Annotated in this window: 41 protein-coding genes, 3 pseudogenes and 1 riboswitch (2 of these 45 running past the window's edge); of the genes and pseudogenes, 37 read left to right on the forward strand and 7 right to left on the reverse strand. The window is 42.4% G+C overall.

Going from position 1 to position 57,671, the window contains the following annotated elements:
* The 15 genes and pseudogenes from FJU10_RS06700 to FJU10_RS06775 form a co-directional block, all read left to right on the forward strand.
* A protein-coding gene (locus tag FJU10_RS06700; RefSeq protein WP_140965444.1) for a SpaA isopeptide-forming pilin-related protein crosses the window boundary here: on the forward strand, positions 1-3,375 show its 3' portion. The gene continues 201 nt to the left of window position 1, outside the view; the window shows 3,375 of its 3,576 coding nt (coding positions 202-3,576); its start codon lies beyond the left edge, outside the window; it ends in the stop codon at positions 3,373-3,375.
* A 52-nt stretch (positions 3,376-3,427) separates the two neighbouring features.
* Positions 3,428-5,296 (forward strand): SpaH/EbpB family LPXTG-anchored major pilin, encoded by a 1,869-nt coding sequence (locus tag FJU10_RS06705; protein WP_140965446.1) that lies wholly within the window; start codon positions 3,428-3,430, stop codon positions 5,294-5,296.
* A 22-nt stretch (positions 5,297-5,318) separates the two neighbouring features.
* Positions 5,319-6,224 (forward strand): class C sortase, encoded by a 906-nt coding sequence (locus FJU10_RS06710; RefSeq protein WP_140965448.1) that lies wholly within the window; start codon positions 5,319-5,321, stop codon positions 6,222-6,224.
* Positions 6,225-6,647: 423 nt separating this feature from the next.
* Complete coding sequence (gene ylqF / locus FJU10_RS06720) at positions 6,648-7,514, forward strand: ribosome biogenesis GTPase YlqF (protein WP_016613223.1); 867 nt, start codon at positions 6,648-6,650, stop codon at positions 7,512-7,514.
* Positions 7,498-8,262 (forward strand): ribonuclease HII, encoded by a 765-nt coding sequence (locus FJU10_RS06725; protein ID WP_140965452.1) that lies wholly within the window; start codon positions 7,498-7,500, stop codon positions 8,260-8,262. The genes ylqF and FJU10_RS06725 overlap by 17 nt, the downstream gene beginning before the upstream one ends.
* 68 nt (positions 8,263-8,330) lie before the next feature.
* Positions 8,331-9,209: a DNA-processing protein DprA gene (gene dprA, locus FJU10_RS06730; protein WP_140965454.1), complete on the forward strand. Its 879-nt coding sequence runs from the start codon at positions 8,331-8,333 to the stop codon at positions 9,207-9,209.
* Between the two features lie 142 nt (positions 9,210-9,351).
* Positions 9,352-11,430, forward strand: a complete 2,079-nt coding sequence (gene topA / locus FJU10_RS06735) for a type I DNA topoisomerase (RefSeq protein WP_081119148.1) — start codon at positions 9,352-9,354, stop codon at positions 11,428-11,430.
* Positions 11,431-11,580: 150 nt separating this feature from the next.
* Complete coding sequence (trmFO, locus tag FJU10_RS06740) at positions 11,581-12,882, forward strand: FADH(2)-oxidizing methylenetetrahydrofolate--tRNA-(uracil(54)-C(5))-methyltransferase TrmFO (protein ID WP_081119147.1); 1,302 nt, start codon at positions 11,581-11,583, stop codon at positions 12,880-12,882.
* Positions 12,883-13,002: 120 nt separating this feature from the next.
* Positions 13,003-13,428 (forward strand): hypothetical protein, encoded by a 426-nt coding sequence (locus FJU10_RS06745; RefSeq protein WP_077452548.1) that lies wholly within the window; start codon positions 13,003-13,005, stop codon positions 13,426-13,428.
* A 13-nt stretch (positions 13,429-13,441) separates the two neighbouring features.
* Positions 13,442-14,878 carry a flotillin family protein gene (locus FJU10_RS06750; protein ID WP_077452547.1) on the forward strand — a complete coding sequence of 479 codons (1,437 nt, stop codon included), beginning with the start codon at positions 13,442-13,444 and terminating at the stop codon, positions 14,876-14,878.
* A 195-nt stretch (positions 14,879-15,073) separates the two neighbouring features.
* Positions 15,074-16,013, forward strand: a pseudogene (gene xerC, locus FJU10_RS06755) (tyrosine recombinase XerC).
* Between the two features lie 22 nt (positions 16,014-16,035).
* Complete coding sequence (hslV, locus tag FJU10_RS06760; RefSeq protein WP_005229630.1) at positions 16,036-16,578, forward strand: ATP-dependent protease subunit HslV; 543 nt, start codon at positions 16,036-16,038, stop codon at positions 16,576-16,578.
* 14 nt (positions 16,579-16,592) lie between these two features.
* Positions 16,593-17,990, forward strand: coding sequence for an ATP-dependent protease ATPase subunit HslU (gene hslU / locus FJU10_RS06765; protein WP_140965456.1), 1,398 nt, complete (start codon positions 16,593-16,595; stop codon positions 17,988-17,990).
* Between the two features lie 13 nt (positions 17,991-18,003).
* Positions 18,004-18,795 carry a GTP-sensing pleiotropic transcriptional regulator CodY gene (codY, locus tag FJU10_RS06770; protein ID WP_086292738.1) on the forward strand — a complete coding sequence of 264 codons (792 nt, stop codon included), beginning with the start codon at positions 18,004-18,006 and terminating at the stop codon, positions 18,793-18,795.
* A gap of 11 nt (positions 18,796-18,806) precedes the next feature.
* The gene (locus FJU10_RS06775; RefSeq protein WP_077452544.1) at positions 18,807-19,682 is read left to right on the forward strand and encodes an aldose 1-epimerase family protein; all 876 of its coding nucleotides are present in this window, start codon (positions 18,807-18,809) and stop codon (positions 19,680-19,682) included.
* 51 nt (positions 19,683-19,733) lie between these two features.
* On the opposite strand, the gene plsY is transcribed toward FJU10_RS06775, so the two are convergent.
* A complete protein-coding gene (plsY, locus tag FJU10_RS06780) occupies positions 19,734-20,372 on the reverse strand; it encodes a glycerol-3-phosphate 1-O-acyltransferase PlsY (RefSeq protein ID WP_074535152.1) in 639 nt (212 codons plus the stop codon).
* Positions 20,373-20,656: 284 nt separating this feature from the next.
* Here plsY and parE point away from each other — a divergent pair, with 284 nt between their 5' ends.
* From parE to efp, 17 genes and pseudogenes are all read left to right on the forward strand, one after another.
* Entirely contained in the window at positions 20,657-22,684 is a 2,028-nt protein-coding gene (gene parE, locus FJU10_RS06785; RefSeq protein WP_140965457.1) for a DNA topoisomerase IV subunit B, read from the forward strand.
* Positions 22,685-22,695: 11 nt separating this feature from the next.
* A pseudogene (gene parC / locus FJU10_RS06790) lies at positions 22,696-25,157 on the forward strand (DNA topoisomerase IV subunit A).
* A gap of 269 nt (positions 25,158-25,426) precedes the next feature.
* On the forward strand, positions 25,427-27,655 hold the full coding sequence (gene pflB / locus FJU10_RS06795) for a formate C-acetyltransferase (RefSeq protein ID WP_077452540.1): 2,229 nt from the start codon (positions 25,427-25,429) through the stop codon (positions 27,653-27,655).
* A gap of 104 nt (positions 27,656-27,759) precedes the next feature.
* The gene (gene pflA / locus FJU10_RS06800) at positions 27,760-28,515 is read left to right on the forward strand and encodes a pyruvate formate-lyase-activating protein (RefSeq protein ID WP_140965459.1); all 756 of its coding nucleotides are present in this window, start codon (positions 27,760-27,762) and stop codon (positions 28,513-28,515) included.
* Between the two features lie 94 nt (positions 28,516-28,609).
* Complete coding sequence (locus FJU10_RS06805) at positions 28,610-29,539, forward strand: manganese-dependent inorganic pyrophosphatase (RefSeq protein ID WP_081119140.1); 930 nt, start codon at positions 28,610-28,612, stop codon at positions 29,537-29,539.
* Positions 29,540-29,627: 88 nt separating this feature from the next.
* A complete protein-coding gene (locus tag FJU10_RS06810; RefSeq protein ID WP_140965460.1) occupies positions 29,628-30,437 on the forward strand; it encodes a DUF1803 domain-containing protein in 810 nt (269 codons plus the stop codon).
* A 197-nt stretch (positions 30,438-30,634) separates the two neighbouring features.
* The gene (locus FJU10_RS06815; protein ID WP_081119138.1) at positions 30,635-31,081 is read left to right on the forward strand and encodes a hypothetical protein; all 447 of its coding nucleotides are present in this window, start codon (positions 30,635-30,637) and stop codon (positions 31,079-31,081) included.
* Between the two features lie 94 nt (positions 31,082-31,175).
* Entirely contained in the window at positions 31,176-31,583 is a 408-nt protein-coding gene (locus tag FJU10_RS06820; protein ID WP_140965462.1) for a hypothetical protein, read from the forward strand.
* Positions 31,584-31,786: 203 nt separating this feature from the next.
* On the forward strand, positions 31,787-33,706 hold the full coding sequence (glgB, locus tag FJU10_RS06825; protein WP_140965464.1) for a 1,4-alpha-glucan branching protein GlgB: 1,920 nt from the start codon (positions 31,787-31,789) through the stop codon (positions 33,704-33,706).
* A 31-nt stretch (positions 33,707-33,737) separates the two neighbouring features.
* Complete coding sequence (locus FJU10_RS06830; protein ID WP_140965552.1) at positions 33,738-34,880, forward strand: glucose-1-phosphate adenylyltransferase; 1,143 nt, start codon at positions 33,738-33,740, stop codon at positions 34,878-34,880.
* Positions 34,870-36,021, forward strand: a complete 1,152-nt coding sequence (gene glgD, locus FJU10_RS06835) for a glucose-1-phosphate adenylyltransferase subunit GlgD (protein WP_140965466.1) — start codon at positions 34,870-34,872, stop codon at positions 36,019-36,021. The genes FJU10_RS06830 and glgD overlap by 11 nt, the downstream gene beginning before the upstream one ends.
* A complete protein-coding gene (gene glgA / locus FJU10_RS06840; protein WP_140965467.1) occupies positions 36,018-37,451 on the forward strand; it encodes a glycogen synthase GlgA in 1,434 nt (477 codons plus the stop codon). Before glgD ends, glgA begins: the two co-directional genes overlap by 4 nt.
* A gap of 117 nt (positions 37,452-37,568) precedes the next feature.
* Positions 37,569-40,022 (forward strand): glycogen/starch/alpha-glucan phosphorylase, encoded by a 2,454-nt coding sequence (locus FJU10_RS06845; protein ID WP_140965469.1) that lies wholly within the window; start codon positions 37,569-37,571, stop codon positions 40,020-40,022.
* An 81-nt stretch (positions 40,023-40,103) separates the two neighbouring features.
* Positions 40,104-40,865, forward strand: coding sequence for a hypothetical protein (locus FJU10_RS06850; RefSeq protein WP_140965470.1), 762 nt, complete (start codon positions 40,104-40,106; stop codon positions 40,863-40,865).
* 349 nt (positions 40,866-41,214) lie between these two features.
* Positions 41,215-41,784 (forward strand): DUF2179 domain-containing protein, encoded by a 570-nt coding sequence (locus FJU10_RS06855; RefSeq protein ID WP_005236782.1) that lies wholly within the window; start codon positions 41,215-41,217, stop codon positions 41,782-41,784.
* 104 nt (positions 41,785-41,888) lie between these two features.
* A pseudogene (locus FJU10_RS06860) lies at positions 41,889-42,826 on the forward strand (cation diffusion facilitator family transporter).
* A gap of 74 nt (positions 42,827-42,900) precedes the next feature.
* Positions 42,901-43,461 (forward strand): elongation factor P, encoded by a 561-nt coding sequence (gene efp / locus FJU10_RS06865; protein WP_005229668.1) that lies wholly within the window; start codon positions 42,901-42,903, stop codon positions 43,459-43,461.
* A 62-nt stretch (positions 43,462-43,523) separates the two neighbouring features.
* On the opposite strand, the gene FJU10_RS06870 is transcribed toward efp, so the two are convergent.
* Complete coding sequence (locus tag FJU10_RS06870) at positions 43,524-44,735, reverse strand: chloride channel protein (RefSeq protein ID WP_140965472.1); 1,212 nt, start codon at positions 44,733-44,735, stop codon at positions 43,524-43,526.
* Between the two features lie 91 nt (positions 44,736-44,826).
* Positions 44,827-44,899: riboswitch (Fluoride riboswitch) on the reverse strand.
* 231 nt (positions 44,900-45,130) lie between these two features.
* Here FJU10_RS06870 and FJU10_RS06880 point away from each other — a divergent pair.
* Complete coding sequence (locus FJU10_RS06880) at positions 45,131-45,823, forward strand: hypothetical protein (RefSeq protein WP_140965474.1); 693 nt, start codon at positions 45,131-45,133, stop codon at positions 45,821-45,823.
* An 82-nt stretch (positions 45,824-45,905) separates the two neighbouring features.
* Here FJU10_RS06880 and FJU10_RS06885 read toward each other — a convergent pair whose 3' ends face one another.
* Positions 45,906-46,184 carry a GIY-YIG nuclease family protein gene (locus FJU10_RS06885; protein ID WP_123834404.1) on the reverse strand — a complete coding sequence of 93 codons (279 nt, stop codon included), beginning with the start codon at positions 46,182-46,184 and terminating at the stop codon, positions 45,906-45,908.
* The gene (locus FJU10_RS06890) at positions 46,174-46,908 is read right to left on the reverse strand and encodes a tRNA1(Val) (adenine(37)-N6)-methyltransferase (RefSeq protein WP_140965475.1); all 735 of its coding nucleotides are present in this window, start codon (positions 46,906-46,908) and stop codon (positions 46,174-46,176) included. The genes FJU10_RS06885 and FJU10_RS06890 overlap by 11 nt, the downstream gene beginning before the upstream one ends.
* Before the next feature lie 137 nt (positions 46,909-47,045).
* Between FJU10_RS06890 and FJU10_RS06895 the strand changes: the two genes are divergently transcribed.
* Complete coding sequence (locus FJU10_RS06895) at positions 47,046-47,681, forward strand: lysophospholipid acyltransferase family protein (RefSeq protein ID WP_005229679.1); 636 nt, start codon at positions 47,046-47,048, stop codon at positions 47,679-47,681.
* 53 nt (positions 47,682-47,734) lie between these two features.
* On the opposite strand, the gene FJU10_RS06900 is transcribed toward FJU10_RS06895, so the two are convergent.
* The 3 genes from FJU10_RS06900 to anmK form a co-directional block, all read right to left on the reverse strand.
* Positions 47,735-48,826, reverse strand: coding sequence for a DUF871 domain-containing protein (locus FJU10_RS06900; protein WP_140965477.1), 1,092 nt, complete (start codon positions 48,824-48,826; stop codon positions 47,735-47,737).
* Between the two features lie 118 nt (positions 48,827-48,944).
* Positions 48,945-50,240, reverse strand: coding sequence for a PTS sugar transporter subunit IIC (locus FJU10_RS06905; RefSeq protein WP_005229683.1), 1,296 nt, complete (start codon positions 50,238-50,240; stop codon positions 48,945-48,947).
* A gap of 21 nt (positions 50,241-50,261) precedes the next feature.
* Positions 50,262-51,422 (reverse strand): anhydro-N-acetylmuramic acid kinase AnmK, encoded by a 1,161-nt coding sequence (gene anmK, locus FJU10_RS06910; protein ID WP_140965479.1) that lies wholly within the window; start codon positions 51,420-51,422, stop codon positions 50,262-50,264.
* Positions 51,423-51,677: 255 nt separating this feature from the next.
* On the opposite strand from anmK, the gene FJU10_RS06915 reads away from it, so the two are divergent.
* The 3 genes in view from FJU10_RS06915 to FJU10_RS06925 are tightly spaced (at most 16 nt apart) and all read left to right on the forward strand, a layout consistent with a single transcriptional unit that may run on beyond the window.
* On the forward strand, positions 51,678-52,799 hold the full coding sequence (locus FJU10_RS06915) for an exonuclease SbcCD subunit D (RefSeq protein ID WP_140965480.1): 1,122 nt from the start codon (positions 51,678-51,680) through the stop codon (positions 52,797-52,799).
* 2 nt (positions 52,800-52,801) lie between these two features.
* Entirely contained in the window at positions 52,802-55,930 is a 3,129-nt protein-coding gene (locus FJU10_RS06920) for an AAA family ATPase (protein ID WP_140965482.1), read from the forward strand.
* A 16-nt stretch (positions 55,931-55,946) separates the two neighbouring features.
* Positions 55,947-57,671: the 5' portion of a DEAD/DEAH box helicase gene (locus tag FJU10_RS06925; RefSeq protein ID WP_140965484.1), read on the forward strand. It continues 1,440 nt past the right edge of the window; 1,725 of the gene's 3,165 nt are visible here — the first part of the coding sequence; its start codon is at positions 55,947-55,949; its stop codon lies off the right edge, out of view.

Here is a 57,671-nt window from a genome sequence, read left to right on the forward strand (position 1 = left end):
TCACAAAAAAACAAGCAGCAACGCATCTGGCTGCAATTATATGCACTGGATGAAACGAAAGAACAACCGCTAACGAAAACGAACAACAAAGAGGTGGTTTTTATTGAGGATGAATCTGCACAGTCTTGGCTAACAACACAAGACTTCTTGAAAACACCCTGTGAACAAGAAGTAACGTTTCAACTACCCAATGAAACAAAAAAACTGAAGTTGGCGCTTCAGATTGAAGAATATGATCATGAAAATCAAGAGTCGCACAAATTGGCGTCTTTGGATGAATTGATGGTTGACATTCCGCTTGCGACAGAATCTGCTTCCTCAGATAGGGTGGAAGTCAGCTCAACTGATTCGCAAGCTGCAGAAACCGGCACGGAGTCAACTTCGGGACAAGTGTCGAATGAAGACTCAAAAGGTGTTTTTAACGAAGAAACGCAGGAAGAGACAAAGGAAACAGGAACGACGACAAGTTCTTCTGAAAATGAAACACTCATTGAACCGTTTAAACAAGAACGTCTTTATCAAAAAATGACCGTTTCACAGACTTTTGCTTCGATTGAACCAGATTATACGACAGACCAAAGCGGGACGTATCCTTCGGCGAATTGGAAAACCGATGAAAAGAGTAACGTCTTAAATCATCAGGGGAACAAGGATGCAGGAGAAACCTGGGATGGCGTAACTACATGGAATGGTGATCCAGAAAATGTGACCAACTCGTATATTGAGTATGGTGGTGTAGGTGACGAAGCAGATTTCGCTCTGCGAAAATTTGCCAAAGAGACGAATACCCCGGGACTATTTGATGTTTACCTAAATGTACGAGGGAATGTTCAACGTCAAGTCGATCCCATCGATGTCGTATTGGTCGTGGATTGGTCAGGCAGTATGAATGATATGGGACGCATCACTGAAGTAAAAAAAGGTGTGGATCGCTTTTTGAATCAAATTGAAGGAAGCGGCATTCAAGACAGTGTCTACATGGGCTATGTCGGTTATTCCAGTGATGGTAGCAATTACCAAAACAAAATCTGCCAATTAGGAAAATTTTCGGAAGTCAAAGAGACGATCCGGACCATGACACCAGAAACAGCAGCTGGGGGAACCTTTACCCAAAGAGGGCTGCGCCAAGCAGGGGATATGCTATCGACGCAAAATGGACATAAGAAAGTCATCGTTTTGCTAACAGATGGCGTGCCTACTTACAGTTACCATGTGTCCAAAGTGCAGACGCAAGCAGACGACAGTTATTTTGGAACCGCCTTTTCACTTACTCAAGATCAGCCCATGAATACATCGTTTATCCACAATGGGTATTTTGCACCTGATCAATACGGTAACTCTAAACGGATCGACAATACGTTTGTCGCTACGATCGGTGAGGCGATGGCGTTAAAAGAGCGCGGGATTGAGATTCACGGATTGGGGATTCAACTGCAAGGAGATCAAACAGCTGGGTATACAAAGGCCGATGTTGAGAACAAAATGAGACAGATGGTTTCTGCAGATGAAGAGGGGCATCTTTATTATGAGTCAGCCAATGAAGCAGCGGATATTTCCGACTATCTCGAGAAAAAAGCCCTTCATATTTCGGCGACAGTCACTGATGGAGAGATTACTGACCCCATTTCGCAGCCATTTTTATACGAAGAAAATAGCTTGTCCATCAAAAGTGTCGGTTCTGCTGATCTAACGGTGCAGCCTGAGGTCACGGTATCTGACAATACCCTCAACGCTTCTAGTCTTTATTTAGGCGAAGGACAGGAACTGCAAATTCATTATCAAGTGCGGATTCAAACAGAAGCAGCGGATTTTAAACCAGATACTTGGTATCAAATGAATGGTGAAACGGTGTTTTATCCGAATCATCAATCCGATCAAAAGGCATTGTTTGGTGTGCCATCTGCCAAAGCACCTGGTAAGGAGTTGACGATCAAAAAAGTCTGGGAGGAATACGATGGTGATGTGTCAAGTCGCCCAGAATCCGTTTATTTTGAAATAAGTAGAAGCCCGGTTACTAGCAAGGAGAGCTGGCAAACAGGATATCTCGAACTTACTGAGACCGATGCGCAAGATCAGACAACTTGGGAACGAAGCAAGGTTCCCGCGGTTTCTGAAAAGGATGGAACGAATTACGAAGAAACCCGTCTACTGCCGCTTTATAATAACCAAGGAGAAACTTTTGATTATCAAGTCACAAGTGAACGAACAGTGTCAGGCTATGAAGCGACAAAAGTGGACGCTTATACATGGAAAAACACAAAGATGTTTGTGCCCCTGGCATTAAACCTGATCAAAAAATCCGCTGTAGGAGAGGTGAAGTTGACAGGTGCCGTTTTTGAATTGACGGGGGCAGGGGAGACAGTGACCCTTGTGGATCAAGGGGATGGAACGTACGGGCTACCAGCAGATACTGCGTTGCAAAAAAGTCAGACGTATCGTTTAAAGGAAGTCACTGCACCGGCGGGACATCATTTAGCTGAGCAAACCCAGTGGCAGATTCATGTCGATGCGCAAGGGCATGCGACGATCGATGGGCAACCCGTCACACTGGTCGAGCATACGATTACCCTGGAGATCACCAATCCCTTTACAGAAATTCCAGTCGCTATTCGAAAATACACGGTACAAAAAGAGCAGCAAGTACTGTTAGCTGGGGCTGTCTTTTCTCTGCAACAAATAACAGCAGGGGGGGAATATCAAGAAATCGCCTCAGAAACGTCGGATGATGTTGGGATGGCTGAATTTACGATCCTTGAGCCTGGCGCTTATCGTATCTCAGAAACAGCCGGTCCGCTCGGATATGATACGGTTGCCGGTGACTATGAATTTGTCGTTGGTACAGACGGAAAAATCCAGTATCAAGGGGAAAACGTCGATGGGGATGCCAATTGTTGGACCCTTACCCATGGCAATCAGTTAAAACCTTTTGATTTAGTGGTCAATAAACAGGATGAACTGGGACAAGCACTTGAGGGGGCAAAATTCCGGCTAAGTGGAAACGGTCAGACGATCGAATTGCCCGAAGCCCAAGAATCACTGGCAGTATTCCATTTCCAGGAGCTAGCGCCCGGCAGCTATACCTTGGAAGAAATAGTTACTCCTGAAGGCTATGCAGGTTTAACAGCACCTGTCCAAATCAAGATTGAAGAGGATGGTCAAGTCTTTATCGATGAAGAACGACAACCGAATCTTCTTGTTTCTGGAGAAAAGAACAATCAAATAGAATTGATCGTCACCAATCAAGTGAAAGTGTCTCTTCCTGAAACAGGAGGGAGTTGGCATGGGTGGCTGGCGATTCTTTCAGCAAGTCTGCTAGTCCTTTTAGCTGGAAGCTATTTGTACGTTAAGCGCAAAGATAAGCCTTCATTAAAGTAATTCTTCCATTAGCGAAAGAAAAACAAAAAAAATTAGAAGAGAGGAAAGAACAATGAAAAAGATTTTTAATCATACGAAAATGGTTTGTCTCCTATTTTTACTTTTGCCATTTGTCTTTTTTGGAACAAAAAATCAGCAAGTATCCGCAGAGACCAATTTGGCACAGGTTCATCTGCATAAAAAGAAAATGGTCAATCTACCAGGTTCATTGATTCAAAATAGTGGGACCGAGATGGCAGAGTTTGATCAATACCAAGGGTTAGCCGATGTTACTTTTTCTGTCTATGATGTGACAGCAGCCTATTACGAAAAACGATCTGCAGGGGCATCCGTTGAAGAAGCTAAGCGTCAAGTCCAAAACTTGACGCCAGGTTCTCCTGTAGCTAGCGGGAAAACAGATACAGCCGGTGATTTGATTTTTGAATTGCCGAAAAAACAAGCCGATCGGGATGCTGTTTACACCATTGTGGAAGAACCTAAAGACGGCGTTACCTCTGCTGAGAATATGGTGATCGCCTTTCCTGTGTATGAAATGATCCAACAAGCAGATGGCTCTTATGTATATGGAGAAGAAGAGCTTGACACGATCCATCTTTATCCGAAAAATCTCGTCACAAATGAAGGAACGCTCCTGGTGAATAAGCGAGGAACGGGGGAAAACGAACCACTGAATAATGCGGAATTTGTTGTTTCAAAGCAAGAAGGAAACCAACAGACTAAGAAATATATTGTAAGTGCAGCCGATGGACTCTATACGTGGACGACCGACAAACAAGCAGCGTATCGTTTTTTAACAGGTAAACAATATGCTGCCGGAGACGCTGGTATCAATGTGAGTGAGAACCAAAAAGGACAGCTAAAGATTGCACAACTAGAAACAGGCGCCTATCAATTAGAGGAAACGAAAGCCCCAAGTCAAGCCGCCTTAATCGAGGAAGAAAGGATCAAGGATTTCACGATTGATTCAGGAAGTAACGTTACTGTTGAGCTAACAATCAAGAATGACACAACAAATGTTACCAAAACAACACCACAATTAGACGGAAAAGACGTGGAGATCGGCGAAAGAATCCAATATCACCTAACGGTCAATATCCCATCAGGTATTCAAGATAAAGTAGGAGCTGAAAACAAATACAAACATTTTCAATTGATCGATGCCCATGATCCAGCATTAACTTTTGAAAATACAGCTGAAGGAGAAACAGGCTATGCGTTGTATGATGGAGAGCAGAAAATCGACGCGACGAATTACCAAGTAACGGAAAAAGAGCATGGCTTTACGGTAACTATCAATCCAGAATTTTTGCCGCAATTAACGCCGGGAAATCAATTACGCTTTGTGTATTATATGTATTTAAATGAACAGGCGATGCCTATCAATGGCTTTACGAATGAAGCAAATGTTGAAACGGATTTCATGACGGATCAAACGCCTCCAAGCGTGGAAGTTTTGACAGGGGGCAAACGGTTTTTAAAAGTCGATGGGGCTGTGACCGCTACCGAAGCATTGGCAGATGCAGTTTTTGTTGTACGGGATCAAGACCATGATGAGGCCAACTACTTGAAAATCGAAGAGGGAACCAAACAAGTATCTTGGGTGCAAACAGCGGATGAAGCGACGAAATTTACCTCAGGTGCAGATGGATTAGTCGACATTATCGGGTTGAAATTTGGCACCTACTATTTGGAAGAAGTAAAAGCACCAAAAAATTATGTGCTGTTAACAAATCGCATCGCTTTTGAAGTCCATGAAACATCATATGGAACGAAAGAGCAATTGCTAGAACCTGAAAAAGTCCCTAACCGCCGCAAAGGAACTTTACCGGCAACTGGTGGTGTCGGCACGTATTTAATGGGCGCCATCGGAGTGGTGATCGTTGGTTTAGCTGGGTGTTACTTTGTAAAACGGAAAGGGTAAGTAAATGAGATGAAGATGCACGATGACGATCAAAAGGAAAAGAAATGGCGCGAAATCACTTACTAAAAAAGTGACTTTGTTGGATGTTTTAATGGGTATTTTGCTGCTGATAGGAGTCCTGATTATCAGTTATCCTTTTGTAAGTAATCAACTCAACACGTTTTTAGATCAGCAGTTGATCAGTTACTACCAAAGCCAAGCCAAAAAAATGAGTGAAATAGAAAAACAGCAAAAGAGGAACCAGTTGGAACGAACGAATCAAGAACTGGCACAGCGGGCAAGTACTCCTGGAATCAAAGAAACGCAAGCATCAGCAGAAACAAAGGACTCAGAATCAGTCGACACCCCTGATTACTATGAACGACATACGATCGGTGTTTTAAAGATCCCCGTAATCGATGTCGCTCTCCCGATTTTTGATCAAACCACCGATACGTTGTTAAAAAGAGGCGCAACATTATTGGAGGGCGCTTCGTATCCAATAGGTGGGGAAGATACCCATGCAGTTCTGTGCGGACACCGTGGGTTAACGAGTGCAACCCTCTTTACGGATCTGCCTAAGCTGCAGATCGGCGATGCGTTTTATATCGAAACGTTTGATGATACGTTGGCGTATCAAATAGATCAGATCAAAACGGTCGCCCCTGATGATACCGAAGCACTAAAAATTGTCAAAGGCAGTGATTATGTCACCTTACTAACCTGCACACCCTATATGGTCAATAGCCATCGTTTATTGGTTCGCGGCAAACGGGTTCCTTACAATGAAGAAAATGGAACAAATGCCGCAAAAAAAGCAAACCAGCAGGATTTGTGGGTGCTGCTAGTTGTAAGCACCATACTATTACTACTCCTACTGATGATTAGCAGAATCAAAAGAAAAAAACAGCATGATTTGATCACTCCCAGTGATAAGAAGCAAAGATAGCAGGTTTTCCTCTAGATCCACTAGAAAATGACTTGTTAACCTTACTCAGAACGAAACATGTCGTGTGAAATATGGTACAATAACGAAGATAAAAGGTAGTAAAAAGCAGTCGGTCTAATGGTAAAGGTGTCAGAAAAAAGGAAGAATGAGTGGGTAGACAAGCTTTTTCCAACCACTTCCCCAAAATTAAAAATCGAGAAAGCGCGTATGACGCATGAGAATCGCGCTGAAAGCTTTACCTATGCACCAGGTTGGAATAAGAACATCGTTGTAAAGAAATTTCAGCAAAATGCCCAGTGTGACTAGTATCTCTGATGGTTTTAGAGCAAATAGTCCTCGTTCTTGTCAGGTATATACTGCAGGGATTTAGATACTACTGTCTTTTTACCAATTCGAAGAAGTACCAAGGAGGAAAACGTTCAAATGACCATTCAATGGTTTCCAGGCCATATGGCGAAAGCCAGACGTGAAGTAAGTGAAAAATTAAAATTCGTGGATATCGTTTTTGAACTCGTGGACGCACGCTTGCCGATTTCATCCCGCAACCCCATGCTGGATCAATTATTACAGCAAAAACCACGATTGATCTTGATCAATAAAGCGGATCTAGCAGATCCCGTTCAAACCAAAAAATGGGAGCATTATTTCCAAGCACAAGGCTATTTAGCATTGGCGATCAACGCCCAAGACAATCAAGGCGTCAAAGCGATTGTCCCGACGGCTAAGCAAGTCTTGAAGGAAAAAATCGCTCGTGACAAAGCCAGAGGATTGAAACCCCGTGCGATTCGGGCGATGGTGATCGGCATCCCGAATGTCGGAAAATCAACCTTGATGAACCGCTTAGTAGGGAAGAAAATTGCTCAGACGGGCAATAAACCTGGTGTGACCAAAGGGCAGCAATGGCTGCGTTTTGGGACTGATCTAGAGCTGCTAGATACGCCCGGGATCTTATGGCCAAAATTTGAAGATCCAGAGATCGGCAAGAAGCTGGCATTGACCGGAGCGATCAAAGACCAGCTGATCCATTTGGATGATATCGCATTGTATGGACTTGATTTTTTCGCTCGTTATTATCCTGAAAGAATCGCCAATCGTTACCAATTAAAGGCGGAGGAAGAGGCGTTATTAGCGCCAGACCTTTTAATGAAGATCACGGAAAAACGTGGCTATAAAGACAATTATGATCGAGGAAGCGAACTTGTTGTCTTTGACATTCGGCAAGGAAAATTAGGCCGTTACACACTAGATCGAGTGGAGGAAATGGAAAGTCAAGATGAAACAATCGATTAAGACAATCAAAGAGCGATTATTTGATCCAACCTTTAATGACCCGGCATTTTTGCAGGAATTGCTAGCAGATGAACGCGCGGGGGTCCAAAAGCTGTTGCAACAATATGAGAAACAATTAGTCAAACAGCAGCTTTTGCGGGAGAAATATGAAGAAATGATGCGTTTTGAAAACGAAGCATTTAAACAAGGCGCCCGTTTTATCGCCGGTTTAGATGAAGTAGGACGCGGACCTTTAGCAGGACCCGTGGTGTCAGCTGCGGTGATTCTGCCTAAAGAATGCCAGATTTTGGGGTTGAATGATTCAAAACAGCTTTCTGCGAAGAAAAGAGAAGAACTGTTTATCGAAATTCAAAACAAGGCTGTTGCTGTCGGTATCGGTGTGGTTAGTCCTGAAGAAATTGATCGGATAAATATCTATCAAGCGAGCCGCCTGGCGATGAAAGAAGCTTTGATCGACTTAGCGGTCAAGCCGGAACATTTGCTCATTGATGCGATGACCATCGAGACCGATATTCCTCAACAAAGCCTGATCAAAGGCGATGCCCGCTCCATTTCGATTGCCGCAGCAAGTATCATTGCCAAAGTCTATCGTGACAATTTAATGAAAGATTTTCATGATGTGTATCCTTTTTATGGGTTTGATCAAAATGCTGGGTATGGGACCAAAGTTCATTTAGAAGGGTTAGCTGCCCATGGAATTTGCCCTATTCATCGAAAAACCTTTGCCCCAGTTAAACAATACCTATAAATTTCATCCATCCCTCTTTTTTTAGCGAATCTTATAAGTAAGATCACTAAGAAAAGAGGGTTTTGTTTATGAAGTATCAACAAGCAACAGATTTTGAAAAACAGTTGATAAAACTGTACTACTGTCAGGGAATCGGTCTGCAAGGCTGCTGGAAGATTATTTGGTATTGGTTGGAAACAAAAGAGATGCGTTGTTCGTTGGAAGAGATGATTGCCATCGGCGTCCTTCCACAGCATAGGACGGTTTTTCGGCGATCATGGGAACAATTGACAGAAGAGCACATCACACAAAAGATGGGGGAACAAAACTACCTCACCTTTTTTTCGGCGGAGTATCCGATGCTTTTAAGACAAATTGCGGACCCACCATTGATGCTTTTTTATGAAGGAAATCTGCAATTGCTGCAAACGCCCATGATTGGATTTGTCGGCGCAAGAACAGCTTCTCGCTACGCGCGTAAAGTTTGCGAAAAGCTGATTCCACCGCTAGTGACGGAAAATTATACGATCGTCAGTGGATTGGCAAATGGTGTTGACAGTTTTGCCCATGAATCAGCCATCAGAAATCGTGGGAAAACTATTGCCGTGATTGCGTCTGGGTTGGAGCATTGTTATCCTGCTTCTGCGTTTCCATTATTTCAGCAGATTCGTCAAGAACATCTAGTACTGAGTGAATATTCTCATGATACTAAACCGCAAAGACATCACTTTCCCTTGCGCAATCGCATCATTGCTGGTATTTCAAAAGGGATCTGTGTGATTGAAGCTAAAGAAAGAAGCGGTTCTTTGATTACGGCACAATTAGCAATGGAAAATGGCCGAGAAGTTTTTGCAGTACCTGGTGAAATGATTTCCGATCAGTCAAAAGGTTGTCACCACTTGATTCAAGATGGCGCAAAATGTACGATTAGTGTGTCAGATATTTTACAGGAGTTAGCCTTTTTTTGATTTTTCCAATCAACCTTCCTTGACAAACCTTTTCTTGAAAGCTATGATAAGCTACGATTTGTATGTTTCATCTGCATACGATAGGTTCACTGATTGATAGAATATAATAGTAGGAAAAATTCAGGAAGGAGCCATTCTTTATATGGCATATAAATATTTAGTAATCGTGGAATCGCCAGCAAAGGCGAAAACCATTGAAAAATACCTTGGACGAAATTACAAAGTCGTCGCAAGTGTCGGTCATATTCGTGATCTCCCTAAAAGTAAAATGGGAATTGATGTCGAAAATGACTATGAGCCGCATTACATTTCGATCCGTGGCAAAGGCGATGTGATCAAAAGCCTTCGTTCAGCTGCAAAAAAAGCCGAGAAAGTCTACCTCGCAAGTGACCCGGATAGAGAAGGAGAAGCCATTGCTTGGCATTTAGCTTTTCTGCTAGGGTTAGATTTAAAAGATAAAAACCGAGTCGTCTTTAATGAGATCACCAAAGATGCCGTCAAAGCAGCTTTCAAAGAGCCAAGAACGATCGATGTAGATCTCGTCGATGCCCAACAAGCACGGCGGATCTTAGACCGATTAGTCGGGTATTCATTGAGCCCGATCCTTTGGCGTAAAGTGAAAAAAGGATTGAGTGCTGGCCGTGTTCAATCGGTGGCGCTTAAGATCATTATTGATCGTGAAAAAGAGATCCGTGATTTTGTGCCTGAAGAATACTGGAGCATCGATGGGAACTTTAAAAAAGCCACGAAGAAATTTAAAGCCAATTTTTGGGGCCTAGATGGCAAAAAGAAAAAATTACCGAATGCTGAAAGTATTAAAGAAGTCACTGATCGCCTTTCTGGTAAAGACTTTCAAGTGACGAAGGTTGAAAAGAAAGAACGCAAACGCAACCCGGCAGCACCTTTTACCACCAGTAGCTTGCAACAAGAAGCAGCCCGTAAACTGAACTTTCGAACGCGGAAAACCATGATGGTTGCACAGCAGCTCTATGAAGGGATCGCCCTTGGCAAACAAGGCACCGTCGGTTTGATCACCTATATGCGTACCGATTCGACCCGAATCGCAGACACAGCCAAAGGCGAAGCGGCAGAATTTATTGAAACTACCTATGGTTCAGAGTTTTCAGCGCACGGTGGCAAAAAACGCGCCAATGCACAAGGGGCACAAGATGCCCATGAAGCGGTAAGACCAACCAGTGTGATGCGTACGCCAGAAGCCATGGAGAAATTCTTAGACAAAGACCAACTAAAACTGTATCGCTTGATCTGGTCTCGCTTTGTGGCTAGTCAAATGACGCCGGCGATTTTGGACACAATGAAAGTTACTTTGGATCAAAATGGTGTCATCTTTATTGCCAATGGTTCAAAAATCAAATTTAAAGGGTTTATGCAGGTCTATGTGGAAGGACGCGATGACGGCAAAGAAGACAAAGAGAACATCTTGCCAGAGTTAGTTGAAGGAGATGTGGTTCAATCTGTATCGATCGAACCGAAACAGCATTTCACTCAACCACCTGCCCGCTACAGTGAAGCCACCTTGATCAAAACCCTTGAAGAGAACGGTGTCGGCCGTCCTTCAACTTATGCACCAACGCTAGAAACGATCCAGCGGCGTTATTATGTGAAATTGACGCAAAAACGTTTTGAGCCAACTGAACTTGGTGAGATCGTCAATTCATTGATCGAGGAATTCTTCCCGCAAATCGTTGATATGCATTTTACTGCTGAAATGGAAAATAGTTTAGATAGCATTGAAGCTGGGAAAGAAGAATGGGTCAAAGTCGTCGATCAATTCTACCGTCCTTTTGAAAAGGAATTGACGACCGCAGAAGAAAGTATCGAAAAAATTCAAATCAAAGATGAACCTGCAGGCTTTGATTGTGATCTTTGCGGACATCCAATGGTGATCAAATTAGGTCGTTATGGAAAATTTTATGCCTGCAGTAATTTCCCTGACTGTCGCAACACGAAACCAATCGTCAAAGAAATCGGCGTTGAGTGCCCGGTCTGTCATCAAGGGCAAGTCGTTGAACGCAAATCGAAGAAAAATCGGTTGTTTTATGGTTGTACCCGCTATCCCGACTGTGACTTTACTTCTTGGGACAAACCTGTAGGCCGTAATTGTCCGAAATGTGATAATTACTTAGTTGAGAAGAAAGTCAAAGGCGGCAAACAAGTCGTGTGTATCAATGGCGACTATGAAGAAAATGTGCAAAAATAACTAGCAGGATTCCCTGCAAAAAAGAATCGGCGCATTCTTTTGAACGGTCAGCCTCGATGTTGGCTGACAAAAGAAAGTGCCGGTCCTTTTGATTAATACAAGCAGTTTCTTATGAAAAGAGGCGAGCTTTTGAAATAAAAGGAGAGCACTATGAAAGAAATCAATGTTATTGGTGCCGGTTTAGCCGGAAGCGAGGCTGCGTGGCAAGCAGCGCAAGCAGGTGTCGCAGTAAAGCTTTATGAAATGCGTCCTAAGAAATCGACAGAAGCCCATCATACAAATAATTTTGCTGAGCTTGTTTGTACGAATTCACTACGAGGCAACAATTTAACGAATGCGGTCGGTGTTTTGAAAGAAGAGATGCGTCGCTTGGATTCAGTGATTATTACCTCTGCAGACAAAACAGCGGTTCCAGCAGGGGGTGCTTTAGCTGTTGATCGCGATGATTTTTCAGAGTTAGTCACCAAACGTGTCAAGGAACATCCTTTAGTCACTGTCATCGAAGAGGAGATCACTGAAATTCCAGATGGGATCACCGTGATTGCAACTGGACCTTTGACTTCTGAACCTTTATCCAAAGCGATCCAAGCTTTTAACGGATCAGAAGGATTTTATTTCTATGACGCAGCAGCACCGATCGTCGATAAATCCACCATCAATATGGATAAAGTTTATTTGAAATCCCGCTACGACAAAGGCGAAGCAGCCTATCTGAATTGTCCGATGAACGAAGAGGAGTTTTATGCGTTTCGTGAAGCTTTAGTCAATGCGGAAGTGGCCCCTTTGAAAGAATTCGAAAAAGAAAAATTCTTTGAAGGATGTATGCCAATCGAAGTTATGGCTGGCCGTGGACCGAAAACCATGTTGTTTGGTCCGATGAAACCCGTTGGTTTGGAAGATCCGAAAACCGGCAAGCGTCCTTACGCAGTGATTCAGCTGCGGCAAGATAATGCAGCTGCTTCTCTGTACAACATCGTTGGTTTTCAAACACATTTGAAATGGGGCGAGCAAAAGCGGGTATTCCGGATGATCCCTGGTTTGGAAGAGGCCGAATTTGTGCGCTACGGCGTGATGCATCGGAATAGTTTTATGAATTCACCAGAGTTGTTACAACAAACCTATCAATCGAAAAAACGTGAGGACCTCTTTTTTGCTGGTCAAATGACAGGGGTCGAAGGGTATGTTGAAAGTGCAGCCAGTGGATTGATGGCTGGCATCAACGCGGCCAAACTTGCAAAAGGCGAAGCACCGATCATTATGCCGCAAGAAACAACAATTGGTAGTATGGCGTATTATATCACCCATGCTGAAGGCAAACACTTTCAACCAATGAATGCAAACTTTGGGTTATTGCCAGAACTTCCAGAGCGAATCAGAGACAAGAAATCTCGTTATGAAGCATTGGCAAATCGAGCGTTAGCTGCTTTAGAAAAAGCCAAAGAACAACTATAAGAGTGATGAGTCAACACCTTCTTACTAATAATTGGTAAGAAGGTTTTTTTTTTAATTTGTCTTGAAACTTTAATCAAGGTGACTTATGATAGACAGTAACAATGAGAGAAGGTGGTGAAGATGGTGATCGGAGAATGGGTTCATTTGATTCAAAACTATTTACAGCGTTTTCCTACAGTGATCCAATTTTTAGGATGGCTGATCCTCTTGGTCGGGGGCATTTTCGTTGTCTTTGTTGCATTTAGTTTGCTGTTAGGTCCCTTTATGTGGCTTTACAATCGCATCACAGACAAAAACCGCAGCAATGTCATTAGCCGCAATGAGTTTGTGATCGGCGAACTGACGGAAAAGATTGTCGGAGACACAATCGGCGAAGTCATGGAAATAGGGAGTCAAAGTGCACGTTCTGTTTATCCCGCTCGGTTTTTTCGGGAAGAAGATCGTGAAAACAATGTTCGATTGCCAGTCGGCACCAAAGTCATCATTGTCGATTTTGATAAAAAAGGGATCGCGTTGGTGGTTGAAAGTAAAAATTTTATAGAATAGGAAGTGTTAGGTTATGGTGGATACAGGATCAGCAGTCGATTTTTTAAGTAATCCAATTTTATGGATCATTGTCCTCGTTGTTTTATTGGTTGCCTTTTTGATGATACGTTACCGTATCGGGAAACCCGATGAAGCGTTGATCGTTACAGGATCATTCTTAGGAAAAGAAGGCATCAAGATCTTAAAAAACAGTGGGACATTTGTGATTCCTATTGTTCAAAAAGCTCATAAATTAAGTTTATTGACCCACAAGTTAGAGATTGGGACACCAGAAGTTTATACGGAACAAGGCGTACCGATCAAAGCCAGTGCGACGGTGCTTGTGAAGGTCGGTAATAGTACCGAATCGATCAAGACAGCCGCCGAACAATACTTAGGTAAATCCACAGGTGAATTGGAAGATGAAGCCCAAGAAGTCTTAGAAGGTCACTTACGGGCGATTCTAGGAACGATGACGGTAGAAGCTATCTACAAAAACCGAGATGATTTTGCGGAACAAGTGCAAGAAGTTGCCTCTACGGACTTGAAAAAAATGGGGTTGGAGATCGTTTCGTTTACGATCAAAGATGTCAGCGACAGCAATGGCTACTTGGATGCGTTAGGACGCCCTCAGATTGCTGAAGTGAAAAAAAATGCCGAAGTAGCGGAATCCAATGCCTTAAGAGAAACGCGGATCAAGCAAGCTGAGAATGAGCAATTGGCACAGCATGAAGAGATCCGTCGCCAAACAGAAATCGCAGAAGCGACTAAAGATATGGCATTGAAACAAGCGCAGTACAAACAAGAACGCGAAGTTGCGGATGCGAAAGCAGAACAAATCGCGGTCGGCGAACAAATGAAAGTTCAGTTGATCGAACAAGAAAAAAATATTGAGATCCAAGAAAAACAAGCGGAATTGACGGAAAAAGAATTGAATGCAACTGTCCGTAAAAAAGCCGAAGCAGATAAATATGTCGTTGAACAAAACGCTCTAGCAGACAAAGCACGTGAAATCGCCCGAGCACAAGCCGAAGCGGAAAAAGTCAAATTAGCTGCCCAAGCAGAAGCCGAACGAATTGAAAAACTAGGTAGTGCCGACGCGGAACGGATCGCAAAAGTCGGTCAAGCCGAAGCGGAAAGCCGTGAAAAGATGGCGATTGCTTTGACCAAACTAAACGAAGCCGGTATTTTGATGGAGTTCATCAAAGTGCTGCCTGAAATCGCGAAAGAAGTCAATGCGCCCCTTAGCAATATCGATAAAGTGGTCAGCTTTGGCGGCAACGATGGGCTTCAATCAATGGGAGAAGCTGGTTTAGCGCGAACTTTTGATACGATCAAAGAGACAACCGGATTAGACTTAGTTGGGTTGATCAATGACACTATGTCCACAAAACAAGGAAACAAAGAGCTAGTTCAGGCTGTATCTGAAAGCAATGGTTCGCATCAGCCAACAACGGATCCAATCGAATAAAAGCAAATAAGTGGAAACGTATCAGTCCCTCTATCTTTTGAGGAGAAGGACTGGTACGTTTTTCTGGCTTTTTTGAGGAATCTTTTGAAGAGTGATAAGAATCTTACGAAGATTCTTAGAAAGTTTTCACAATTATGTCTAAACTTTGAAATATTGATTAAATTCTGACAATTCATTTGTTTTTTTTTGTGGTCTATGCTAAAGTTATTTCGAATCATGAAAAGGGGGGTTACTTTGCGAACAGATCAGTTACAAGAAGAGTTTTTTCGTTATCTTATTGTTGAAAGAGGGTATTCGGAAAAGACAAAAAAAGCGTATCAAGAAGATATGAGCGATTTTTTTTACTTCTTAAAAGAGTCTGGCAATGAAGACCCATTAGCAGTGGAGTACCGTGATGTTCGCGTCTATCTAAGCTATTTGACAGAACGAGAGTACAGTCGTAATTCCATTAGTCGCAAAATGGCTAGCTTGCGATCATTTTACCAATTTCTAACCAAGCATGAGATCGTCAAAGAGAATCCTTTCGCCTACATTCATTTAAAAAAGAAAAACGCCAAATTGCCGCGTTTTTTTTTATGAAAAAGAAATGGATGCACTCTTTCAAAGTGTTGCCGGTGATGAGCCATTACAACAGCGCAATCAAGCATTGTTAGAAGTCCTTTACGGTTCAGGTCTGCGGGTCAGCGAATGTAGTAGTCTGACGCTGGGGGCGATCGATTGGGAAAGCGGCGTATTGTTGATCCACGGAAAAGGCAACAAAGATCGTTATGTTCCTTTCGGCAGTTACGCACAAGCGGCAGTCAAGCGCTACCTTTCCTCAGGACGCAAACAACTGATGGAAAAGCAGAACAAAGAACACGATATTCTTTTCGTGAATCATCTTGGTGATGGGATCACTGCAACAGGGATCGAGTATGTGTTGAATCAAATCATTCGAAAAAGCAGTTTAGACAGTAAAATCCATCCTCATATGCTTCGGCATACGTTTGCGACCCATTTATTAAACAACGGTGCCGATATGCGGACCGTTCAAGAATTGTTGGGGCATGCCAATCTATCGACGACACAGATCTATGCGCATGTCACCAAAGACAGTTTACAAAAAAATTATCGCCAATTTCATCCACGCGCGTAAAATTGGTACAGGAGGAACGTAAATGAAGTCAGAATTTCATTCAACCACCATCTGTGCGGTTGAAAAAGACGGCAAGTTTGCCATGGCCGGTGACGGACAAGTAACGATGGGAGAACAGGTCGTTATGAAAGGAACCGCTCGGAAAGTTCGTCGAATTTACAACGGTGAGGTGATCGTTGGCTTTGCCGGCAGTGTAGCAGATGCCTTTACCTTGGAAGAAAAATTTGAAGGAAAACTAAATGAATACAACGGAAATTTGCAACGAGCTGCAGTAGAATTGGCGCAAGAATGGCGGACGCAGCAGTCAATGCAAAAACTAGAGGCGATGCTGATCGTCATGAATGATAAGGAGATGCTCTTAGTCTCTGGGACAGGCGAGGTCATTTCGCCAGATGAAGGGATCTTAGCCATTGGTTCAGGCGGAAACTATGCCTTGGCGGCAGCCCGTGCGATGAAACGTTATGGCGGCGAACTATCTGCCAAAGAAATCGCTGAAGGTGCCTTGAATATCGCAGCAGACATTTGTGTCTTTACGAATCACAATATCATTGTAGAAGAGTTTTAAAGAGGGATGACGATATGACAAACCAAAACAAATCACCACGAGAAATCGTGAAAGAATTAGATGAATACATCGTTGGACAAACCAACGCCAAAAAATCAGTGGCTGTTGCTTTGAGAAATCGCTACCGCCGGCTACAATTAGATGAAAAGATGCAACAAGATGTCACACCAAAAAATATTTTGATGATCGGACCAACGGGCGTTGGGAAAACGGAAATTGCGCGACGCTTAGCAAAGATCGTTGATGCACCTTTCGTTAAGTTAGAAGCGACGAAATTCACGGAAGTCGGCTATGTCGGTCGAGACGTAGAATCGATGGTACGTGACCTCGTTGAGAATGCGATCCAAATCGTGAAAAAAGAACAATATAAAAACGTGCGGATCCAAGCAGAGAAAAAAGCCAACCGTCGTTTAGTAAAAGTCTTAGTTCCTGGTATTAAAAAGGAACAGAAAAAGAATACCAATCCTTATGAACAAATGATAAATATGTTCAACGCCGCACAACAACCAGAAGAGCCAAAAGAAGAATTGACGGATGAGATTCGTAGCAACCGTCAAGCCATTTTCGAGCAATTAGAAAAGGGGCTTTTAGACAACCGAGAAGTGACGATCCAAGTCGATGAGCCGAAAAATCAAGCACCAATGATGAACAATGGCTTAGAACAAATGGGGATCGATTTGAATGAAACCTTAGGGGCATTGAAACCGCAAAAGAAAATCGAGCGCACGGTAACTGTGAAAGAAGCACGAGAATTGTTGATTCAAGAAGAATCCTCCAAACTGGTCAACGACGCGGATATTCATAGTGAAGCGTTACGTTTAGCAGAATCTAGCGGCATCATTTTTCTTGATGAAATCGACAAGGTATCTTCGAAATCACAGCAGTCAGGAGAAGTTTCTCGTGAAGGGGTGCAAAGAGATATCTTACCGATCGTTGAAGGATCGCAAGTCAATACGAAATATGGCACGTTACAAACAGATCATATTCTCTTTATCGCTTCAGGCGCGTTCCATCTATCAAAACCAAGCGATCTGATCCCTGAGTTGCAAGGACGTTTCCCGATTCGCGTGGAACTAGATGACTTGACAAAAGAAGACTTTGTTAAAATTTTAACGGAGCCAAACAATGCTTTAGTCAAACAATACATCGCCTTGTTAGGAACCGAGAATGTCAAAGTGGTCTTTACGATGGAAGCTATCGAAAAAATTGCCGAAATCGCGTATCAAGTCAATCGCGATACCGACAATATTGGTGCTCGTCGTTTGCATACAATTCTAGAAAAACTACTTGAAGATTTATTGTTTGAAGCATCTGAGATGCAAATGGGTGAAATTACGATCACAGAAGCGTATGTGGAAGAAAAACTTGCGTCCATCGCAAAAGATGAAGACTTAAGCCGGTATATTTTATAAAGGGAGCGGACCAATGAAAACATTATTAGAAAAGACAAGACAAATCAATGAATTATTGCAGCAAAAAAACACCTTTAATTTAGCTTCTGATTTGCCTTACGACAAAATGGCTGTCATTTTAGGAAACATCCTAGACAGCAATGCGTATATTATTAGCATCGACGGTAGTGTGTTAGGTTTTGTTGAGAACCACGATGTTAATAACGAACGTATAAAAAAAATGTTTGTTGAAAAACAGTTTCCTAAAAATTATACAAATTTAGTCGATCACCTGACCTCCACAGAAGCTAATGTGCCAATCAGTGATGATATGACCGCTTTTCCTGTGGAAGGCCGTGAGTTGTATCCCAACGGACTAACAACTATCGTACCGATTTACGGTGCAGGGGAACGTTTAGGAACAATCATTCTTTCTAGAATCGATAAATCTTTTGATGATGACGATTTGGTATTAGCGGAATACAGTGCAACAGTTGTGGGTATGCAATTCTTGTACCAAAAATCCCGCAGTATCGAAGAAGACGTTCGCAGTACAACGGCGGTTCAAATGGCAATCAACACCCTTTCTTATAGTGAGTTGAAAGCTGTTCAAGCGATCTTTGAGGCATTAGAAGGCGACGAAGGTCGTCTGACCGCATCAAGTATCGCTGATCGCATTGGTATTACACGGTCGGTGATCGTAAATGCTTTACGTAAATTAGAGTCTGCCGGTATTATTGAATCCCGCTCTTTGGGGATGAAAGGCACCTATTTAAAAGTGCTTAACAGTCGCTTTAAAGAGGAATTGACGAAACATCAATATTAGGAGATGAGACCATGACAGTTACCATCACGGCCGGTCATCTGCAAGCAAAAATTGCAGAAAAAGGGGCTGAGCTGCAAAGTTTAGTCGATACGAGCAATGACCTTGAATATATTTGGCAAGCTGATCCAAACCACTGGGGAAAGCATGCACCGATCTTATTTCCGATCGTTGGTGCCTTAAAAGAGGACACCTATCAGCATGAGGGCAAGAGTTATCATTTGCCTCGTCATGGATTTGCCAGAGACATGTTGTTTACTGTCGTTGAAAAACGCACAGATTACGCTTTGTTTTTACTAGAAAGTTCGACTGAAACCAAAGCAAAGTATCCGTTTGATTTTCAGCTGTATGTCAGTTATGAATTAGGCGGTGATGGTTTAGTCGTCAAATACCAAGTGAAGAATAGCGGTCAAAAAGAACTCTATTTCTCCATTGGTGGACACCCTGCATTCAACGTCCCACTTGAAAAAGGGCTGACTTTTGAAGACTATTATCTTTCTTTTTCTCCAAAGAAATCACGGGTGAAATTGCCGTTAAAAGGCAACTATATTGATTATGAGCAACGCACACTCGGTCAAACGAATACGGATTTACGCTTGACCCATGACATGTTTGCAAATGATGCGCTAGTTTATGAAACGAAAGGATTACATTCCTACTCGATTCGCAGTGAGAAATCGCCTCATAGTGTCACGTTAAGCTACAATAATATGCCGTATGTCGGTTTTTGGTCCACGTATCCAGTGAAATCGCCGTTTCTATGTATAGAACCATGGTGCGGTATCGCAGACACACTGGAAGCTTCCGGTGAGCTTTCAGAAAAACTGGGGATTCAAGCACTTCCACCTGAAGAAGTATTTGAAACAAAGTACTCAATCACAGTTAAATAATGTATGCAAAAAGAAGCTGGGAAAAGCGCAATGACTTTTCTCAGCTTCTGCTTATTTGTTCGTTTGACGCTTATTCAGTCCAAAGGGTACTCGACTTTCGGTTCCGTCTTTGATGCGGGTGATGTTTTCACGATGGCGAATAAAGATAAAAATCGTTACGCCGATGGCGATAAAGGTCAGCAGCCAATTTTGCTCAGGCAAGATCGCAGGGGCGATAAAAGGCAAAACAATCGTCGATAAAGTGATCAAACACGCCGCGATCATACTGGTCAGACTCACCATACTGGTCACATAAAGACAGATAACAAAAATCAATGAAGAATAAATGAAAAAGAGCGGATTGTATCCTAAGAGCATCCCAGCACTTGTCGCCACTGCTTTGCCGCCTTTAAATTTGGCAAAGATTGGGAAGGTGTGGCCTAAGATTGCACAGACCCCAAACCAGAGCGGATTGACGGTATGGAGACCAAAGATGACTGGCAAGCTGGTCGCCAAAGTTCCTTTTAAGATATCCATCAATAAAACAACGATCCCGGCTTTTTTTCCTAAAACGCGAAATGTATTGGTCGTTCCCGTATTGCCGCTGCCGAATTGGCGAATATCTTTTTTGAAAAACAGTTGGCCAATCCAAACACCCGAGGGGATCGAACCTAAAAGGTAAGCAACAATAAATAAAAGAATCGTATTCATAATAACCAACTTTCTTTGCAAGGCTAGGGCAATTTTAGCATGAAAACGCCTTTCCAACAATAAGAAAATCTTTCGCTGGTTAGGGAAAGAAGAAAAACAGCTTTTCTCAGAGCTGTGAAACACAAACGAGCCATTTTGTGACTCTAGCTTGTGCAAACAAAGGAAAAAGGATAAGATAGTTTAGAAAAATGTTCGCTTGAAAAAAGCGTATTTTGTGTTAAGATTTTTTTTGCAGTTCTTTCAGCAGCAAAAAAGGACTGATCAAGATTAAAGGAGCGGTGGGTTTGGCAAAGAAAACCACAGAATATAATGATGCTTCCATTCAGGTCTTAGAGGGCCTGGAAGCAGTAAGAAAACGGCCAGGAATGTATATCGGCTCGACCGATAGCCGCGGCTTGCACCACTTAGTGTATGAAATCGTCGATAATGCGGTTGATGAGGCACTCTCAGGATACGGCAATGAAATCGATGTTACGATCCATAAAGACAATAGTATCAGTGTTCGAGACAATGGCCGAGGAATGCCGGTCGGGACACATGCATCTGGAATCCCGACTGTTGAAGTCATCTTCACAGTATTACATGCCGGCGGGAAGTTTGGCCAAGGCGGCTACAAAACCTCTGGCGGCCTTCATGGGGTTGGTGCCAGTGTTGTAAATGCCTTATCCAGCTGGCTAGAAGTGGTCATCGTTCGTGACGGTATCGAATACAAACAGAGCTTCAAAGACGGCGGGAAACCAGCCGATACCTTGAAAAAAATCGGCAAAACCCGTAAACCAACGGGAACAACCGTTACGTTCAAACCTGACGATACAATCTTTTCTGCAACCAAATTCTCCTATGAGATTCTCGCAGAACGTTTGAGAGAATCAGCCTTCTTGCTAAAAGGGGTCAAAATCTCCCTGACGGATGAACGAGGGGAAGAACCGATTCATGAAGTCTTTTTATATGAGGAAGGCATCAAAGAATTTGTTGATTATTTAAATGAAGAAAAAGATACCTTGACCCAGGTGGTTTATTTTTCTGGCACGAAAGAAGCCATTGAGGTAGAACTTGCCTTTCAATACAATGATGGCTATTCGGAAAATGTCTTGTCTTTTGTCAATAATGTACGTACCAAAGATGGTGGTACCCATGAAGTGGGGATGAAGACATCAATGACGAAAGCTTTCAATGAGTATGCCCGCAAGGTGAATTTGTTGAAGGAAAAAGATAAGAACCTTGAAGGCAGTGATTTTCGGGAAGGCTTAGCGGCCGTGCTGTCGATCCGTGTTCCGGAAAATCTTTTGCAATTTGAAGGACAGACCAAAGGAAAATTAGGAACACCCTTAGCAAGAAATGCTGTAGACAATGTGATTGGCGAGCAGCTAGGCTATTACCTGCAAGAAAACAGTGAAATGAGTCAAATGCTAGTTCGTAAAGCAATCAAAGCAAGAGAGGCCCGTGAAGCTGCCAGAAAAGCGAGAGAAGAAAGCCGCACTGGAAAGAAACGCAAAAAAGGGGAGTCACTGCTTTCTGGAAAATTAACGCCTGCACAATCTCGTAATCCTAAGAAAAATGAATTGTATCTGGTGGAGGGGGATTCTGCGGGTGGTTCAGCGAAGCAAGGCCGTGACCGCAAGTTCCAAGCGATTTTACCGTTACGAGGCAAAGTTATCAATACGGAAAAAGCCAAAATGCAGGATATTTTGAAAAATGAAGAGATCAATACCATGATCTATACTATCGGTGCCGGTGTTGGCCCAGAGTTTTCGATTGAAGACTGCAACTATGATAAAGTGATTATCATGACCGATGCGGACACCGATGGGGCACACATCCAAGTATTGCTATTGACGTTTTTCTACCGTTACATGAAACCGTTGATCGAAGCAGGAAAAGTTTACATTGCTTTGCCACCTTTGTATAAAGTGTCCAAAGGGTTAGGAAAAAAAGCAGTGGTCGAATACGCTTGGACGGACGATGAACTAAGCAAGCTGACCCAAAAAATTGGCAAAGGCTATATGCTTCAGCGCTACAAAGGGTTGGGGGAAATGAATGCCGATCAATTGTGGGAAACGACGATGGACCCAGAAACGCGGACGCTGATTCGAGTAAGGATCGATGATGCGGCTCAAGCAGAACGCCGTGTCACCACATTGATGGGAGATAAAGTAGAACCACGTCGGAAGTGGATCGAAAGCCATGTTCAATTCAGTTTAGAAGAAGATGGCAGTATTTTGGATAAAAAAGAAGATACAGTACCGGAATTAGTTGATGAAAAGTTAATGGATACCGAACAAGCAGAAAGCAAACAGTTAGTTAAGGAATAGGAGGTGGTCTCTTGGAACACAGAAGCAATATACAAGAATTGACATTGGAAGAAGTGATGGGAGATCGCTTCGGTCGATATTCCAAATACATCATTCAAGAACGGGCATTGCCGGATATTCGTGATGGGTTAAAACCGGTTCAGCGGCGCATCTTGTTTGCCATGAACCAAGACGGCAATACGTATGACAAAGGCTTCCGCAAATCAGCGAAATCAGTCGGGAATATCATGGGGAACTTTCACCCCCATGGCGACTCAAGTATCTATGAAGCAATGGTCCGCATGAGCCAAGACTGGAAACTACGTCAGATTTTGATTGAAATGCACGGGAACAACGGGAGTATGGATGGAGATCCACCAGCAGCCATGCGTTATACGGAAGCACGGCTTTCAGAATTAAGCGGTGAGCTGTTAAAAGATATCGAAAAAAACACGGTCGAATTGGTGTGGAACTTCGATGATACCGAAAAAGAACCAACTGTTCTACCAGCAAAATACCCGAATCTGTTAGTCAATGGCTCAACAGGGATCTCAGCTGGGTATGCAACGGAAATTCCCACCCACAATTTAGGAGAGATCATTGATGGAACGGTCTATTTGATCGACCATCCGCAAGCTTCTTTGGATCAGCTGATGAAATATATTCCTGGCCCTGATTTTCCAACAGGAGGAATATTACAAGGGAAAGAAGAAATCAAGAAAGCCTATGAAACAGGTAAAGGCAAAGTGATCCTGCGTTCGAAAACCAAGATTGAAGACATTAAAGGCGGCAAACAGCAAATCGTTATTAATGAGATTCCCTATGAGGTCAATAAAGCCAATTTAGTCAAAAAAATGGATGAGATCCGTTTGAATAAACGGATGACGGGATTGCTGAAGTACGGGATGAAACCGACCGTACTGGTTTGCAGATCGTTGTCGAGCTGAAAAAAGAAGCAAATGCACAAGGAATTTTAAATTATCTATTTAAAAATACCGAATTGCAGATCAACTACAACTTCAACATGGTAGCCATTGACAATATGCGCCCCCAACAAGTCGGATTGAAACGGATTTTAGAAAGCTACATCAAGCATCGCCGTGAAGTGATTGAAAAACGCAGTCGTTTTGAACTGCAAAAAGCTCAAAAGAGACAGCATATCGTTGATGGTCTGATCAAAGCTCTATCGATCCTTGATGAAGTGATCGCCACCATTCGCGGCAGTAAAGACAAAAAAGATGCCAAAAACAATCTGGTGGTTCAACACGGCTTTACGGAAGAGCAAGCAGAAGCCATTGTGAACTTGCAGTTGTACCGGTTAACCAATACGGATATCACGCAATTGCAAGCAGAGGCGAAAGAACTTGCTGAAACGATCGCTGAATTGACAACAATCTTAAATGAGGAAAGCGAATTACTGAAAGTGATCAAAAAGGAATTGCGGGAAATCAAGAAAAAATATACGACCCCGCGGTTGACTGAGATCGAAGCAGAAATTCAAGAAATCAAGATTGAAACACAAGTCTTGGTTGCACAAGAAGAAGTCGTCGTAACAGTCACAAGAGACGGCTATGTCAAACGCAGCAGTTTGCGTTCTTACGGCGCTTCAAAACCAGAAGAGATCGGCATGAAAGAAGGCGACTCTTTACTTTATAGCAGTCAAATGAACACGTTAGATCATCTGTTGTTGGTAACCAATAAAGGAAACACGATCTATCGTCCGGTTCATGAATTGCCTGATTTAAAATGGAAAGATCTAGGCGAACATATTTCGCAAACGGTCATGACACTGGCCCAAGATGAAATGATCATTGGAGTCTTTGCTTACAAAGAGATCGATCCTTTGAAAAACTTTGTGCTGATCAGTAAAAACGGCATGATCAAACAAACGCGGATGACGGAATTTGAACCTTGGCGTACCTATAAGACACGGCCAATGACGATCATGAAGCTAAAAGATGAAACCGATGAATTGGTCAATGTCTTTTTGACGGATCAAACGGAAGAAATGGATGTCTTTTTAGTCAGTCATCTTGCCTTTGGCTTACGGTATTCGCTTAATGAAGTGCCGGTTGTGGGACCAAAAGCAGCTGGAGTCAAAGCGATGAACCTTAAAGCGGGTGATTATCTTATCAATGGGTTGTTAGTTTATTCAGAAGGGGATACACCAATCGTTCTGATTACTCAACGTGGCGCAGCAAAACGCATGCTGGCTCAAGAGATTACCCAATTAGGACGGGCGAAGCGTGGTTTGATGGTCTTGCGTGAATTGAAGAAAAATCCTCATCGCGTCGTCTATATGGGCAGTGGGGAAAATCAGCAACTGCTAGTGACCAACCAAAAAGGACAAGCCTTTGAAGTCATCACGAATCAAATCCCGATCAATGATCGGACCTCCAATGGCTCATTTATTATGGATGAGAAAACAGGGGGACAAATCTACGAAGTGAAAACACAAATCAGTCCTGCAATCGCGGAGGATCCTGTACTATAAATTATAACAAAACAGCCATTCTGTACCAGTACAGGATGGCTGTTTTTTACCTCTTAATTAATCTTTCACATTTTCTAAAAACGTACTTTAATAAAAGATTCACATTTAAGATATACCTATAAATCAACGTTTTTAATAATAAACATCTTAAAAATAATTAAATTGTTCAAAATAATTCTTGAAAATGCTTGCAATCATTCAGGCGTGTGTTATACTGTTCACGTAAAGCTGTTACATTAGTGAACAGAAAATTTAAGGAGGTCCATCAGATGGAACAATGGAATGGATTTAAAGGAAAAACTTGGAAAGAAGAAGTAAACGTACGCGACTTCATCCAAGAAAACTACACACCTTATGACGGAACAGATGAATTCCTAGCAGATGCTACTGAAGCAACGACAAAGCTATGGGATCAAGTCATGGAACTGAACAAGCAAGAGCGTGAAGCTGGCGGCGTATTGGATATGGATACAAAAGTCGTTTCAACGATTACTTCTCATGGACCTGGCTACTTAGACAAAGACTTAGAAACAGTTGTTGGTTTCCAAACGGAAAAACCATTTAAACGCAGCTTGCAACCATTTGGCGGCATCCGCATGTCAGAACAAGCAGCAGAATCTTACGGCTATGAAATTGATGCGGAAGTTTCTCACATTTTCCGCGACTACCGTAAAACACATAACCAAGGAGTATTTGATGCCTATACACCTGAAATCAGAGCAGCTCGTCGTTCTGGTGTAATCACAGGTCTTCCTGATGCATACGGCCGTGGCCGGATCATTGGTGACTACCGTCGTGTTGCATTATACGGAGTGGACTTCTTGATCAAAGAAAAACAACAAGACCTACTATATTGCGGAAACGGAACCATGTCTGAAGACATTATCCGCCAACGGGAAGAATTAAGTGAACAAATTCGTGCGTTAAGCGAATTGAAAGAACTAGGAAACATTTACGGATTTGATATTTCTAAACCTGCTCAAACGGCAAAAGAAGCATTCCAATGGTTATATCTTGGTTACTTAGCAGCCATCAAAGAACAAAACGGTGCAGCAATGTCATTGGGACGTACGTCAACTTTCCTTGATATTTATGTAGAGCGTGATTTGAAAAACGGTGTGATCACTGAAGTAGAAGCACAAGAAATCGTTGACCATTTTGTCATGAAACTACGTCTTGTGAAATTTGCTCGGACACCTGATTACAATGCCTTGTTCTCTGGGGACCCAACTTGGGTAACTGAATCAATCGCTGGTATGGGGGAAGACGGACGTCATATGGTAACAAAAAACAGCTTCCGTTTCTTACACACTCTAGCAAACTTAGGCCCAGCGCCAGAACCAAACTTGACTGTTTTATGGTCAACACGTTTGCCTCATAACTTCAAAACATTCTGTGCGAAAATGTCGATCCAAACATCAGCGATTCAATATGAAAACGATGATGTGATGCGTGGGCATTGGGGCGACGACTACGGAATCGCTTGTTGTGTATCAGCAATGCGTATCGGGAAACAAATGCAATTCTTTGGTGCTCGTGCCAACTTAGCAAAAACATTGTTGTATGCAATCAACGGTGGGGTCGATGAAAAATCAAAAGCACAAGTTGGACCAAAATTCCAACCAATTACTTCTGAATACTTGGATTACAACGAAGTAATGGAAAAATATGACACAATGATGGACTGGATTTGTGATCTGTATGTGAACACATTGAACATCATTCATTACATGCACGACAAATATTCTTATGAACGCATTGAAATGGCGCTACAAGATACAGACATTTTACGTACGATGGCTACTGGTATCGCTGGTTTCTCTGTAGCAGTTGACTCATTATCAGCAATTAAATATGCCAAAGTTCGTACGATCCGTGATGAAAACGGCATTGTTGAAGATTACGAAATCGAAGGCGATTATCCGAAATACGGAAACAATGATGACCGCGTAGATGATATCGCAGTTAACTTGTTGAAAGCCTTCATGAAGAAAGTGAAACGCACCAAAACTTACCGTGATTCAAAACACACAACATCGATCCTTACAATCACTTCTAACGTGGTTTATGGTAAGAAAACAGGGAACACGCCTGATGGACGTCGTGCAGGTGCACCATTTGCTCCTGGAGCAAATCCAATGCATGGTCGCGATACTCATGGAGCGTTGGCAAGTCTTTCATCAGTTGCGAAATTGCCATATGATTACTCATTAGATGGTATTTCAAACACCTTCTCAATCGTACCTAAAGCATTAGGTCGTGACGATGAAACACAACAAGAAAATCTAGCAACAATGTTAGATGGCTATGCTGCAAAAGGTGGTCACCACTTAAATATCAACGTATTTAACCGTGATACATTACTTGATGCGCAAGCTCATCCAGAAAAATACCCACAATTAACGATTCGGGTTTCTGGTTATGCGGTTAACTTCATTAAATTGACCAAAGAACAACAAGATGATGTCATTGCTCGTACAATGCACGAAGCAATGTAATAAGTAACAAATTCAGGCGGCGGACGGGAAAATCCGCCGCCTCTTGTTTTGAAAGTATCAGACGGAACAAGATCATCCGTCGTTTCGAAGAAAGGAAGAGCATTATGGCAGTAACAGGACAAGTACATTCAACAGAAAGTTTTGGATCGGTAGATGGACCGGGTATCCGTTTTATTGTATTCATGCAAGGATGCCGCATGCGTTGCCAGTTTTGTCATAATCCAGATACTTGGAAGATTGGCACGGGTGTCGAACGAACGACCGATGACGTCTTAGAAGAAGCGTTGAAATACCGTGAATTCTGGGGACAAAAAGGTGGGATCACTGTCAGTGGTGGAGAACCGTTACTTCAAATGGATTTTCTGATCGATCTGTTTCGCAAAGCCAAAGCAGAAGGGGTCAGCACAACATTGGATACTTGCGGAAAACCATTTACACGAGAAGAGCCTTTTTTCAGTAAGTTTCAAGAGTTGATGACTGTGACTGATTTACTGTTGTTTGATATCAAACATATCGATAATAAAGCCCATAAAGAGTTAACTACTCAATCCAATGATAACATTTTGGATATGGCGAATTATCTTTCAGAAATCAATCAACCTGTCTGGATTCGCCACGTGCTGGTTCCATTTAGAAGCGACTATGATGAATTTTTGATCCGTTTGGATGAGTTTATCAAAACACTGAATAATGTCGATAAAGTGGAGATCTTGCCTTATCACACGATGGGAAAATACAAGTGGGATGAGCTTGGCTTGAAATATCCCCTTGAAGGCATCGAACCACCAACAGAAGATCGGGTGAAAAATGCCAAACGTTTGCTTCATGTAGACGACTATAAAGGCTACTTGACCCGTTGATTAAACCAGGAAAGAAGAGATTGCTATTGCTTCTTTCCTGTTTTTTTACTATGATTAGAAAGTGAATATCAATTGAAATAGGAGCGATGAAGAAATGTCGAAAATATTAGTGTTCGGTCATCAAAATCCTGATACCGATGCCATTGGTGCAGCGATTGCTTTTGCGAACTTACAAAATCAACTCGGGAAAGACTGTGAAGCAGTAGCGCTTGGTACACCAAATGAAGAAACACAATTTGCACTAGATACCTTTGGTCTGGCTGCTCCTCGTGTGATCGATTCAGTGGCAAAGGAAACCCAAGAAGTAATGCTAGTGGATCATAACGAATTTCAACAAAGTGCAGCAGATATTGCGGATGTTACTGTATTAGCAGTGGTCGATCATCACCGTATCGCTAACTTTGAGACAGCTAACCCACTGTACTATCGTGCAGAACCTGTTGGTTGTACCAGTACGATCGTCTTGAAGTTATACAAAGAAAATCAAGTGGAAATACCAAAAGCAATCGCAGGAATCATGCTTTCAGCGATCATCTCCGATACATTGTTATTCAAATCGCCAACATGTACCGATGAAGATGTAGCGGCAGCAAAAGAATTAGCGGTTTTAGCAGGTGTTGAACTGGAAGCATACGGATTGGACATGTTGAAAGCCGGCACAAACCTTGGGACAAAATCAGCAGCAGAATTGCTGGACTTGGATGCAAAAAGCTTCCCAATGGGCGGGAAAAACATCCGTATCGGGCAAGTCAATACGGTCGATCTAAAAGAAGTCTTTGACCGTCAATCAGAGTTGGAAGCTGCCATGAAAGAATCAATGTCAGCAAATGGCTATGATCTGTTCTTGCTGGTTGCTACTGATATCTTAGACAGTAATTCTGAGCTATTAGTTGTTGGTGAACCAATTGCCCCAGTAGAAGCAGCGTTTAACACGACATTAACCAACAATCGTGCCTTCTTACCAGGAGTTGTTTCTCGTAAAAAACAAATCGTTCCTCAATTAACCGCAGTTTTTGAAGGATAATTTGAATAAATGTCAGAATGCTGGTGAGATCTGTTTTGGTAGATCAAGCCAGCATTTTTCATGATTTTTTGAATAAGGAGTCCACACAGTGAAATTTTTTCATAGTCCCCATTATCGTTCATTACAACCGATAGTGGCATCTTCTGAATTCCATGATTTGGTTCATGTGCTTCTAAGCTGTCAAGAACCGCCGACATTACGAGAGCTAAAAGTGAAGTTTCCGGAGGTGTCATTTGATAAAACTCTTGACCGCTTGATCGCATCAGCTTTGATCATCCGTAAAAATCGACGCTATTTTTTAGGTTTTCCTGTTTATACTGAAGAAGATCAAAAGCAGTTGCAAGAAAGTGACGGTTTTTATCAAGAAGCCCTTGATTGGTCAACACAAGAGATTGCTGATTTTATCAAAAGCTTTACGGTGACAAGTGCTGAAAACAAATATTTTTATGGTTGTTTGCAAGGAGTGGAGCAAGGAGTCGTGTATTCGTTGACTCATGAGACGTTTCAGATGATCACTTACGCAGAAGCGCCATGGCCACCGACACTACCGGCTTTTTTTGAAGCAAATCGCCAGCTACAAAATCTAGCGGTTTATGACGAACTAATGGATTTGATCGGCGATGTCGATCCAGTCTATTACTTAGATCAAGTAAGTGTCATCTTTGAACGTATCCGTAAAAACAAAAAAGTGCGTTCAAGTATTTTTCTAGAATCGCTCCAACGATTGAAAATTGTCAGTTCTGAGCTAGATTTCTTGCTGGAAGAAATAAATTGTGATAATCTGAAAAACGGTCGTTATCCTCCTTCTGAAAAGGATAGTTTCTTGCAACGATTAGTGATTGCTCAATTAGCAATAAGGACAGGTTCATACAACACTTTATTTTTCAATAATATTTGATATTTCTAATAATTGTGTTATTTGTTTAAAATTATATGATTTTTTAAAAGCTGTTAGACATCATTCTAACAGCTTTTTTTAGTTTTCTTTAAAATGATAATTTGATGAATAAAAATTAAAAAACAACAATCGTTTTGTTTGGAGTTTTGATTTCTTGGTGATATGATGATTTCAGAACTTTGAAAGGGGATATAAAAATGGAAGGATATAAAACGGTTGAGTTTGAACAGTTGGAAGGGCATAAAACGAAAGCAGAAATGATTACATTCGTATCGATGACAGAAATAGAAGCTGCTCGGCAAGCAATTACAAATGCGGGGATCGATGAAACACGTTTTTCTGACGGAGATCTCATTCTGGCATTGAAGCAAAAGGAACGATTTGGGGCAAATACAATCGTTTCCGTGGTTATTGATTGGCTAGTGAATCAAAATTACTTAGTGAATCCAGCCCATGCTCTGCGTTACTTGGCAAAGAAAATGGCTGATGGTCCTGTAACGAGTTATAAACTATTAAGTGAGAGTGAGTTTGACTGTGATGGGAATTACTACTTGATTGGTCACACTGGTAAATCATTGGCGGTAAATAAAGCCTATAAAGTGTATACTGACGGGCAAGTAAAAGAGCTTTGGCAAGCAAAATAGTTGAAGATGATTTCGGCTCTAGCGGGGAAAGAAAGTGACTGTAGAAACAGTTGTTTTCAAAAAAGGATCAAATATTGAAGGTTGTGAAAGATGCGTGAAACTAAACATTCGAATCGGCTTAGCTGGCAGTCATCTTCTGATTGGTGCATTCAGCCTGATCGGCGCACTGCTGTCGCTTTACAAAGTACCAACTAGTTTTGGTACGATCCAAGTCTTGTTAGGTGAAATTTATTATACCGATACGGTATTTGACCGATTTACTCAGCTTTTCTTATTGGGGATCATTAGTCTTTATACCGTAGTGACGAGTTTTTATGGGTTTCGATTTTGGTGTTTTTGCTCCGCCTCTTCTGCATTTGGGACACTGTTGGCATATGTTGAATTAACTGAAACACTTCCGATGATGGTTGTTTTTATCCTAGTATTGGTAAGTTTGTTTCAGTTATGTGTAGTCACATACTTCATTTTCCAAAAGCTAAAAAGTAGAGCTGAAACAGGTTGAACAGATACGTTCAAGCTGTTTTTTTCTGTCCAGAACAATTCGTTCGTATCATAGGGTTATTACGTTACTAGAAATTTATTTTATGCTATGCTAGCAGTAGAGAACGTTTGCTTGCGAATCTTTCTCAAAGGGTAAAATCGTGACAGTGATCGATGGTCACAGAATAAGCGATCAAGATGAATTGAAGGAGGACTGATGAGAGAGTGGTTACCAAACAACAGGAACTGACTGCAGAAAAAGACTTTCTGAGTGGTGAAAATTTTTATGTCCAACATTTCTTAGGAGCCCATCAAGTCGATAACGGCTATGTGTTTCGCGTTTGGGCACCAAAGGCTCAACAAGTTTGGCTTGTTGGCGATTTCAACCAATGGACAGACACTTTGCCAATGAATAAAAGGGCAGAATCTGGAGTCTGGGAAATTGAGACCAATCAAGTAAAAGCAGGCCAGCTTTATAAATACAAAGTCAAACAAGCAAATGGACGAGAAGTGTTAAAGATTGACCCTTTTGCTGTCCATTTTGAAGCTCGACCAGGAACAGCGGCAGTCTTGCACAAGATTCCTCCCAAAAAATGGCGGGACGGACTGTGGCAAGGCCGCAAAAAAAGACAGAAAACATTTAACCGACCTCTAAATATTTATGAAGTTCATGCCAGCTCGTGGAAGCACCACGAAGACGGCACCCCTTATCGCTTCTCTGAATTAAAAGATGAACTTATTCCTTATGTGAAAAAAATGGGTTATACCCATATTGAATTTATGCCACTGATGGAACATCCATTAGGTACCTCTTGGGGCTATCAGTTGACAGGTTATTTTGCGCTCAGTTCCTATTATGGGACACCAGAAGAGTTCCAAGACTTTGTAGAGGCATGCCACTTAGAAAATATTGGTGTCTTTGTTGACTGGGTACCTGGACATTTTTGTGTCAATGACGACAGCCTTGCTTATTATGACGGGACACCAACCTTCGAATACATGGACGAGAATCGAGCCGAAAATGTGCGCTGGGGAGCAATCAATTTTGATCTAGGGAAACCGCAAGTCCAAAGCTTTCTGATCTCAAGCGCCTTGTTTTGGATTGAGTTCTATCATATCGATGGGATTCGAGTGGACGCTGTTTCCAACATGATTTACCGCGATTATGACGAAGGACCTTGGGAGCCCAATCATGAAGGCGGCAATCGCAATTTTGAAGGCTATTACTTCTTGCAGAAGCTTAATTCCGTTATTAAATTAGCCCATCCAGCAGTGGTCATGATAGCAGAAGAAAGTACTTCTGAGACCAAAATAACAGGAATGGTCGAAGAGGGCGCGTTAGGATTTGATTATAAATGGAATATGGGCTGGATGAACGATGTCTTGCGTTTTTACGAGATGGATCCGATTTTCCGCAAAGACCATTTAAGTTTGCTTTCTTTTTCTTTTATGTATCGGATGCAAGAAAATTATATTTTGCCTCTCTCGCATGATGAAGTTGTTCATGGTAAAAAAAGTTTGATGCACAAAATGTGGGGAGACCGCTACAAGCAGTTTTCACAATTACGCAATCTTTATACGTACATGATGATGCATCCAGGAAAAAAACTATTGTTTATGGGAAGTGAGTGGGGTCAGTTTTTAGAATGGAAGTACGATCACGGACTTGAATGGGTCGATCTAAACGATTCCCTAAATGCAAAAATGCAGTTCTTCACCCAAACCTTGAATGAATTGTACAAAGAAGAACGAGGTCTTTGGGAGCTAGACGATCAGGAAGAATCGTTGGAAGTGATCGATGCAGATAACTTAGATGAAACGACATTGACTTTCTTGCGACAAGGGAAAACCAAAAAAGATTTCTTGATCGTTGTGGTCAATCTAACACCGGTGGAGCGGCACGATTTTGCGATCGGTGTTCCGTATGAAGGAACATATCGTGAGATTTTAAACACGGAACGGGATATATTTGGCGGAACTTGGATTGCTAATAACCAAGACTGTCAAACCAGTCATACCCCTTTTAAACGATATGATTATCAAATCAAAACAATTTTGCCTGCACTTGGGGCTTTGATCATCAAACCAGAAAAAATCAAAATGACTCGTAAAAAAGGACCAACAAAATCACGAAAAAAAGAGTAAAGGGGGAAAGGTGAGTAGATCACCAAACAAAATGAAAACAGAGATGTTAGCAATGATCCTCGCAGGGGGACAAGGGACTCGATTAGGGAAATTAACAAAGAATATTGCTAAACCAGCGGTTCCATTTGGTGGCAGATATCGGATCATCGATTTCACGTTGAGTAATTGTGTCAATTCAGGAATCAAAAATGTGGGTGTTGTCACTCAGTACCAGCCATTAGCACTAAACAACCATATCGGCAATGGTGCGAGCTGGGGATTGGATGGCATCAGTACCGGAGTGACCATCTTACAGCCATATTCAAATTCAGAAGGCGAAAAATGGTTTGAAGGAACCGCCCATGCCATCTATCAAAACATCGCCTATATCGATGAGATGGACCCGCAATATGTCTTGATTTTATCCGGCGATCATATCTATAAAATGGATTATGAAGAAATGCTGGAAAAACACAAAGAAAATGATGCTTCATTGACGGTTGCAGTTCTCGAAGTTCCGATGAAAGATGCTTCTCGTTTCGGGATCATGAATACTGATAAAAATGACCGCATCATCGAATTTGATGAAAAACCAGCCGAACCAAAAAGCAATCTTGCTTCGATGGGGATCTATATATTTGATTGGAGTCGTCTACGCAGTATGCTATTGAGTAACTACACAAAAGACGGCGAAATGGTCGATTTTGGGAAACATGTCATTCCTTCTTATCTCGAAAGCGGCGACAATGTTTTTGCCTATCGCTTCTCTGGCTATTGGAAAGACGTAGGAACGATCGATTCCTTATGGGAAGCCAACATGGAATTTATTGATCCAGCCATGGAGTTGAATATCCGTGATAAAAGCTGGCAAGTGTTCTCTAAAAATCCAATCGCACCCCCACATTTTGTGACTGAAACCGGTGCTGCAAGAAATTCGCTTGTGATGGATGGCTGCTATGTTGCTGGGGAGATCGAGCACAGCATTTTATCAGAGAATGTGCAAGTGAAAGAAGGCTCGACCATCAAAGACAGTGTGATCATGCCAGGAGCGGTGATCGGCAGAAATGTCAAATTAAACCGAGCGATCGTTGGGGAAAATGCAGTGATTGGTGACGACGCAGAAATCGATGGAACAGACGAAATTGCCGTAGTCGGCTATTCTGAAATTTTAGGGGTGACGATTGATGAGAACTAATAAAATGTGTGCGATTTTAGGGAACCTACAGCGATACCAAGACTTGATGCCATTAACGGAAAATCGTCCGCTATCAACCTTGTTATTTGATTGCAAATATCGCTTGCTAGATTTCAATCTTTCAAGTATCGAAAATGCCAATATCAAACAAGTCTACATGATTTTCAATGAAGGAGAGACCCAGTCGGTCTTCGATCATATCGGTGGCGGAAAAGAGTGGAACTTGGACGGCGTACAAAACCGGTTCTTTATCCACTTATTCCAAGACTCATTGAAAAAGCAAGCCGAAGGGCAAGAGTACTACTATAATGTCATTGACTATCTGGAAAAATCCAAATCGGATCATACTGTATTTATGGGCAGTAAGATCTTATGCAACATTGATTTGCGTGCATTGCTGAAAATTCATCAACTACAAGGCAATGAAATGACTGTGGTGTATAAACGTATCGGCAGTGATCATGTTTCTGAAAGCGACTTGTTGTTTAATGTTGACAGTGAAGGTCACTTAGAAGAAGCGATCCAAGCGAAAAAAGGGGAAGTTGGCTCCTTAGTCAATTTATGTACGGATATTTTTATTATTCAAACGGATCGTCTGATCACGGCTCTTAAAGAAGGCCAAGCGGTTGGCGCAACGGCAGATCTCGGTCAGTTTTTACGAGAAATGATCTCTGTTGAGAATACCGGCCTTTATGAATATACTGGTTATTTAAGTAATATTTACGACATCTCTTCTTATTATCAAACCAACATGGATATGTTAGATGTGCACAAATTCACTTCATTGCTTTATTCGAATCAAAAAATTTATACCAAATTGAAGAATGAAGTACCAACCTATTACTCAGAAACGTCTGAGGTGAAAAACAGCCATTTTGCTTCTGGTTGCATCGTGGAAGGTATGGTCGAACAGTCACTGGTTGCCCGTCGTACGAAAATCCATCCTGAGGCAAAAGTCAAAGGCGCAATCATTTTCGGAAACAACGAAATCAAAGCAGGTGCCGAAGTTTCTTATGCGATCTTAGATAAAAATGTGACCATCGCAGAAGGAGTAAAAGTGCAGGGAACCAAAGATGCGCCGATCGTCATTAAGAAGAATTCTCATGTGACAGAAGATGTTATCGGAGGAGCAAGCGCATGAAGGTTTTGTTTACAGCAGCAGAATGCGCCCCGTTTTTTAAAACAGGCGGATTAGGGGATGTTGCAGGTGCATTGCCAAAAGAGTTGGTCAAAAAAGGCGTCGAAACAGTTGTCGTCTTACCTTACTTTACGAAAATGCCTGCCGAATACCAAGACCAAATGGAGGATTGTTTTTCCTTTGAAGTGGCGGTCGGCTGGCGCAAGCAATATTGTGGGATCAAAAAATTAGTTCTAGGCGCTGTGACCTATTATTTCATAGACAATCTCTATTATTTTGGTCGCGAACGTCTCTATGATTTTTATGATGATGGGGAACGCTTTGCTTTCTTCCAATTAGCCGTGATCGAAATGATGGAACGCATTGAATTTATTCCAGACATCGTTCATGTCAATGATTACCATACGGCGATGATTCCGTTCTTGATCAAAGAAAAATACCACTGGATTCAAGCGTATCAAAACATACGCACCGTTTTGACGATCCATAACATTGGATTTCAAGGGTGGTATAGTCGCGATATATTACCAGATCTTTTTGGGATGGGTACGGAAAGATACGATGATGGAACCTTGCGCTTAAACGATTGCTTGAACTTTATGAAGGCAGGAATCTTGTATGCTGACCGCATCACGACCGTCAGTCCTTCCTATAGCGAAGAAATAAAAACCTCTGAGTTCGGCTGTGGGCTTGAAGTCATTTTACGTATGGAAAGCGGCAAACTCAGCGGTATCTTGAACGGAATTGATTATGAAATGAACGATCCAGAAACCGATCCTCATTTGGACTATCCTTTCAGTGTCGAGGATTTATCAGGGAAAGCCAAAAACAAGCGAGCGCTACAAGAACAGTTTGGCTTGCCAACTCGTAAAGAGGTTCCGTTGATTTCCGTTGTCAGTCGTTTGACCACTCAAAAGGGGTTCCATTTAGTTCTTGAAGAAATGGAAAACCTCTTGCAATTTGATGTTCAGTTCATCTTACTAGGGACTGGCGAACATGATTTTGAAGAAGGCTTTCGCTACTTTGCGCAGAAATATCCTGAAAAATGTGCCGCCGCGATTTCTTTTGACATCGCATTGGCGCAAAAGTTATACGCAGCAGCGGATCTCTTCTTGATGCCTTCCGCCTTTGAACCATGCGGACTGTCGCAGATGATCGCGATGCGTTATGGTACATTACCCGTCGTCCATGAAATCGGTGGCTTGAAAGATACGGTAGATTCTTATAATCCGATCACCAAACAAGGTACCGGCTTTGGCTTTCAAGAGTTTTCACCATTCTACTTGATGAATGCCTTGAAACAAGGAATCGAATTGTACGAATCGGATCAGACAACCTGGAACGCTTTAGTCAAGCAAGCAATGAAAAAAGATTTTAGCTGGAATCAAAGCTCAGATCTTTATGTTGAGTTGTATAATACTATCAAAGTTTGATTGTTTTAAGACAGAAGAATCCTTGTCTGCAACAGAACGGCTAGTTGTATGACTAGCCATTCTAGCGGCAAGAATTCTTCTTTTTTATAAACGGTTAGCATAAAGGAGTGTAACCCTATGACAAAAGAACGATTGCGTGAACTGCTAGAAACCAACGTGCACGAACTGTTTGCGATAGAGATCGATGAAGCATCGCCGCAGGAATTGTTTCAGGCACTAGCCAATGTTGTGAAGCAAATGTATTCAGAAGACTGGCGCCAGACCAGAAAAAATCTCTTGTTGGAGGATCAAAAACAAGCGTATTATTTTTCTATCGAATTTTTACCCGGCAAAATGTTAAAGAGCAATCTGTTGAATATGCAGCTGTTGGAGCAAGCAGAAGCCGTTTTTGAAGAGCTAGGGGTTTCACTTGACGATGTTGCGGAAACAGAAAAAGACATGGCTTTAGGCAACGGGGGACTTGGTCGCTTGGCGTCTTGTTTTATGGATTCATTAGCTTCTTTAGGTTTGCCGGGAAATGGCAATGGGATCCGCTATCGCTACGGATTATTTAAACAAAAATTTATTGACGGTCATCAAGTAGAATTGCCCGATGATTGGTTGCGTTCGGGGAATGTTTGGGAAGTCCGCAAAGAAAGCAAGGCGGTGCCAATTCGTTTCGGCGGACAGGTCTATCTCGTTACCGGAGAGGACGGAAAATTAGCCCCAGTCTATGAAGGTGGCTTTACCTGGCGGGCGGTTCCTTATGATACAGCAATGGTTGGCTATCAAAATCACCATCTCAACACGTTGCGCTTATGGAGTGTTGAGGTCCCTGCAGAAGATGAGGCGCACTATGCCACACTAGAATCGCGCCAAGCGTTGGAAAATCTGACAGCGGTCTTGTATCCCGATGATTCCAATGAGACAGGCAAACGGACCCGGCTGATGCAAGAATACTTTTTTGTGTCTGCAGGGATCCAAAGTATCGTCCGTTATTATAAAAAGTTAAATTTACCTTTGGCCATGATGAGTGAACGAGTTGCGATCCACATCAATGATACGCACCCAGCCCTTTGTGTCCCAGAACTGATGCGCATTTTAGTTGATGAAGAAGGCCTTGCTTGGGAACAAGCGTGGTCGATCACCGTGAAAGTCATGAGTTATACGAACCATACGATTATGGCGGAAGCTTTAGAAAAATGGCCCGTGCGCATGATTGAAGAAGTTTTGCCGAGAATGGATCAGATCATCAAAGAAATTGATCGCCGTTTTGTGGAAACGATGCAAGGGGTCCATCCGCAAGTCTTACTGGAACGGACGCGAATCATTATTGATGATCAAGTCCATATGGCACATCTCGCCATCATCGGCAGCCACAGTGTCAATGGCGTAGCCAAGCTCCATTCTGATTTACTAAAATCAGTGGTACTCCATGACTTTTATCTTATTTATCCTGCCCGTTTCAACAATAAGACCAACGGCATCGCGCAACGGCGTTGGCTTCAGCTAGCCAATCAACCGTTAGCCAAAGTGCTGGATCAGTCCATCGGTACAAGCTGGCGCAATGATCCATTAGACCTGCAACTGCTCAAAAACTATTATAAGGACGAAACCGTTCTGCAACAAATTGCCGACGCAAAAATGAGCAATAAACGAGCGCTGTCTCGTTACATTCAACATACGACTGGTGTCACAGTTGACCCAACAGCAATCTTTGATGTGCAAATCAAACGACTACATGCCTACAAGCGACAATTGTTAAATCTCATGCACATCTTGAAGCTCTACTTTGAGGTCAAAGACGATCCGACTGCAACGTTTTATCCAAGAGTCTTTATCTTTGGCGCTAAAGCAGCACCAAGCTATCACTATGCCAAATCAATCATCAAAGTCATCAATGAAGTGGCGAATCTGATCAATCATGATGAAAGCATCAATGACAAAATCAAAGTTGTCTTTTTAGAAAATTACAACGTTTCTTTGGCAGAAAAAATTATTCCAGCAGCGGATGTCAGTGAACAAATTTCGTTGGCTTCAAAAGAAGCATCGGGAACAAGTAATATGAAATTAATGCTGAATGGGGCAGTAACGATCGCCACTTTAGATGGTGCGAATATTGAGATTCGAGATGCGATCGGTGATGAAAACATTGCGATCTTTGGGCTAACGGAAGAAGAAGTGTATCAGTATTACGCCCAGCGTAATTATTCTGCCTATGCGTATTATGAGTCAGATCCAGTATTACAACGGGTAGTCAATGCCTTTATAGATGGGACGATCCCGAATATCCAAGTAGAAGGTCGCGAGATTTTTGATTCACTTTTGAAATACAATGATGAGTACTTTTTATTAAGAGATTTCCTCGCCTATTGTGATGCACAGCATCGGGTAGATATTGCTTATCAAGATACCCATCGCTGGCAAAAAATCAGTCTAATGAATATTGCGAATGCTGGGAAGTTTTCAGCGGATGAAACGGTGCGAAATTATGCAGCAGATATTTGGCAGATCGATCCATTATTTGCCCATATCAAAGAACCAAATGCGGCAAGCTTGACGGAGTCAGTGCCTCCCTTGGGGAACAGTTGAAGTGACTTCGGTTGAAATGGTGTAGTCTTTCGTGAAATTCTCTTTTATTTGTGGTATGATGAAAAAAATGCATGTAAGAGGATGAGTACAGTGGCAAATTATTTAGATGTGAAACGAAAACACTTCCGTTTTCCTGCTTATGATGATACAGATGGTGTGAAACTGCAATCTGAGCATCGCCCCGCCTTCAGTAAAGCAGATGATTGGATTTTAACAGAAATCAAAGATACCGTGAGTCATTCTCACAAGGAAGAAAATCAATCTTTGCAGCGTAAAGTGCAGTCAAGCCAACGGGATCGCGGACATAATGTGCGTCAAAAAGAAGAACTCGCCAACCACCGTGCCAACTTACCTCAGTATGGAAAACGTCCGGTGAAAGAGCAGATGCCGACAGGAAAAACCAATTTTTTTGGTAAGGATGCTAAGCACTCTTCTTATCAAGTCACAAGCAAACAAGAACGAGCGGAAGTAGCTTCATCACCAAAAAAAGAGTACTCAGGGCGTTCGTATTTTGTTCCTAAATATATCCCAGCTTCAATAATCCCTGATGAACAAAAACCAGAAATTACGTCTAATGACTTGATGGATGCAATGGCAAAAAAACAAGAGAGTTATTTGTTATTTGATAACGAACCAGCAGCCTACCAAGTCAAAGAAGAAAATGATCCGACGGTAAAGAAATTCAATCGCCCCCAATCGGTGGGCATGACTCGCAGTGAGTTTCGCGCTAATAACAAAAAAAATGGCGATAAAAAGCGGTCCGTTCTAGATCGTTCTTTACAAGGAATGATTGAAGACGATCAACGGGAGGATTCAGCAAACGGTTATTTTCGTTCGGAGTAACTTAGCAAACAGAAAATAAATAGCAGGAACCAGAATTGAAAGAAAAAATACGGATGAAACCAGTTAGAAACTTAAATCTAACTGGTTTTTTGAGTAGTCATTGTAACAAATGAATGTATGACAGTCGGAGGTCTGCATCACTCGATGGAGAAACTGGTTTTTGTAGATTATGAAAGGGAGTGAATCGCAAATTGTGTACTCATTTTCTGAGCGTCTTTGAAAAAAACGGTGCTATTATTCATGGAGGTGTTTGATTGATTTTATTATAGTGTTTTAGTAGTTAACTCCTGCTCAAATATTTTAATTTTCGCTGACCTTTTGATATGCTAAGAACAAGGGGGAATCAAAGATGGAAGTTGATCTACAAATGCTGGCGATGATTTTCTTTATCAATCTCGCCTATGTTACATTGAATACATTGCGATTTTTATTGACAATGAAAGGGTATCGTGTGATTGCCCCATTAGTGAGTATGATTGAGATCACGATCTATATTTTAGGATTATCTATGGTATTGGATCGTTTGGATAACCCACTGAATCTCTTGTTCTATGCGCTAGGCTATGCCGCTGGAGTCAGTATCGGGATCAAAATCGAAGATAAGCTGGCTCTCGGGTACACAATGGTTACCGTGATCTTGCCTAGTAATACGGATGAGGAAAAAAGTTTGCCTAAGATCTTACGACAAGAAGGCTACGGAGTTACACAAAGTTATGGAGAAGGCTTAGAAGGACCGCGACTGATTTTAGAGATTCTCTCCCAAAGAAAAAGTGAGAAAAAGCTCTATCAGACGATCAAAGCAGTGGAAGAACGAGCGTTCATCATCAGTTATGAACCCAAGTATATTTCAGGCGGTTTTTGGACCAAAAAAATCAGCCGCCGAGAAGCGAAGCTAAAAAAACAAGCACCTGTTGATTGAAGGAGTTTAGTCAGGCATGATTCATTCGAGAAGAATAGCTGAGTATAAAGCAGGGAGTTTATTGATGAGAGGAAGCGTTAGGTGTGGAAAAGAAAGCAAATGGCATGATGGCGGTCATCGCTGCCTTGATCTCAAACATTTTGGTGGCAATCAGTAAGTTTGTCGGTTATGCACTAAGTGGCAGTGCGGCCATGCTGAATGAAAGCATTCATAGTGTCGTAGATTGTAGCAATCAAATCTTTTTGTTGATCGGGGATAAACGGGCAACAAAGGGACAAAGTGAACTGCATCAGTTTGGTGAAGGTCGAGCGAAATATTTTTCAGCACGATCGTTGCCATGATGCTCTTCTTTGGTGGGGGCGCACTCGGTGTGATGGAAGCGGTAGAAAAGCTGCTGCATCCTGCCCATGAAGTTGGTAACGCTTGGTTGGTGATCGCTATTTTGATTTTCGGGATGATCGTTGAAGGAAGTTCGTTGTGGATCGCGATCAAGGAGATCCGCGAACTGAATGTGGAACGTCAACCAATCTATCGTTTTTTGAAAGAAAGTCGGCATAGTGAGATTCTGATTATTTTCACAGAAGACTTTTGTGCAATGATCGGCCTAATGATCGCACTATTTGGTACGATTCTAACCATAATTACGGGTAACGCATTTTTTGATGCCTTCAGTGGTTTATTGATTGGTCTCTTATTGATGGTAGCAGCCATTTTCTTAGCCCGCGAATTTTATAGTCTACTGATTGGCGAAAGTGTCACAAAACGGGATCTAGCAGTGATCAAAAGAGCATTTGAACGGCCAGATGTTGATCGTTTGATTGATGTTAAAACGGTTCATTTAGGACCAGCAGAAATTTTGATTGCGGCAAAAGTTGATATTGCCGCAAAACAAGAAGAGGTCGGCTATGAGATCATTAATGAGATTGAAGCCGAGATTCGACACCAAATGGCAGATAAAAAAGTCTATATTTATATTGAGACAGATGAGTATGACCCTCACTATATGGAGAAACGCCGTAAACTTGTGCGACCTTCCCACTGATTTAGCTAGAATAAAGCAGCTTTTTTTGATACAATAGACAAGGATTATCACATAGTGAAGGAGATTTCAAAATTATGATCAATGCAAGTGACTTAAGAGCTGGAATGACATTCGTTCAAGACGGCAAACTTATCAAAGTATTAGATGCTAGCCATCACAAACCAGGTAAGGGAAATACGGTTATGCGTATGAAATTACGAGATGTTCGGACTGGTTCGACTTACGATACAACCTTCCGTCCCGAAGAAAAATTTGAAAAAGCGCATATCGATACGAAAGCTGTACAATATTTGTACACAATGGATGATACAGCATTCTTCATGGATCTGGAAACGTATGAACAATACGAAATTCCAGTTGAAGTGGTCGAAGAAGAAATGAAATTCATTCTTGAAAATATGGAAGTAAAAATCCAATTCTTCGGCAGCGAAGTAATCGGCGTGCAATTACCATCAAGTGTGATCTTGAAAGTCGTTGAAACACAGCCATCAATCAAAGGGGCGACTGTGACTGGTTCAGGCAAGCCAGCAACGATGGAAACGGGCTTAGTTGTCAATGTTCCTGACTTTGTTGAAGAAGGCGAAATGCTAGAAATCAATACAGCTGAAGGTACCTACTTGAAACGTGCGAAATAAGAAAAAAACCGCGATTTGTTCGCGGTTTTTTCTTTTGCTCTGGATGAGGGATCAAAAGTGCATCATTTCCCATCTGCCAATGACTTTTGTAAGGGATAGATACTATAGGGGTTGCTGACAAAGTAGGCGACGGAGCAGACGATCACAAACAACGGCAGATTTTCAAAACCAAAAACTTCCCCACCGATAAAGATCGGTGCAAATAAAGTGCTAGTAGCACTGCCAAAGACACTGGCATAGCCTAGGGCTGCCACCAGTTCAATGGGCAGTCCAAAGAGTGGTGCCAGCACGACGCCCAAAGAGGCGCCGATCGCAAACAAAGGGGTGACTTCCCCACCCAAAAAACCAATACTGATGGTCAGTACGGTTAATACCAACTTAAACAGCCAGTCATAAGAATAAATGGGTTGATCAGCAAAACTGGCGCTGATCAAATTCGTTCCTAAACCTGAATAACGACCATGGTACAAAAGGACAAAAAGTAAGACTACCACGAGTGAACCGATGCCGATACGCCAGAGAGGATGAGGAAACCGTCGTTTCATGATCCGTTTCATCGTTTCTAATAATCCCGCAAAACTGCCGCCAACAATACCAAATAGTAAGCCAATCAAAAGTAATTTCAGAAAAACAGCCAAAGTCAAATCGGGGGACGGTGACAAAGCAAAACTAAACTTTTCTAATCCTAACAATTGAGAAGTCGTACTAGCGGTGAAAGCAGCCAGCAAAGTCGGTAAGAGTGCATGATGACTGAATTTACCGATGACAAGTACCTCCAGTGCGAAGAACGTCGCAGCGATCGGGGTTTCAAATAAACCAGCAAATCCCGCAGCCATCCCAATCATGATCAGGGTGCTGGCATACTTTTCTAGTCGCAGCCATTTTCCTAAACGATTGGCAATGGTGGCTCCTAATTGAACTGCCACCCCTTCTCTGCCGGCACTTCCTCCAAATAAATGCGTTAGCCAGGTTCCCACCATCACAAATGGGATCAAGCGCAACGGAATGTCTTTTTCTTCTTCATGTCCGACTAAAAACACTAAATTCATTCCTTGAGGACTTCGGTCACCATACTTTTGGAACAGGAAAGTAAAGCAAATACCGATAATTGGTAAAAAGAGAATCAAGGGCAAAAAATGACTTTCACGAAAGGCACTTAAGGAAAGTAGGATTATACCAAAGAAAGTATCGACGGCTCCAGCAAGCACCCCAATCACTAGACTGAGCAATCCTAATGCAACCAGTTCAAAATACATTGTTTTTTGTTTCTTCATTTCAATCACGATCCTTTAAAAAATATAGGAATAATGCTCTTGCAACTATGACGAACGAGTGAAAATAAAAAATGACTACTACACACTAAAAAAAGTGGTAGAAGTCATTAGCAAAATTGCGGTTTCAGTAAGAACTGAGGGAGACATTCATTCCCGATTAGCATTAATATTATCTGATAAAACCCTCCTTTTGTCAATGGATGCTGGTCGTGAAAAGCAATCCAACGAATACTTATCTTTTATACATACTTATGGTAAAATTAATTTCATAAGAATTTACATGTGAATTGTGCGTCGTAAGAGTCACTGACAAGAAAAGGGATGAAAGGACGATCCTTCTACTGTTTGACCAAGGGAAAAACAGTGGGTAGGGAGGAATCGAAGGGGAAGAAAAAATGATTGCATTTATGACGAGCGAAAAATGGCTGCAAAGTGAGCGTTTTTACTATGTGATCCTACCAATTCTCATGGTGGTTGGTCTGATTGCGTTATTAGGGTTCCTGATGGTTCTGCTTTATCGAGAAAACCGCAACCCGAAAGTGACGCTATTGCTTGGCGGCATAGTCGTTACGTGTCTATTAGGTTTTTTTATTGGTGATCAAATGTATGGTGAATTCAAAACGTATAATGCGCTGATCACACCGAATATCCGAGACCGCGAAAAAATGTTTCTAGGCTATAAATATTATGAATCTGATACTACAGCAATTTATCAGCGCATCCAAAGCAATGAAGCGATTGAAACTTTAGGAATCTATCAAGCAATACCGGTGGAACGGGAGATTGAATATCTTGGTTCTGCTCATAACTCCGTATATTTTAAAATGGGCGCCCAGGTTTACTATGCTCGCTATCAACCGACATTTGTGGAAGAGGAAACAACTGCTAAACTGCAGGGGGTTCAATACCATTTGACGGATCCTTCCTTTGAAACAATTGGATTCTATTCCGAAACCAACAACTATTTAACGGCAATTACGATTTCAAAGACCCAAGAAACCCTCGAATATCAATCCGTTGATTCTGTGATCCCGAAAGAATTCGGGAAAAGTCAAACCCAATGGGCATTACCGAATAGGAATGAATAACCATAAAAGAAAACTACCTAAGTCACGCAAGGAAGTTTCCTCAAGCAGGAATCTTCCTTGCGCAGGTAGTTTTTTTGCTTGGTCAGATAACATTGCTTTTCCTATGACTGATTAGGTAGTCCTCTTTCTTTTTGCGAGGCAATTTTTTGAAGGCGGCTTCTGCTTGAGTGGCTTCACTGCGAGTGGAAAAGCTTTCTGCATGAATCATTTGCAAAGGTCTGCGACTAGCAGGACGGGTATATTTTGCCCCGATCCCTTTGTTGTGCTCTAATAAGCGGCGACTCAAATCTGTGGTATAACCACCGTAGAAGGACTGATCGTTGCAACGCAAGACATAAAAATAATGATTCTCAGCAGCCATAGAGCATCGCCTTCACTTCTGAACTATAGGCACCTGTTTCATCATAGGTAATGAGAGGGGAATCAATTTTAAAGCCATCCGCCTTACCATCCTTGATTCCTTCAATCAATAAAATATTTGCCTCTTTGCCTACTTTCGGATAGACGAAGCGGACGCGTTTTGGGGCGATTCGATGGGCACGCATATGGTCCAAAATATCAAGAAAGCGATCCGGTCGATGAACCATCGCAAACCGTCCGTTCATTTTTAATGCTTTGCTTGCGGTTTGGATCACTTCATCTAAAGTTGTGGTGATCTCGTGCCGTGCGATCGCTAAATAGGGATTCGGGTTTTTGATCGCCGTCGGTACATTTTTAAAATAAGGCGGATTGCAGACCAAAAGATCGACGGAATCAGGTTTGATTTTTTGAAAGAGGTCCTTCAAGTCCATAGGATAGACCGTCAGCTGGTCTTGCAAGTTGTTTAATTCGATACTGCGCTGCGCCATATCCGCTAAGCGTTCCTGTAATTCGACCTGATAAATATGAGCGGTCGTTTTTTTGCTGATAAATAAACCGACTGCACCATTCCCTGCACAAAGGTCAACGATCACACCTCTTTTTGGCACTCTAGCGTAATTTGCTAATAAGACAGCATCTAATGAAAAAGAAAAAACTTCGGAACTTTGAATGATCTTGATGTCATCGGCATACAATTGGTCGATGCGTTCGTTCGGTTGCAACATGAAGCATACTCCTGTTCTAAATTCATTTCAATGTATTATACTACGATTAAGAATAATGGGAAACGCTAAAAAATGCTTGTCATTTAAACCGTTTTTTTGCATACTTGAATAGGAGAGAAATAGAAAGGAAAATGAGTATGTTTTTTCGCTTTATGCGCGGTGTGGTTCGCGTAGTATTATTTTTGATCAACGGCAATGCTCGTTATCAAAACAAAGAGGTTTTACCTAAAAATGAAAACTATATTTTAGTGGCTCCTCACCGAACCTGGTGGGATCCATTGTACCTAGCAGTGGCTGCTCGGCCAAAGAAATTTAGTTTTATGGCGAAAGAAGAGCTGTTCAAAAACCCGATTTTACGGTTCATTTTGATCCATGCCAATGCTTTTCCAGTCAAACGGGACAAACCGGGACCGAGTGCGGTAAAGACGCCAGTCAAAATCTTGAAGGAAACCGATCTTAGCTTGATCATGTTTCCAAGTGGTACCAGACATGCAACGGCTTTAAAAGGTGGCATGGCGTTGATCGCAAAAATGGCCAAAGTCAAGATCGTTCCCTCTGTTTATCAAGGACCGCTGACGTTAAAGGATTTATTTAAACGCAAGCGAGTGACCGTCCGCTTTGGGGAGCCCATTGACATCAGTGACATCAAAAAGATGGACAAAGAGGGCTTGGCGGAAGTGGAACGGCGCATCCAAGGTGCATTTGACACACTGGATCAAGCGATCGATCCGTCATTTGTTTATCAAATCGATGAGTCCAAAAGAGAAGATTAATACGCAAGAAAAGCCGCTGATCCTTTTGTGATCAGCGGCTTTTTTCTAACGATTTAATCCAACAATTCGAAAGCAAATTTGGTCCATGGTTTCAAATATTCCAACAAAGGCAACTCCTCTTTGGGAATAGCGCCGACTTTGTTTTTTCGGGCGTCTTGGTGAGGGGTCAAAACGATCTGCAATTCGTTTTTGTACTGACCAAAGGTATCATTGCCGATAACGATGTCCCCATAAGCAAACGGTTCTTGGTTTGTATGAGGGAGGTTTTCGATGGGACGGTATTTCACCCGTGATTGTGTGGAACGAGCGACTAACGCATTACTGTCACCGCGACGAAAATGATTGGTTTCAGCTAAAATCCTCCGTTCGATTTCGCTGGCTTCTGCTTCTACGGAAACGCCAAAGGTCAGTTTGTAGCGATCGATCGCCGCCAGAGCTTTCAGTTCTGCATCCGACGCATAGGCATTGCCAATAATCACCGTATCGATCAACCCAGAAGCAAAAAGCAGCTTTCCTTGCAGCGCCAATGGTAAATCGCGACAAGATTCTAAGGTTGGCAGACCATCATTGACTTCCCAAGGACCAATTTTGGCTGATTGACTAGTGATGAAGGCGGCTGTTTTCAACCCATATTTTTTGAAACGTTGGCTGCAGCTGCGGAAAAAAGCCTCCGTTAAGCCTGTGCCTCGTTGGGGGTAAAAATTGTGGCAGCCATATAAAAAAGGTTCATTGGCTTGGTAAGAAAGGATATTTTCTAAATAGTTCACATCATTACTCATATTCAATTCAATCGCCAAGCCAAATGGATTAAAGGTCAGCTGGGCTTCTTTATTGCCATCAAACCCTTGATCCAAGCGGATACCGTCCGCACCTAATTCTGCAAAGAAGCTAAGATCGTCATAAGAGATCGCCAGATCACTAAAAACAGCTGGCGAAATATCTAATATCGTTTCAAAGCCAAGGTTCTTGGCAAAACCGATAATCGAAGAGAATTTTTTTCTGACGGTCTCTTTGCCTTCACTGACTTCTAGCATACTCATAAATAAGCGAGAGTAACCAAGGGCAGCAGCTTTTTTTAAATAGTCTTGATCCAGTAACGGATCGCTATGGTCGGGGTAAATCGAAAGGCCAATTTCTCGTTTCAATGGTTTTCCTTCTTTCTAAAAAAACCGCACGAAGCACCTCTTGGCATTGGAAAAAGCTGCTGAGGACCGCTTCTTCTGTTTGTCTTGGTGGGTACTTCGTACGACCGTTATTTACACATTATTGTGCGACTGGTTGATTTTCTTTTTCCAATTCGTTTTTGTCATAGATTTTTACGAATGGGTAATAGATCAGGATCGATAAAAGAATCAAAAGAACATTTAGCACGATCGCACGCCAATCGCCGCCAGTCGCTAAGAAAGCGCCAATGGGTCCAGGCAATGTCCAAGGGGCATTGACCGTAACTGCATTGACTAAACCAGCTGAGGTAGCGACCCACGCAATGACGCCATTGATCAGTGGTGCAATGATGAAAGGTGGGATCAAGATTGGGTTCAAAACGATCGGTGTACCAAAAATCAGTGGTTCGTTGATGTTGAAAATAGCTGGGATTAAGGCTGTTTTTCCTAGTTTTGAACCGAATTCCGATTTGGTGCGAAACGCTAACAAGATAGCCAAACCAATCGTTGAACCCGCCCCACCGATCCAGATGAACCATTGATAAAATGGTTCGGCTGCGATATTGGGAATCATATCTCCTGAAGCAAGCGCTGTGGTATTTCCTTCTAACAACTGTAACCATAATGGACGAGCCAGTGACCCAACGATAGAAGCACCATGGATCCCGAATGACCAGAAGAAGGTCGTCAAGAAGGTGATCAAAAGCACACTTGGCAAGGTATCTGCGGCACTGACTAAAGGATCGACGACTTTTGCAACGATCGTGTGCCAGTCAAAACCGATATAGTAAGTGATCGCGCCCATTCCTAAAATAATGACTAAAGTAGGGGTCAAGGCTTCGAAAGAGCGAGCGACTGCTGGTGGGACTTGTTCTGGCATCGTGATTTTAAATTTCGATTTGTCCGTTAATCGATAGATCTCAACAGCAAGGATCGAGGTGATGATCGCCACGAACATTCCAGCACTCCCTAAATTGGCCATTGGTAAGACAAAGCCGACCGTTCCAGCAGCATCCAAAGCTTCTGCTGGGATATTGACCGGGGTGAAGGTCAGTAAAAAGGCAGTCGTAGCTAGGATCCCACCAGAAAGTCCATCAAGCTTATAAGAGCGAGAAAGACTGTATCCAATCCCAAATGCCGCATACAAGCTCATAATGTACATCGTCATTCGATAAGGCAATAAGATCGTTGTGGCATTGCTAGACAAGAATTGATAGATGCCCCAACTTTGAGGCAGCGGTGGAAAGGCTAAAATCATAAAGAACGAACTGACGATAATCAATGGCAATGTTGAAACGATCCCGTCACGAACCGCTCGCAAATGACGCTGGCTGCCAAGTTTTTCCATCGGTCCTGCCAGATGGCGTTCGATGAATTGAGTGAATTTATCTAACATGGTTTATCCTCCTAAGGTGTTTCACATTTTTACTTCCCATGGATTCGGAATGATTTTTCCTAAAATCACGCCTTGGGCTGCCCCGGTTGCTGCAGGGGCATTATTGACACGGCTGTGAAGGGTTTCATTTCCTAAGATGGCAAAAGCCACCGCTTCTTTGGCATCGTTCGAACCGCCAATGTCATCTTGTGTTACAACGGCTACTGACTCGGGTAAATAGCCTTGGATCAGCTCAATCAGCAGATGATTATGAGCACCGCCGCCCGAGAGAATCACTTCCATATCGTTTGTTCCCAACTGAGGAAAAATGAACCGTTGGTAACTGTCAGCGATGGAAAAAGCGGTGAAATCGGTTAAAGTCCTCACCAAGTCTTCAGGTGCTGCTTCGGGATACTTGGTCAATAACTGCTGCACGAATTGTTTTCCAAAAAGCTCACGCCCGGTGCTTTTCGGCGGTTGCTGGGACAAATAAAAATGAGTTCTTAATTCCTTTTGCAAGGTGGGTATAATTGCTCCCGCTCGGGCTGTTTCACCAAACGCATCATAAGGCTGACCGAATAGCTGAACCATTAATTCATCGATGACCATATTCCCTGGACCTGTATCAAAGGCATACAGCTCCTTTAAGCCGCCACTTTTTGGTAGTACAGTAACATTGCCGATGCCGCCAATATTTTGCAGCAAACGATTTTTGGTGTCTGATTGATAGAGCAGATAGTCTGTATAAGGAACAAGAGGGGCGCCTTGACCACCAGCAGCCATATCCATCACTCGAAAATCGGCAACGACTTTCGTTTGTAAGCCATAAGCGATAATCGAAGGTTCGCCAATTTGCAAGGTGCTGTTTTTCGCTGGATCAGCATCGGGGGAGTGCCAGATCGTTTGTCCGTGGCTGGCAACAAAATCAATGCTTTTTTCTTCAATACCGGCTTTTTGGCAGAGGATTTGACACGCTTTCAAAAATTGATACCCTAATTCAGTATTTAATTGGCAGATGAGGGGAACATTTGATTCCACCGGATCACAAGCGGTTTTTATTTGTTCCTTCAATTCTTCACCAATGGGCAGAGTAACCATTTCCATCAGCTGAACGTCAGTTTCGGTACCGCAGCCGTTGATTTTTACTAAAGCAGCGTCGATCCCATCCAAACTGGTTCCTGACATGAGTCCTATTGCTAGCATATCGTTTCTCCTTTCTTTATAAAATAGTGATGAAAGCGATTGTTGAATTCGATTTCACACTCATTGTAAATGAAGTGTAATTATATTTCAAGATATAAATTTATAATTGAAAAAACATTTCAACATAATGATGTCAGGTGTTCGCTATTTTTATCAAAAATGGGTGGTAAATGAAATTTCGCTGGAAGAGAGATGTCTAACTATCAGGGAAAGTGGTATAATGATTGGAAGGATATTTTTTAAGAAGGTGAAGAAATGCGCTTTATACATACAGCTGATTGGCACATCGGAAAAAAACTACATGGCTATGATCTGCTGGAAGACCAACGAGCAATCATTGATCAAATCATAGCGCTAGCAAGAACAGAAAAGGTCGATGCCATCGTCATTGCGGGGGACCTTTATGATCGTTCTGTTCCTGCTGTTGATGCAGTCAAATTACTAAATGAAAAAATCGCTGAAATCAATTTAACGAATGAACTGCCATTATTGGCTATCTCAGGAAACCATGATAGCCCAACGCGGCTAGAAACCGGCAGTCAGTGGTTTCAACAAACACGTTTTTATCTGTCCACTAGCATCGAACAAAGTTTACAACCGGTTGAGTTTGACGATACACAATTCTTTTTACTGCCTTATTTCGAACCGATCGAGGCCCGGATATTTTTTGACGAACCGTTAATGAAAATTTCAGATAGTGTCCAAAGAGTGATTGAGGAGATGACCAAGCACTTTGATTCGTCAAAAAAACAAGTGTTAGTGACCCATTTTTTTGTGGCGGGCGCTAGCCAAACGGATTCTGAAACGAAAATTCAAGTTGGCGGATTGGACAGTGTGCCGACCACCGCTTTTGCACCTTTTGATCGGGTGGTTTTAGGCCATTTACATGCCAATACGGCTCTGAAACATCCGAAAATCGGCTACAGCGGCTCACCGCTGAAATTTTCTCTTTCTGAACGGACGAACCAAAAAGGGATCTATCTTGTTGATACCGTAAAAGATACCAATGAATTTATTCCGCTGACACCAAAAAGGGATATCCAGCAGCTGACGGCGTCCTTTGAGGAGTTGATCGATCCGGTTTTTTACCGTGATCTGGATCGTGAGGCGTTTTGGCATTTTCTGCTGACGGATCGTGCTGTGATCCCAAATATGATGAATCAGTTGCGAAAAATTTATCCGTTTGTTTTATCTGTCGAACGGTTGAATGGACGGGAACAGACAAAAAAAAGACAAATAACGACACGAGAAACCGATCCACAGACTTTGATCAGTCATTTCTTTCAAGAGATGACAGGAGATTCATTGCTCGATTCACAAACCAAATGGATCGAACAAGGGTTAAATGAAGCATTTGTCGTGGAAAAGAGGGAATAGTCATGCAACCAAAGTCTTTACAAATGAAAAATTTTGGGCCATTCATCGATGAAAAATTGGATTTCAGTCAGCTGCAAGCTGGCGGGTTGTTTTTGATCAGCGGTAAAACTGGTGCAGGAAAAACGACGATTTTCGATGGAATGACATTTGCCTTATTTGGTGAAACATCGGGGAATCTGCGTTCAGGCAAAGAAATGCGTTCGATGTTTGCTTCACCAACCGAAGAGACCAGCGTCACGTTTACTTTTGAACATCAGCGTTTTACCTACCAGATCCAACGGAAACCGGAACAAACGTTAGCAAAAAAACGTGGTGACGGGGTCACCAACCAAACGGCAAAAGTTCAATTGACGATTTTTGACGCAGATGGCAAAGAGAAAAAGCAGATCAGTAAACGGACAGAGGTTGATACGTTTATCAAGGATCTGCTGCAACTGGATGCCAAACAGTTTTTTCAAATCATGATGTTGCCGCAAGGAGAATTTCGTAATTTTCTGATTGCTAGCAGTAATGAGAAAGAACGCGTTTTGCGAAATCTATTTGGTACGGAAATGTACCAGCAATTTAATGAATGGCTAAAAGAACAAGTCAAAGCGCAAAGCAGAAAGCTTGAACATCAGCAACTAGTCGCTTCGCAGATCATGGAGCGTTTTGAATGGGAAGAAGAGCAGGAAATTTTAACGGTTACGGAATGTCTGACTTTGTGGGGGCAAGATTTAGAAAAACAACAGATCCAACTTCAGCAGTTATTGCAGAGAAAAGACCAGACAATGCAAGAAATGAAAGCTGCGCAAGAGGCTTTTTACCGTGCAAAAGAAATCGAAAATGCGCGGATCGAAAGGCAAGGTCTACAAGAAAAAGCCCGAGAGCTGCATGCTAAAAAAACCGAGATCGCTCAGAAAAAAGCCCAGTTGAACCAGTTGGTGTGGGTGCTTGAACATCAAGAAATCATGCAGCAAAAAGAAGAACGCGTGAAAGAAGCACAGCAAGCTGCTCAGCAAATCAACGAAACAAAGCAGCAACTGCAAGAAATTCAGCAGCAACAAATAAGCTGGCAAGACCAACGATCGTTGATTGACGGCATCAAGAAAAAACAGGAAGCTGCTAGTCAAAAAGTTCAACGAATCCAGCAGCAGATCCCGCTAGCACAGCGCACACAAGCCCAGCAAGAAGAAGTGGAGCAGCTTGAAAAAGCCGCACAACAACAGACCATCGAGTTAACGAAAATAAATCAAGCGCAAGCACGTGCCAAAACGCAAGCACAGCATCTTGCAGAAGAAATCGACACCTTGCGAGGGTTTCAAGCAGAAGCGGTGAAATTGGTAGAAACGCAGGCTCAGGTAGAAAAATGGCAGCAGGCAAAAATGCTGATTCATGAAGCCGAGCAAAAAGCAGGGGAACAGCAACAAATTCATTCGGAGTTAGTCCTTGAACAACAGCAATTGACAGCATCCTTGCTGGAGCTGCAAAAAACGCTAAAACAAGAGACCAGTCAAAATGCTCGAATGCAAATTGCTCGGCTTCGCCTTTTACTGGAAGAAAATGAACCCTGTCCGGTTTGCGGATCCTTGGATCATCCGAATACACAGGAGCACACGACCTATCGCATCGAAGACATCATTGCCAGTGAGCAAAGACTTGAGCAAACACAAGAAAAATTGACGAAGATCCAACAGCAAGTATCGGCAAATCAAACGCTGCAGGAGCAAGCCACATTGCGAATCAGCGAATGGCAAGCCACCAGTGCTGCTGCGCAGAAGCAAGTGGAATTAGCTTGGACTGCAGTTCAACAGGCATTTGCTGCCTTGCAGCCGATAGAAAACCAAGAGGCGATTACCGAGGAAACGACGGTAGCGGAACTAAAGAAACGGCAATCGTTTAATCAACAAAAAGCCGCTTCTTATGAAGAAGCGCAGAAGAAACATCAGGCAGTAAATGAGCAGCTAGCAACATTCAATGAGTCCTATCAGCAAGTCAGTGAGCAAGTGAAAAAAGCTCAAGAAGCGCGCCAGCTTGCGGAGGGGAAATTGGCTTCTTTGCAGGAACAACTTGCAGGCGCAACGTATGAACAATTACAAGCTGATTTAGGAGAAACCAATGGTTTACTAATGGAATATACGCAACAAATCGAGGCGGATGCCCGACAAGAAGCGCAGATAAACGAGCAACAAGCGATCCTTTCAGAGAAGCTGAAAAATCTGCAGCAATTTTTTGAAGAAAAGCAAGCGGCTAAGACAAAAGCAGAGCAACGACTGACGCAGCGACTCCAAGAAGCTGGTATGACTGAAGAAACGATGCGGGACTTGATTGCCCAAGCCCCTCAAAGAACCATTCTCTCAGAAGAAATCAAAACCTATGAGCAAGAAACGGCGTTTGTTCAGCAACGGCTAGCATTGTTAGATGCGCAGTTAAAAGAGCAAGCTACGATAGATTTAAACCAATTGGAAACGGCCTACCTTCAGTTGCAGACTGTGATGGAGGAATTACAGCAAGAAACAGTCCGCAAACAGGAGAAAGTCAATGGCAATCAACGGTTGTTTGAAGAGTTGCAAGTCATTTATCAGCAAAATGTCGAAGAACTTGCCCAATTAGGCCAACTTCAGCAATTAGCAGAAACTATCAACGGTGAAAACGTCAAAAAAACCAGTTTGGAACGGTATGTACTACAGCAATTTTTGACGGATATCTTAGATGTCGCCAACGAACGCTTGGCCCGTTTGACCCGCGGCCGTTATCAATTTGAATTAGCAGATAAAGTCGGGAGCTATCGGAGCTCAACAGGATTAGAGATCGATATCTATGACGATAATGCCGGTCAAGTCAGAAGAGCTCATACGCTGTCAGGTGGCGAAAGCTTTATTGCAGCCTTAGCGTTGGCGATCTCTTTGGCAGATGTGATCCAGCAACGAGCTGGCGGGATTGAGATCGAAGCACTCTTCATCGATGAAGGCTTTGGCTCGCTTGATGAAGAATCATTGGAAATGGCGATGGAAGCATTAGAAATGATCGAAAATGAAGGACGCATGATTGGGATCATCAGTCATGTTCGAGAACTGCGGGCAAGGATCCTGCAGCAAGTTTTCGTAGAAACTAACGGCAGCGGGCAAAGCCGGATCCGAATAAAAGAATAAGGAGAGGAGGGCTCTTATGAAGTGGAGTATTCCAGAAAAAGTAATTGAGCGAGGTAGAACCTACGTTAATGAAGGTCGTGTCTTGTCTGTCACACCGGATAAAGAGAAAAATGTGTGGCACGCAGAAGTACTAGGAACAGAATTGTATTTAGTTACTTTGGATGCTACTGCCAAAGAAGTGGATTATTGCCAATGTCCTTATTGGGAAGAGCACCATTATTGCAAACATACGGTGGCCGTCGAACTCTATTTACGCAAACAAGGAAAAACACGAAAAATCAATGAACAAACCCCCATCAAAAAAGCCTTTTCTGCTTCAGAGATGTTTTCCAATGGTTTTGCCCGCTTAAACAGTGAAAAAGAAGCGAGTAAACCATTACAGATTGAATTTCGGGTAGATACGATTGCGACAAATCCATATCATCAAGAGATGGATATTTTAGGCGTCTCTTTGAAAGTTGGCCATCGCGGCACGGCCAGGACTTATGTCGTCAAAGACATTTACAAATTTTTACAAATGTATCAAGAAAACAAGCACTATGCGACCAATAAGCAACAGACCTTTTTCCTTTCTCCAGATGCCTTTGATGAGAAAAATCAAGCTTTATTAAATCGATTGGCAGGAATCTCGCAAACCCAGCAATTAATGGGGCAAGCAGGCATTCAAATCAATGGCAAACTTGACAAAAAATACTTGCTGCTGCCCGTTGAATTCGGCAAGGAACTGCTATTGCAATTCAATGATGTCTACACGCAAATTACCATTGGTGAAACCAAGGTCAGCCAAGTAGACTTCCAATCGGGAGAACCATTGACGTTTTCAGTTACAAAAGAAGCGGATCATTTTCCGCTGCAGTTCGTAAAAGACTTCGACCACTTACTAAGTTATTATAACTGGGGGCTGTTGGATGGAACCTTTTATGAATTGACTGTCGAGCAAAAGGAGATCTATGTCACGATGCAGCAGCTGTTTAAACGTTTTGAACAGCCAATCATTGATTATCCAAAAGAAGAGCTGGCGAATCTCTTTATGAAAGTTTTGCCTTATTTGCGAAAAATTGGGCGTGTCCAAGTGGCTCCTGAGGTTCAAAATGACATCGAAGAATCTGAATTGAAAGCAGTTTTCTCCTTGCGGAAAATCAAAGGTCAAGTAGATCTACAAGTTGATTTTACTTATGGAGAAGTCGTTTTTTCAAGTGATGAAAAACATCAATACATGCCAGAAAATCATCCAGAGATTTTACGTGATTTCCAACAAGAAGCACGGATCGAAGCCATTATTGAAACCTTTGGCTATCAAGCTAGCAGTAAGAACTGGCAAAAAAACCTCCCGATAGGTGAACAACTCTATGCCTTTTTCACAAGAGAGATCCCGGTGTTGAGACAACTAGGTGAAGTTCGCATCGGCAAGAAGCTGCGGGAACTCTATCTTGATGCCCAACATCATCGTCCAGAAATCGTCATCGAAGAAAATGGTTCTTGGTTAGATATCAAGTTTGATGTTAGCGGCATTCAAGAATCAGAGATCAACGATGTTTTGCGGAGTCTGTTGCAATCTGCGCAATTTTATACCACAGAAAATGGGCAAGTCCTTTCATTGGAATCCGAAGAGTTTCAAGAAGCAAGTGCTGCCCTGAAAAAATTGCGTCTTTCACTCGAAGCGAAGGATGGGGCGATCCAAGTTCCTATGAATCAAGGGCTGCTCCTGCAAGAGCAGTTTGCTGATCAAGCCAGCTTTAGC

The organism is Enterococcus sp. OL5, from assembly GCF_006491895.1.
Lineage (GTDB): Bacteria > Bacillota > Bacilli > Lactobacillales > Enterococcaceae > Enterococcus_D > Enterococcus_D innesii.

What these genes read in the sequence shown, in the direction of transcription:
- FJU10_RS06705 (WP_140965446.1), top strand. Translation starts at nt 3,428, where the DNA reads ATGAAAAAGATTTTTAATCATACGAAAATGGTTTGTCTCCTATTTTTA.
- FJU10_RS06710 (WP_140965448.1), top strand. Translation starts at nt 5,319, where the DNA reads ATGACGATCAAAAGGAAAAGAAATGGCGCGAAATCACTTACTAAAAAA.
- ylqF (WP_016613223.1), top strand. Translation starts at nt 6,648, where the DNA reads ATGACCATTCAATGGTTTCCAGGCCATATGGCGAAAGCCAGACGTGAA.
- FJU10_RS06725 (WP_140965452.1), top strand. Translation starts at nt 7,498, where the DNA reads ATGAAACAATCGATTAAGACAATCAAAGAGCGATTATTTGATCCAACC.
- dprA (WP_140965454.1), top strand. Translation starts at nt 8,331, where the DNA reads ATGAAGTATCAACAAGCAACAGATTTTGAAAAACAGTTGATAAAACTG.
- topA (WP_081119148.1), top strand. Translation starts at nt 9,352, where the DNA reads ATGGCATATAAATATTTAGTAATCGTGGAATCGCCAGCAAAGGCGAAA.
- trmFO (WP_081119147.1), top strand. Translation starts at nt 11,581, where the DNA reads ATGAAAGAAATCAATGTTATTGGTGCCGGTTTAGCCGGAAGCGAGGCT.
- FJU10_RS06745 (WP_077452548.1), top strand. Translation starts at nt 13,003, where the DNA reads ATGGTGATCGGAGAATGGGTTCATTTGATTCAAAACTATTTACAGCGT.
- FJU10_RS06750 (WP_077452547.1), top strand. Translation starts at nt 13,442, where the DNA reads ATGGTGGATACAGGATCAGCAGTCGATTTTTTAAGTAATCCAATTTTA.
- hslV (WP_005229630.1), top strand. Translation starts at nt 16,036, where the DNA reads ATGAAGTCAGAATTTCATTCAACCACCATCTGTGCGGTTGAAAAAGAC.
- hslU (WP_140965456.1), top strand. Translation starts at nt 16,593, where the DNA reads ATGACAAACCAAAACAAATCACCACGAGAAATCGTGAAAGAATTAGAT.
- codY (WP_086292738.1), top strand. Translation starts at nt 18,004, where the DNA reads ATGAAAACATTATTAGAAAAGACAAGACAAATCAATGAATTATTGCAG.
- FJU10_RS06775 (WP_077452544.1), top strand. Translation starts at nt 18,807, where the DNA reads ATGACAGTTACCATCACGGCCGGTCATCTGCAAGCAAAAATTGCAGAA.
- plsY (WP_074535152.1), bottom strand. Translation starts at nt 20,372, where the DNA reads ATGAATACGATTCTTTTATTTATTGTTGCTTACCTTTTAGGTTCGATC.
- pflB (WP_077452540.1), top strand. Translation starts at nt 25,427, where the DNA reads ATGGAACAATGGAATGGATTTAAAGGAAAAACTTGGAAAGAAGAAGTA.
- pflA (WP_140965459.1), top strand. Translation starts at nt 27,760, where the DNA reads ATGGCAGTAACAGGACAAGTACATTCAACAGAAAGTTTTGGATCGGTA.
- FJU10_RS06805 (WP_081119140.1), top strand. Translation starts at nt 28,610, where the DNA reads ATGTCGAAAATATTAGTGTTCGGTCATCAAAATCCTGATACCGATGCC.
- FJU10_RS06815 (WP_081119138.1), top strand. Translation starts at nt 30,635, where the DNA reads ATGGAAGGATATAAAACGGTTGAGTTTGAACAGTTGGAAGGGCATAAA.
- FJU10_RS06830 (WP_140965552.1), top strand. Translation starts at nt 33,738, where the DNA reads ATGAAAACAGAGATGTTAGCAATGATCCTCGCAGGGGGACAAGGGACT.
- glgD (WP_140965466.1), top strand. Translation starts at nt 34,870, where the DNA reads ATGAGAACTAATAAAATGTGTGCGATTTTAGGGAACCTACAGCGATAC.
- glgA (WP_140965467.1), top strand. Translation starts at nt 36,018, where the DNA reads ATGAAGGTTTTGTTTACAGCAGCAGAATGCGCCCCGTTTTTTAAAACA.
- FJU10_RS06845 (WP_140965469.1), top strand. Translation starts at nt 37,569, where the DNA reads ATGACAAAAGAACGATTGCGTGAACTGCTAGAAACCAACGTGCACGAA.
- FJU10_RS06850 (WP_140965470.1), top strand. Translation starts at nt 40,104, where the DNA reads ATGAGTACAGTGGCAAATTATTTAGATGTGAAACGAAAACACTTCCGT.
- FJU10_RS06855 (WP_005236782.1), top strand. Translation starts at nt 41,215, where the DNA reads ATGGAAGTTGATCTACAAATGCTGGCGATGATTTTCTTTATCAATCTC.
- efp (WP_005229668.1), top strand. Translation starts at nt 42,901, where the DNA reads ATGATCAATGCAAGTGACTTAAGAGCTGGAATGACATTCGTTCAAGAC.
- FJU10_RS06870 (WP_140965472.1), bottom strand. Translation starts at nt 44,735, where the DNA reads ATGAAGAAACAAAAAACAATGTATTTTGAACTGGTTGCATTAGGATTG.
- FJU10_RS06880 (WP_140965474.1), top strand. Translation starts at nt 45,131, where the DNA reads ATGATTGCATTTATGACGAGCGAAAAATGGCTGCAAAGTGAGCGTTTT.
- FJU10_RS06885 (WP_123834404.1), bottom strand. Translation starts at nt 46,184, where the DNA reads ATGGCTGCTGAGAATCATTATTTTTATGTCTTGCGTTGCAACGATCAG.
- FJU10_RS06890 (WP_140965475.1), bottom strand. Translation starts at nt 46,908, where the DNA reads ATGTTGCAACCGAACGAACGCATCGACCAATTGTATGCCGATGACATC.
- FJU10_RS06895 (WP_005229679.1), top strand. Translation starts at nt 47,046, where the DNA reads ATGTTTTTTCGCTTTATGCGCGGTGTGGTTCGCGTAGTATTATTTTTG.
- FJU10_RS06905 (WP_005229683.1), bottom strand. Translation starts at nt 50,240, where the DNA reads ATGTTAGATAAATTCACTCAATTCATCGAACGCCATCTGGCAGGACCG.
- anmK (WP_140965479.1), bottom strand. Translation starts at nt 51,422, where the DNA reads ATGCTAGCAATAGGACTCATGTCAGGAACCAGTTTGGATGGGATCGAC.
- FJU10_RS06915 (WP_140965480.1), top strand. Translation starts at nt 51,678, where the DNA reads ATGCGCTTTATACATACAGCTGATTGGCACATCGGAAAAAAACTACAT.
- FJU10_RS06920 (WP_140965482.1), top strand. Translation starts at nt 52,802, where the DNA reads ATGCAACCAAAGTCTTTACAAATGAAAAATTTTGGGCCATTCATCGAT.